Raw genomic sequence first — 57130 nt, forward strand, 5'->3', positions numbered from 1 at the left:
CACGTCGCACGGCGGCGGCGAACAGGGCGCGGGCGTCGGTGAGCAGCCAACTCGGCGGCTGCGGCAGGACCGCCTCCAGCTCCAGCAGCAGCCGGGCCCACTCCAGCCAGTGCCCCATGGTGGAGCCGTACGGCCGGAACGGGTCGGCGGGCCGGTCCCGGTTGTAGTCGGGTAGGGGCTCCCAGTCGGCGGTGAAGTGCTCGGGCAGCCGCCAGTCGTGCCGGGCACCCTCCCCGTGCACCAGGTGGGTGCCGATCCGCAGGGCCCGGTCGGTCCAGCTCGGATCGCCGGTGGCGGCGGCCGCGCCGAGGAACGACTCGACCATGTGCATGCTGCTGTTCGCGCCCCGGTAATCCTCGGTGACCGTCCAGTCCCGGTTCCAGGACTCGCGGACCGCTCCGGCCTCGTCGTCCCAGAACCGGTCCCGCACCACGGTCAGCGCGTCGGCGAGCAGCCGGTCCGCGCCGGGCCGTCCGGCGCGCGCCGCGCCGGACGCGGCGAGCAGCACGAACGCGTGGTCGTACCCGGCCTTGCGCTCGTTGGTCGGCGACCCCTGCTGGTCTACGGCGCTGAACCAGCCGCCGTACCGGTCGTCGCGCAGCAGTGTGCTGAGCGCGGCGACTCCGTGGTCGACCAGGGCGGCGGCGTCCGGGTCGCCGTTGTGGTAGGCGATGGCCGACACGTGGGTCATCCGGCAGGTGATCCAGGTGTGCAGCGGCTCGGTGGGGTCCGGAGTGCGGTCGTCGGTCAACCACCAGAAGCCGCCCTCGGGCCGGACCGCGCGGCGGACCGTGTCGAGCAGGGTGCGGGTCTGGTCGGCGAGGAACTCTTCGAGGTCGGGCAGTTCGGGCGCCCCGGCCGGGGCGAGGGTCAGTTCGGCGTCAGATCGGGGCACGTCGGTCATCTCAGCTGGTCACCGTCGGGTAGGAAAGGGACATACGGTCAGGATCGGCGGGCGGACCGGGTCCGCGCCGGAAAACCGCCAACGGGACGCCGCGAGCCGGCCGGCCGCGTCGCGGGAAGGATCATGAGTACGATTCCTCCCATTTGCCCGTTGACATCGTTGTCTCGACTCCACCCTGCTCCGGCACCCGTCGGCTGTCAATTCCCTGCCGCATCACATCGACACCGCGACGACCCGGGCCAGCCGCGCGGCCACGGATGCTCCAGGATGGCCGGATGGAGCTGCCCGAGGGACTCGACTGGGTACGCGGATCACCCGCCGGCCGGGACTGGCTAACCGCGCTCCCCGGCCGGCTGGCGGAGTGCGCCGAACGGTGGTCGCTGCGACTCGGGCCACCCTTCCGGTACGCCTTCGCCTCGCTGGCGCTCCCCGCCGACCTGCCCGACGGCACGGCGGCCGTGCTGAAGCTCCAGTTCCCGGACGGGGAGAGCCGGCACGAGGCCGACGCGCTGGCTCGGTGGGACGGCGACGGGGCGATCCGGCTGCTCGACCACGACCCGCAGCGGCGGGCGCTGCTGGTGGAGCGCTGCCGGCCCGGGACCGCGCTGCACGAGTTGCCCATGGACCGGGCGCTGGACGTGCTGACCGGGCTGCTGCCTCGGCTGTGGCGCCCGGCCGGCCCGCCGTTCACCCCACTGGCCGAGGAGGCCGCCGGCTGGATCGACCGGATGCCCCAGGCCTGGGAGCGGGCCGGCCGGCCGTACGAGCGGCGGCTGCTCGACGCCGCGCTCGCCCTGCTCGCCGGGCTGGCATCGAGCCAGGGCGAGCAGGTGCTGGTCAACCAGGACCTGCACGCCGGCAACGTGCTCGCCGCCGACCGGGAACCGTGGCTGGTGATCGACCCGAAGCCGCTGACCGGCGAGCGGGAGTTTTCGGTGGTGCCGATGGTGCGCGGCCGGGAGCTGGGCCACTCGCCGGCCGCCGTCCGGCACCGGCTGGACCGGCTCAGCGCCGAGTTGGGGCTGGACCGGGAGCGGGTCCGAGGCTGGACCATCGGGCACACGCTGGCCTGGAGCATCGACGGGGACGCGGTGCTTCCGCACCAGCTCGAGGTGGTCCGCTGGCTGCTTGACGAGCAGTGACCGCCCACCGCCCTGTCGAGCTGCCCCATATCTGGTTATCGAGCCGCACGCGGTTGTCGAGCCGCACCGCGGTTGCGAGCCGCACGCGATTGCGAGCCGCACGCGATTGCGAGCCGCACGCGATTGCGAGCCGCACGCGATTGCGAGCCGCACGCGATTGCGAGCCGCACGCGATTGCGAGCCGCACGCGATTGCGAGCCGCCCCATATCTGGGGCAGCTCGACAGGGCATCGGAGCAGCGTCCGGCACCGGGCCGATCAGGCGGCCTGGCAGGTGCGGCACCAGTAGAGGTTGCGGCCGGCCAGCTCGCCCCGACTCACCTCGCCGCCGCAGACGTGGCAGGGCGCGCCGGGGCGGCGGTAGACGTACACCTCGCCGCCGTGCCGGTCCACCCGGGGCGGCCGGCCCATCGCCGCCGGCAGGTGCGCGTCACGCACGGTGTCGATCCGGCCGTGCTCGACCGCGAGCCGCATCAGCCCGACCAGGTCGGCCCAGAGCGCGTCCCAACCGGCCCGGGTCAGCCGCCGCCCGGGCAGCGTCGGCGGCAGCCCGGCCCGGAACAGCGCCTCGGTCACGAAGATCAGCCCGGTGCCGGCCACCACCGACTGGTCCAGCAGCAGCGCGGTCAGCGGCGTCGGGCTTCGCGAGATCCGGGCGTACGCCCGCTCCGGGTCGGCATCGGTGCGCAGCGGATCCGGCCCGAGGCGGCCACGCAGTGCGGCCACCTCGGGCGGGGTGAGCAGCTCGCAGGCGGTCGGCCCGCGCAGGTCCAGCCAGTGCCGGTCGCTGGCCAGCCGCAGCCGAATTTGACCGACCGGCTCCGGCGGCTCTCCCGGCCCGTCGGTGAATTTTCCGTACAGCCCGAGGTGCACGTGCAGGGTCAGCTCGCCGGCGTAGTGGTGCAGCAGGTGCTTGCCATACGCCTCGGTGCCGTCCAGCACCGTGCCGGAGAGCAGGGCGGCGCCCTCGGTGAAACGGCCCTGCGGGCTGGCGGCGTGCAGCTTGTCCCCGGCGAACAGCTCGGCGTGCCGAGCCGCCAGGCGATGAATCGTGTGTCCCTCTGGCACGGGTGCCAAGGATAGTCAGCAGCGACCTCAGAGGGCTGGGCCCCGGTCCACGCAGCCGGTGAGCAACTCCAAGGAATCCATTGACTTCTATTACTAAGGAATATTAACTGTAGGCAACGGATGCCGGACAGGTCGGGGCAATCCGTGACATCCATCCGCCGCGCGAGAGGAAGCCGTCAAATGGCCGCCATCCCCGTACCCCCGCCACCGGGCCAGCGCCGACGGTCCCGACGCCGAACGACCGCGGCGAGCCTGCTCGCGCTCTGCACCGCCGCGGCCGTCGCCACGGTCGCCCTGCCCGCCCCGGCGTCCGCCGCCGGCGAGCCGGTGAGCATCTGGCTGACCACCACCTCGGACTCCGGTGGCCGCCAGGTCAGCCGGGGCCTCCAACCACAGGCACCGGTCACCTTCGCCGCCACCAGCGGCGGCGCGACGCACACCATCACGGTCGACGAGAACACCCGCTACCAGCAGTTCGAGGGCGGTGGCGCGTCGATCACCGACACCACTGCGTACCTGTTCCGAGGCGGTCCGATCAGCGCCGCCACCCGCGACGCCGTGATGAGCAAGCTCTTCTCCCCAACCGACGGCATCGGCCTCTCCTTCGTCCGCAACCCGATCGGCGCCTCAGACCTCTCCCGCCCCGGCAACGTCTCGCTCGACGACACCTGCTGCAACCTGAACGACTTCCACGCCAACGGCTACGACACCAACGTCCGGCTGCTCACCGCGCAGGCCCGGTCGCTCAACCCGGCGCTGCGGGTGATGGGCGTGCCGTGGAGCGCCCCGGGCTGGATGAAGGACAACGGCCGGATGGACCAGATGGGCTGGCTCAAGTCCGAGTACTACCCGATGTACGCCCAGTACCTGGTCAAGTACGTGCAGATGTACCAGGCCGCCGGTGTGCCGGTGAACTACCTCTCGGTGCAGAACGAGCCGAACTGCTGCCAGGCCGGCAACCCGACGGCGATGAACTACCCGGGCATGAGCTGGAACGGTTCCGGGCTGGTGGAGCTCACCAAGAACCACCTGTACCCGGCGCTGCGCGCCGCCGGCCTCACCACCAAGGTGCTCGTGCACGACTGGAACTACGGCGACTATCCGAACTTCGGCGCGGTGCTGCTGGCCGACGCCGCCGTCCGCAACGACCCGCTCTTCGGCGGCATCGCCTGGCACGGCTACTTCGGTGACCCGGCGGTCGGCACCCAGGTGCGCAACCAGTACCCGGCGGTACGCCAGTTCAGCACCGAGCACTCCGGCGGCACCTGGATCGGCAACCAGCACAACGAGGACCTGGCCGACATCGTCAACTACGCCCGCAACTACAGCGGCAGCCTGGTCAAGTGGAGCCTCGCCCTCAACCAGTCGATGGGCCCGCACAACGGCGGCTGTGACGTCTGCACCGGCCTGGTCACCGTGCAGGAGGGCGGCTCCCGGGCCGGCCAGGTCGACTACACGATCGAGTACTACACCACCGGGCACCTCACCAAATTCGTCAAGCCCGGGGCGTATCGGATCGCCTCGACCGCCAACGGCTCGGTACCGAACGTGGCGTACGTCAACCCGGACGGCTCCAAGGCGCTGATCGCCCACAACGGCGGCACCGGCACCCAGTCGGTCAAGGTGGCCTGGGGCGGGCAGTCCTTCACGTACTCGCTGCCGGCCCGGACCACGGCCACCTTCACCTGGTCGGGCAGTCAGTCCGGTGGGGGCGGCGGGGGCCGGACCGGCCCGATCGTCGGACTGGCCGGCAAGTGCCTCGACGTGGCCGCGGCCAGCAGCGCCGACGGCACGGCCGTCCAGCTGTACGACTGCAACGGCAGCGCCGCACAGCAGTGGACGCTCGGCACCGACGGCACCGTGCGGGCGCTGGGCAAGTGCCTGGACGTCCGGGACAACGCCACGGCCGACGGCAGCCGGGTGCAGATCTGGACCTGCACCGCCGCCGCGAACCAGCGCTGGACCGCGACGGCGGCCCGCGACCTGGTCAGCGTCAGCGCGAACAAGTGTCTGGACGTGGTGGGCAACACCTCGGCCAACGCCACCCCCACCCAGGTCTGGAGTTGCACCGGTGGCGCCAACCAGAAATGGACGGTGCCGGCCTGACCGCCGGTGCGATCGGGTGTCGAAAATCGAGCTTCTGGGTACCTCCGGTGACATACCGCGTGGGTGCCACCCGTTCCGTCGGCCACCACGCATTCATCAGGAGGTGTGTTGTGGTCAGGATTCCTTCGCTGTCCCGCCGGTCCGAGCCGGCACCGACGCGGGACGAGAACCTCGACGGCCGCATTGACGGCCGCGACACCCCGGTCGACAGCGGCCGGGAAAGCTCGGCGGTCACCGGCGTGGGCCGGTCGGACGACAGCCCCGGCCGCCCGGTGGTCACCGACCGGGCCGCCGACCAGACGACGTACCGCAGCGCGACCGCGACCGACGACCAGGCCGGCGACGCCGGCGAGGCCGAGCGGCGGGCGACCGAACGGGCCGCGGTGGCCCGCGCCGCCACCGCCCGTCCGGTGGAGGGCGAGACCCGGCGGCCTGACCCGGAGGACCGGGTCGCGACCGACCGGCCGGTCTCCCCGGCACCGGAGCGGACCGAGCCGCCGGTGACGCGCGGCCCGAAGCCGCGCGCCAGCCTGCTCGCCACGTTCGGCCTCATCGTCGCCGTCGCCGGTGCGCTCTTCGTGCTGACCGGCGCCCTGGCCGGGTACGGCATCGGGCTCGGCGCCCTCGGCGCGGTGCTCTCGGTGCTCGGCCTGTCCGCCACCCGCCGCCGGCACGTCGCCGGCAAGACCGACGCGCTGTTCGGCGTGCTGATCGGGCTGGCCGCGGTGGTGCTCGGGGTGCTGGCGATGACCGGCCAGTTCGACTGGCCGACCACCGACGGCGACTGGGTGCAGCGGTTCCGCGAGTGGCTCGACTCACAGTTTGTCGATCGTTTCTAGCGGGCACTGTTCCGCTCGCCGGTGGTGCACCGGCAAAGCCGGTGGTTCGCCGGCAGCCCGAACTCTCCGGTGGTTCATCGACCGGGCGACACCCTTTCAGGGGCGGCGGTTCGCCGCCCCTGAAGTGTTTCCGGGGCCCGGTTCGCCGGGCCCCGAGGCGTTTCCACGGCCCCGCCGACCGCTCACGCAACGAATCGCAGCCGCCAACCGCTCAGACGCAACGAATGTTCGGTGTGCGCAACTCTCGGTGGTGGATCCTGCTGCTGGCGCCGCATAACGTTGAGCAACGGCGCCAGCCCGTGGGCCATGGTGGCCGGGCGCGCCCGACCCCTGGGAGCAGGACAATGACGATGGACGCCACCAGCCAGCGCCTGTTGATGTGCCGGCCGACGTACTTCGCCGTGGATTACGCGATCAACCCGTGGATGGACCCGAGCGCGCCGGTCGACGCCGCGCTGGCCGTCCAGCAGTGGGAGCGGCTGCGCCAGACGTACCTCGACCTGGGCCACACCGTCGAGGAGATCACTCCGGTGCAGGGCCTGCCCGACATGGTCTTCGCCGCCAACGGCGGCACCGTGATCGACGGCAAGGCGATGGCCGTGCAGTTCCGCGACCCGCAGCGCGCCGACGAGGCGCCGGCCTACCGGGCCTGGTTCGAAGCCGCCGGCTTCGAGATGTACGACCCGAAGCACGTCAACGAGGGCGAAGGCGACATCCTGCTGGCCGGCGACTACCTGCTGGCCGGCACCGGGTTCCGCACCGCGCACGCCTCGCACGCCCAGTTGCAGGAGGTCTTCGGCTACCCGGTGATCACCATGCAGCTGGTCGACCCCCGCTTCTACCACCTGGACACGGCGCTGACCGTGCTCGACGAGCGGACCGTGGCGTACCTGCCCGAGGCGTTCTCGCCCGGCAGCCAGGCCGTGCTGCGTCGGCTCTTCCCCGACGCCGTGCACGCCACCATGGCCGACGCCGAGGTGCTGGGGCTGAACGCGGTCAGCGACGGGCGGCACGTGGTGCTGCCCGCGCAGGCCACCGACCTGGCCGCCAAGCTGCGCGACCGGGGCTACGAGACCATCGGTGTCGACCTGTCCGAGCTGCGTAAGGCCGGCGGCGGACCGAAGTGCTGCACGCTGCGACTCCGTCAGGGAAAGGCAAGCAAGTGATCGTGGACGACATGCTGCGGACGCCGGGAGCGGTCCGGGACGCCGAGCGCTGGACAGCGCACAACTACCACCCGCTGCCGGTGGTGATCTCGTCCGCGGAGGGCGCCTGGCTCACCGACGTGGACGGCCGGCGCTACCTGGACTGCCTGGCCGGCTACTCCGCCCTCAACTTCGGCCACCGGCATCCACAACTGATCGCCGCCGCACACGCGCAGCTGGACCGGTTGACGCTGACCAGCCGGGCGTTCATCCACGACCAGTTCGCCGACTTCTGCCGGGAGCTGGCCGAGCTGTGCGGCAAGGATCTGGTGCTGCCGATGAACACCGGCGCCGAGGCCGTGGAGACCGGGATCAAGGTGGCCCGCAAGTGGGGCTACCAGGTCAAGGGTGTGGCCGCCGGTCAGGCCAACATCGTGGTGGCCGAGGGCAACTTCCACGGCCGGACCACCACCATCGTGAGCTTCTCCACCGACGAGGACGCCCGCGCCGACTTCGGGCCGTACACCCCGGGCTTCACCGTGGTCCCGTACGGCGACCTGGACGCGCTGGCTGCCGCGATCGACGAGAACACCGTCGCCGTGCTGCTGGAGCCGATCCAGGGCGAGCAGGGCGTGGTGATGCCGCCGGAGGGCTACCTGCCGGGCGTACGCCAGGTCTGCACCGACCGCAACGTGCTCTTCATCGCGGACGAGATCCAGTCCGGCCTGGGCCGTACCGGCACCACCTTCGCCTGTGACCACGAGGGCGTCGTGCCGGACATGTACCTGCTGGGCAAGGCGCTCGGCGGCGGCATCGTGCCGGTTTCCGCCGTGGCCGCGAACGCCGACGTGCTCGGCGTGCTCAAGCCCGGCCAGCACGGCTCCACCTTCGGCGGCAACCCGCTGGCCTGCGCGGTGGCGATCGAGGTGGTCCGGCTGCTGGCAACCGGCGAGTTCCAGCGCCGCTCGGCCGAGCTGGGCGAACGGCTGCGGGCCGGCCTGGAGGGGCTGGTCGGCAAGGGCCTGGTCGGGGTGCGCGTCCGTGGTCTCTGGGCCGGTCTGGACATCGACCCGGCGCTGATGAGCGGACGGGAGGCGTGCGAGCGGCTCGCCCAGCGCGGTGTGCTCGCCAAGGACACCCACGGCTCCACCATCCGGCTCGCCCCGCCGCTGGTGATCACCGAGGAGGAGATCGACCTCGCGGTGGCTCAGCTCGCCGCCGTGCTGGCCAGCTGAACCGGAACGTACTTCGGGCGGGCGTCGGGACCACGGTCCCGGCGCCCGCCCGCACGTCAGGCGCGGGGTAGGCGCATCGCCATGGTGGGGGCCTCGGCCATCACCGAGGTCGGGGTGAACGGGGCGCCGGCGGGCAGCTCCTCGGCGCGGCCGACCTGCACCCCGGGGTAGAGCTCCACCATGTCGCCCTCGCCCAGCACCCGGGACTGCTGCGGGGCCAGAGGGATCCGGTCGGACTCGGCCATCGAGCCGGCCGGCCGGATGCCGGAGCCGTTGGTGCTGACGTCGGTCACGATGACCTCGCCGACCCGCAGCTCGAAGCGGACGTGCCCACGACTGATCCACCGCCGGGCCTCGTCGTTGAGCCACTGCCCGAGCATGATCCCGCCGTCCTGCTCGGGGGCCCGACCGGCCACCACCGGTTGCTCCTCGGTCAGCACGAACCGCCGCCGGACCAGGCCGCCGACGCGGACCGCGAGCACCTCGGAGCGTGGCCGGGGGCCGGCGTCACCGAGCCGCACGCCGTGCCGGGGGCAGGTCGGTACGCCGTTGCGCAGCGCGGGCGGCGGCTGACCGGCCGGGCTGCGTTCCACCACCCGGGCCAGGTCGGCGAACGCGCCGCCTCCGCCACCACTGCCGAAGAGCGCGCAGCCCGGCTCGGGGCAGCGCCACTGGCGGGCCAGCAGCTTCGCCCCGGTCGGCGAGCGCTTGCCGGCAACCGGCGTGTGCCCGCCACCGACGTGCGCGATGAACGCAGGTCCGCCGGCACCGGGCACCGGGGCGAGCACCCGTCCGGCCTGCTCGACCAGCCACGGGAACCGCCCGCGCAGCCCGTCGAAGCGGACCCGGCTGAGCACCGGAAGCCCGAGCAGATCGGCGACCTCCAACATCCGGTCGCCCGGGTTGTCGAGCACCTCGACGAGCCCGTCGTCGGCCCAGCGGCGGACCACCATCCGCTCGTTGGAGGTGAGGTCGGCATCGGAGAGCAGCGCCCGGTGCACCACGGCGTAGACCTGGACGCTGTCCTCCTCCAGCTCGCGGGAGAGCGCGTCGATGACCATGCCGAGCCGCAGCAGGCTGGCCGGCCGGCCGCCGTCGATGTCCTGGTAGCGGATCACCTCGGCCAGGTCGAGCACGGCCCGGGCCAGCGACGGGTCCGTGCAGACCCGGCCCTCGATGGCGTCCAGCACCTTGCTGATCTCAAACCTCATCGGGCGCTCCGAATGATCTCGTCGATCCGACGCGCCAGGTCGACGTCGCGGTGGGTGACCCCGCCGGCCGAGTGGGTGACGCAGCGGAAGGTCAGCGTGCGCCAGCGGATGTCGATGTCAGGGTGGTGGTCCAGCTCCTCGGCTGTCCCGGCCACCCGGTCGACCACCGCGATGGCCGCCGGGAAGCTGGCAAGCTCCACCGTGCGGCTGATCCCGGTGCCATCGCCCGACCAGCCCGTCAGCCCGCCCAGCTCGTCTCGCACCGCCTCCGCGGTGAGCAGGTCTGCCATGCGCCGACCCTACCGGGCACGGCGAGTGCCACCGACCAGCGGTGGCGGGGTGTCGGGGCGGACCCCACACGACGAAGCGGGGGCGGTGCCCTCCGGCACCGCCCCCACCAGGTACGTCCTCAGCCGCGCAGCGGCCGGCGTGCTCAGCCGCGCAGCGGCTGTCGTGCTCAGCCGCGCAGCGGCTGTCCCACGTCGTGCAGGTGGCCGAGCGCCTGCCGGTACGACTCGACCAGCCCGGTCTCGGTGTACGAGATGCCCTGCTCGTCGCAGTAGGCGCGAACGATCGGCTGCGCCCGGCGCAGGTTGGCCCGGGGCATGTTCGGGAACAGGTGGTGCTCGATCTGGTAGTTGAGCCCGCCCAGCGCGGTGTCCACCAGCCGGCTGCCCCGCACGTTGCGGGAGGTCAGCACCTGCTTACGCAGGAAGTCCAGCTCGTCCTCGGCGGTCGGCATCGGCATGCCCTTGTGGTTCGGCGCGAACGCGCAGCCCATGTAGAGGCCCCACAACGCCTGGTGCACGACAGCGAAGAGCAGTGCCTTCCCCGGCGACATGACCGCCAGCAGCAGCGCCACGTAGCCGGCGGTGTGCAGGACGAGCAGCCCCGCCTCGACGGCCCGGTGCCGCATCGGGGTGCTGTACCCGCCGTCCGATTCCCGGCCGACGATCGCCCGGATGCTCGCCACGTGCAGGTTCAGCCCTTCCAGCAGCAGCATCGGGAAGAAGAAGTAAGCCTGCCGCTTGGCCATCCAGCGGCCGAACCCACGGGTCTCCAGCGCCTGCTCGGGCGTCCACACCAGGGCACCCGCGCCGACGTCCGGGTCCTCGTCCTCGTGGTTCGGGTTGGCGTGGTGCCGGTTGTGCTTGTCGACCCACCAGCCGTAGCTGATCCCCACTGCGACGTTGCCGGCGAGCAGCCCCACCAGTTCGCTGGGGCCGCGCCGACGGAACATCTGGCGGTGCCCGGCATCGTGGCCGAGGAACGCGACCTGGGTGGTGGCCACCGCCATCACGGCTGCGAGCGGCAGCTGCCACCAGGAGTCGCCGACCAGGAACACGGCGACCCAGCCGGCCACGAAGGCACCGAGCGTGATCACGATGCGGGCGACGTACGCGGCTGGGCGCCGCTCCAGCAGGCCTGCCTCGCTGATCCGTCGGGACAACTGTGCGTAGTCACTGCCTCGCCGACGTACCGGCGGTTCCGCCACCGCTCCGAGCGCCATTGGTGCTCCCGTCCCGCTCACGCCCGTGCCGGGGCGCCCGGGCTCATCTCGAGTCTCCCGGCATTGGTTGCGCTGAGTAACCCTGACAACCCCCGAATGGGGGGTAGGGCGAGCCCTACCCCCGGGGATTCGGCTCAGCCCAGCCGGGCCACCACGGCCCGTATCCGGGCCAGGTCGCGGCGCCGCCGCTCGTAGCTGGCGGCGAGTCCGATCAGCGCCAGACCGCCGGCACCCAGGTAGATCCACCGCGGCAGCAGGTCCCAGCCGCGGGCCAGTTCGTGTAGCGCCAGCACCGCCAGCACCCCACCGCCGAGCAGCACCGGGGCCTGCCAGCAGCGGGTGGCGCCGGCCAGCACCACGCCCAGCGCCGCCACGCCGAGCAGCAGCCGCCGCCACGGCTGCGGGTCCGCACCGGCCAGCACCGACACCAGGCTCGGCAGCAGCGCCGCGACCAGCCCCGGGCCGAGCGCCGACCAACTGGTCAGCCCGGGTCGGGTGCGCAGCGCCAGCAGGCCCGCGCCGAGTGCGAGGGCCGCAGCCGGCAGGGTGTACGCCTCCAGCACGGTCACCCCGCCCGCGGCCAACAGCACCCACGCCCCGAGCAGTTCGCTGCCACCGGCGATGCCGGCGAATGCCCACCGCCGGCCGGCCGGCTCGCCCCGGCGCAGCAGCCGCAGCGCCACTGCGACCCCCCAGAGCACGCAGACGGTCGCGAGGTGCCGCGCCACCTCGACCGCGAGCAGTGCCGCCACCAGCGCCACCGCCTGCGCGGCACCGTCCAGCACCCGCCCGACCCGGGCCCGCCCCGCCATACTCCAGTCGGCCGAAGCACCCGCCCCGGACGTGTCGGTGGGCGCTCCCGCCGCAGCGACCGGCGGACTGATCGCGGCGGCGACCGCCAGGACCAGCGCGGCCACCCCCAGCAGCGGGTACGCCGCCGCCCGCAGCGGCAGCCCGCCAGCGAGCGGCACGGTCACCGCCAGCGCGGAGGCCGCGCCCACCGCCGCGAGACAACCCGTGACGCGCACCTCGACGATCCGCGCCCCGACGGCGACGGCCACCGCCGCCACCAGCAGCATGCCCTCGGCGGCGAGCGTGCCCGCCCGGGTGGCCAACAGCCCCACCACACCGGCGGCGGCCAGCACCGCCCCCACCGGCACCGCCATCGGCGCGAGCGCCGGGCGAGGCACCGCCAGGGCGGCGAGCAGCAGCGCGGCCAACCCGGCGAGCAGGACAGCTCCCGGCAGCACCGGCCAGGGCGCGCCGACCGCGACGAGGAGCACCGGCAGCGCACCCGCGGCGAACGGCAGCGCGGGCAGCAGCGTTGGTCGGACCCCCCGGCCGATCAGCGCGGCGGCCACCGTCAACGCGACCAGCGCCAGCCCGGCGGGGAGCGCCGCCGGGTCGGCGACGACCGTGGGCACCCCGGACCAGATCGGCCCCCGGCTGCCGTACGGAGCGGCGAGCGCACTCAGCAATGCCGGCAGTGCGGCCAGCACCGCGACCGCCGCCAGCCCGGCGCCCGCCACCACCAGTGGACCCGACCGGCTGATCGCCGGCGACCCCCCAACCGCCGACGACCCCCCGACCACCGGCGGCCCCCCGACCACCGGCACCCGCGACTCATCAGGTTGATCGCCGGCTGTCGGCAGGTCCCGCCGGGCGACGAACACGACGCCCAGCGCCGCCAGCGCGGCGTACAGCCCGAGCCGCTCATCCCCCGCCACGACCAGCGGCGCGAGCCCGGCGGCAGTCACCGCGACCGCGGCACCGGTCACCGCGTACCCGGTCAGCTCGACCCGGTGGCGACGCGCCGCGAGCACCGCGACCAGCGGCAGCCCGGCGGCGGCCAGCGCGGCCCGGGCCTGCCACCAGGGCGGTGCACCCGCGGCGAACAGCGCCAGCGCGGCGACCGCCGGCAGCGCGAGCTGCGCGACCAACAGACCCGGACCGGCCACCCACCGGTACGGCCCGGCGGCCCGGCGCACGGCCAGTGCCAACCCGAGCACGGTGATCGTCCCGAGCGCCACGAGGGCAGCGGCCGGGGCGGCCAGGGCCACCAGCAGCCCGTGCCCCAGCAGGACGGCGCCGCCAAGCGCCCCGGTGAGCAGCGTGGCCGGTCGGGCCGCCGGACGGGCCAGCACGGCGAGCAGCAGCATGACCCCGCCGACCAGGTCCACGGCCACCACGACCGGCCAGGCCGCCGCCCAGCCGACGGGCACGGCGAGCAGCACGGCCGCCGCGCCGGCCGTGGCGAGCGGCACCCTCGCGCCCCGGGGCAGCAGGAGGGCCATCGCGGCGAGCGCCACCGCCAGAGCGGGTGCCACCTGCCAGCCCCAATCCAGGTCCGGACCCGTCTCGGCACCAGTCCACGGCGGCAGCGATCGGGCACCGGCGGCGACCGCCAGCCCGCCGGTGATCAGCACCGCGGTCTGCACCGTGCCCGCCGAGACCAGCAGCGCCCCGACGCGCGGGCCGGTCCGCCAGCCGGCGGGCAGCAGCCGTACGGCACCGGCCAGCCCGAGGGCCACCGTGGCCGCCGCGAGCAGCAGCAGTGACGGCCGCAGCTCGGCCACCGGGCGCAGCAGCGCGGCGGCGAGCACCGGCACCAGCAGCCCGGCCGCCACCACCCGCAGCGCCCGTCCGCCGACCAACCGTGCCGCACCGAACCCGGTCAGCGCGACCAGCAACAGCGGAACCCCGGCCAACAGCGGTGCACCCGCCGCCCGGCCGAGCAGCAGCGGCACCAGGGCGCAGCCGGCGGCACCGACCAGCGCGGCGACGTGCCCGATCCCGGCGAGCACACGGCCGGCGAGCTGGGCCGGCCGCCCCCGATCGCGCAGCGCGGCCAGCACGGCCAGGTCGAGCAGCGCCACCCCGAGCAGGACCAGCGCCCAACCGCCCGCCCCCGGCCTAGCCTCGACGGCGAGCAGCGGCAGCACCGGCTGGGCGGCCAGCAACGCGGCGAACCAGGGCCCGGTCAACCGGCTCCACCGGGCGTACGCCACGGCGACCGCCGCGCTGGCCCCCCCGACCAGCGCGGCGTACCTGCTGCCCGGCCAGCCGGCCACACCGGCCAGGTCCACCGACCAGGCCGCGTAGCCGTCCAGCACCACCAGCAGCAGCCCCACCGCGGCGAACGTCTCCGCCGTGCCGTGCAGCCCCCGACGAACCGCCAGCAGCGGGGCGGCCAGGACGAGCGCGGTGACCGCCGCCAGGATCAGGGCCCGTCCACCGACCCCCACCGCCGCCCAGGCCACCGCCGTGAAGACCACGGCCGCGGTACCCAGAAGAAGTCCACCGAGGACGAAGAGCAGGCCCTGGACCGTCCGCGTCGAGGTCTCCGCCGCGCCGGGTGCCGCGGATCCCGTACCGACCGGCGCCGGAACCCCCGGCCCGGCGGGCGTCCCCGGCCCCTGGAACGGCGTCGGGCCGGTGAACGGCGTCGGGCGCACGGCGACGGAAGCGGCCAGCCCGGCGCGAACGCGCGCGGCCAACTCGGCCCGCCGCTGCGTACTGGCCGCCAGCCGCCCGGCCAGCTCGACGTACGTCCGGCGGGCCCGCTCCACCTCCGGCGCGAGCTGGGCGACCTCCCGGCCCAGCCGGACCACCTCGGCGGCGACGGGGTCGGGCGGACGACGGCAGCCGGCGCACCCGGTACTCAGGTCGGCCGGGGCGCCGCAGGCGGGGCAGGGATAGCCGGTGTCATCCACCCGGTCATCATCGAGACCGGCCGGGGTGCCCTCCCAGAGTGCGCGTACTCAGGGGCGCGTGTGCTCGTGTACCCAGGTGGCGTAGCCGGGGTCGCCGCTCTCCACCCTGGACACCAGAATCTCCGGCACCTCGTACGGGTGGCTGGCCCGGACCTGGTCCACCAGCGCGGTGAGCCGGTCCGGCGCGGTCTTGAACTGCACCGACCACTCGGTGCTGGTCTCCACCCCGGACCGCCACCAGTAGGTGCTGTCCACCTGACCGCCGACCTGGGCGCAGGCGGCGAGCCGACCGGCGACGGCCGCGGCCGCCAGCACGTCGGCGACCGAACGCGCATCCACCACCGTCGTCACCACGCAGATCTGGTCCACGTCCGCACCCTACGCGGCGACCTCCCGATTGGCCGCGATCCAGGTGTCGATCCGCGCCCACCAGTCATAAAGCCAGTCGATGCGTTCCTGCCGACCGGTCGGCACGTCCTCCGGCGGCACCGACCAGAACCGCATCACGATCCGCTTGTCCATCGGCAGTTCGCGCCACACGTCGGCGACGGTGACCATCCGGTCCAGCCCGGTGTGGGCGACGAAGATGACCCCGGCGTCCGGGGCGGCGTCCAGCGCGGCGAGCACCCCACCGGGCTGCGGGGCGAGCACGTGCCGCATCCGTTCCGCGCGCAGGGCCATTCGCTCCAGGCCGAGGGAGCGCAGCCGGGCGATGGCACGCAGCCGGCGCTTGGGGGTGAAGTTGCCGCCCTCCGGGAAGATCACGAAGGCGTCGTTGTCGTCCAGGCCGGTGGCCAGGTGCCCGACCTGGCGTACCGTCTCCTCGCCGCGCTCCGGCGTCGGCGCGATGAACCGGTTGGGCAGCCGGTTGAGCAGCACGTCGATCGCCGGGTCCCACTGGAGGCTGTCCTTGAGCACGATCCGCGGCTCCCGGTTGAACCAGTTGACCAGCCCATGGATCAGGATGAACGAGTCGCCCGGCCCGGCGTGCCGGCAGAGCACCAGCTCAGGCCGGCCGGGCAGGGCGGTGTCGGGGTCGGTGCCCACCACGTCGATGCGCAACCGCAGCGTCCAGTGGGCCTGCCAGAACAGCACCCGCAGGAACCAGCCCGCCAGCACGTAGTGCGCGCGCTGGAAGGCCGGCGACCGGGTCCGCCAGCCAAAGCCGGAGACGACCCAGAGCACGAAGAGCGCGAGCAGCGCGGCGGCGTCCCACACCAGGTACACGCAGCCGATCCAGAGCAGTCGCAGCGGGCGCAACCGGCCCCGGACCAGGGGGGAGGCGGCCGCGGCGACCAGCGCCCAGACCGGCAGCGTGGTCACCACGGCGACCGCGAGCAGCACCACGGCAGGGGCGAACAGCAGCCGGCGCAGCCACCTGGGGGGCAACGGCATCACCGCACCACGTGGGTGGCCAGGTAGTGCCGGGAGGCGGTGTACGCCCGGCTGATCCGCCGCCCCACCGCCGCCGTGTCCCGGTACGCCCACGGGGTGTCGTCGCGCGGGTTCAGCCCCCCGGTCGGCAGGACGTGCACCTCCACCCCCTCGGGCAGCGCGGCCATCTCGCGGAAGAACCGGTGCCGGCGGGAGATCTCGAACGCGACCTGCGCGATCTCCCACGGACGCCGGGGCGGTGTCAGCTCCCGTTCGATCCGGCCCACCTGGAGGACGAAGATCTGGCGGGCCCCGACGGCCACCGCCTCGCCGATCGGGATGGAGTTGACGATGCCACCGTCCACATAGTGCGCTCCGTCGATCTCGGTGGGCGGAAGCAGGCCGGGCACCGAGGCCGACGCCAGCACCGCCGGCACCACCGGACCGCTGTCGAACCAGTGCTCGGCGGCCCGCTCGATGTGCGCGGCGCAGCAACGGAACGGCACCCGCAGGTCGGCGAAGGTGGTGTCCACCCCCAGCTCGGATTCGAGTAGGCGGCGCAGCGGTCGGGGCGAGTGCAGGTGGGTCCGGGCGGCGAAGCGGCGCACCTGCCGGGCGACCGAGTCGCCGTACACCTCGCTGGCCTCCGGCGAGGCCCAGAGCCGGACCAGCCGGTCGGTCACCGCCTCCGACGGGTCGGCGGCGACCAGCGCGCCGTTGACCGCGCCGATCGAGGTGCCGAGCACCAGGTCGGGTTGGATGCCGGCCCGGAACAGGGCACGCAACATGCCCACCTCGACCGCGCCGAGCACTCCCCCGCCGCCGAGTACGAACGCCACCGGTCCCCCCGCCATACCACTCATCCTGGCACGGGCCCGCCGCCGACCGGTCGGCCGCCGTCGCGGGAGGGGGCGGCGCACGACAGGGCCACTCATCGACGACGGCGTTGACAGGCCGGACACATTCGCGCAACCTGATACCGCTCCCACCCGAGGCAGGTGCGATCCGTGAAGGCAGCACTGCATCCGGGCCGGTTGCTGGCCCGCAGGTACCGGCTCATCGACCAGGTCGGCGCCGGCGGCATGTCGGTCATCTGGCGCGCCCGGGACGAGGTGCTGGACCGGGTCGTCGCGCTCAAGGTGCTCGCCCCGTCGCTGGCCGCCGACGCCCGGTTCCGGGGCATGGTGCGCGAGGAGGCCCGGGCCGCCGCCCAGTTGGTCCACCCGCACGTGACCTCGGTGCACGACTACGGCGAGACGGTCGACCCGGACGGTTCCATCACCTCGTTCGTCGTGATGGAGCTGCTCAGCGGCGAGGAGTTGAAGCTGCGGCTCACCGAGGGGCCGCTGCCGTGGGCCGAGGCGGTCCAGGTCGGCGCGCAGATCGCGGACGCGCTGGCCGCCGCGCACCGGCTCGGCATCGTGCACCGCGACATCACCCCGGCCAACGTGATGATGACCGACGTGGGCGTCAAGGTGCTCGACTTCGGCATCGCCACCCGGATCGGGGCACCGGACGAGGACGAGGACGGCGGCACCTTCGGGACTCCGGCATACGTGGCACCGGAACGGCTCGACGGCGCGCCCGCCCAGCCGGCCACCGACGTGTACTCGCTCGGCGTGCTGCTGCACGAGGCGCTCACCGGCCGGGTCCCGTACCCGGCGGACACCTGGGAGCAGCTCAGCGCAGCGCTGGCGGGCGGCCCGCCGCCGACGCTGGCCGAGGTGCCGGAGCTGCCGCCGGTCGTGGCCCGGATCTGCCTGCGCAGCCTGGCCCGGGATCCGGCCGACCGGCCGACCGCCCGGCAGGTCTCCACCGCGCTGCGCGACCAGCTGCTGCCGGCCGACCCGCCGACGGCCACCATCCGGGTGCCCACGCTGACCCCGCCCCCGGCCCCCTCGGTGCCGGACACCGTGGCGACCGAAACCGGCGGGGCGGCGGCGGAACCGGCCGCACCGGAGGCGGGACCGGCCGACGGTGGGCCGGGCCGGTCGCGTCGCCAACCGGCCCTGCTGCTGGTTCCGGCCATGCTGGCGGTCGGTGTGGCGCTGGCCGTCGCGGCCCTGCTGCCCGACGATCGGCAGCCAGCGCCACGGACGCAGCCCTCGGCTGGTCCGTCGGCGTCCGCGTCGAACGATCCGTCGATCAGCGAGCCGTCCGGCCCGGCCGCGTCACCGTCGGCGCGGTCGAGCACCGGCTCGCCCACCTCGGAGCCGGGCACGCTGGTGGAGGCCGCCAACCGGCTCAACGGGCTGATCGGCGCCGGGTTGGACGCCGGGGAGATCCGCCCCGACGTCGGTCTCGACCTGCGCAACGAGCTGCGCAACCTGACCGCGGCCGTCGGCTCCGGCCGGGACGAGCTGGCTCCGCCGGTGGCCCGGCTGCGCGAGAAGGTCGCCGTCCGGCTGGGCGAGGGCGGCATCAGCCCGGCGTACGCGGAGCGGCTGGACGCCGCCATCGCCGAGCTGGGTGCGGCCCGGGTCTGACCGCGTCCACAACGGCAGGGCGGGCGGATCAGCGGACCGCGACTCCGGCCGACTCGCGGACGTCGTGCCGGCCGGCGACGACCCGTCGGTAGACCTCCTCGTAGCCGGACGCCAGGCGCTCGGTCGAGAAGTTCTCCGCGACGTGCGCCACGCAGTCCTCCGGGTCCAGTTGCTTCGCCGCCCGCAGGGCCTCGGGCAGGTCCTCCGGCCGCTCGCACACCAGCCCGGTCACCCCGGGAAGGACCAGCTCCGGCACCGCGCCCCGGTCGAGTGCGACCACCGGTGTGCCGGTCGCCATCGCCTCCAACATCACCATGCCGAACGGCTCGTCCCACTGGATCGGCATGATCAGGCATCGGGCGTCGACCAGCATCCGCAGGGTCTCCGCGCGGCCGGCGTTGAACACGACCCTGACGTCGTCGCCGATCAGCGGCTCGACCACCTGCTCGTAGTAGCGGCGCTCGGCCGGCTCATTGCACTTGCCCGCCAGCAGCAGCGGCACCCCGGCCGCTCGGCACGCCCGGATGGCGAAGTCCGGGCCCTTGTCCGGGCTGAACCGGGCCAACCACAGCACCGGCCCGGGACCGGGTGCGGTCTTGCGTGGAAAGCCCCGGATGTCCAACGCGTTGTGCACCGTACCGACCCAGGGCAGGAGCGGGTTGAGCCGGCGCTGGGCGTGCGAGATGGCCACCAGCCCGACCCCCTGGTCGACTTCGCCGAGCACGTCGCCGTACTCCCCCACCGGGTTGCCGTGCACGGTCGCCACCGTCGGCACGGCCCGGCGGCCGGCCACCAGCGGGCCGATCGTGGTGTGGTCGTGGATCACGTCGAAGTCCGCCGCTGTGATCATCTGGTTCACCCGGGCCAGGTGGGCCAGCTCCGGCAGTGACTCGCCGAGCCGCTCGTACTGGACCTCGGGAACGGTGGAGACGAAGCCGCCAGCGGCGGTGCCGTGCTCGACGCCGGCACCGAACAGGGTTACCGCGTGGCCGTGCCCGGTCAGCGCGTCCACCAGGCCGGCGACCACCTGTTCCAGGCCGCCGTAGCCAGGCGGCGGTACGGACAGCCACGGCGGGACCACCATCGCGATGCGCAACGACCGCTCCGGAGGGCGGTCGGCGGGCGGGTGGTTCACAACCACGAGTCCTCCCCGTTGATCCCCGGTCGAGCGTCGCCGCCGGCATGGTCTGCGGCGGTTTCCCCACGGCGTCTCCGGTAAACCGGACAAAGACGGACGCTCAACCGCCGACCAGGAGCTGGTCGTGGACCACCCGCACCCCCGGCGCGGACCAGGCCACCCGCTCGACCTGGTCGCGTTCCCACCACGAGTGGACCACCCCGGCCAGGACCAGCGTGTCGCCGTCCACCTCGACGGTCACCCGGTCGGCGCCGAGCGTACGCAGCAGCGCGCGCTGTACGTCGCGCCGGAGCCGCTCGGCGGCCGGCGGCGCCGACGGTCGCACCTCGACCAGGTTGGTGATCCCGCGTACGCCGTCCAGCCGGCGCAGCTCCCCCTCGGCAGCGCGGCGCTGCCAGCCGAACTCGACCTCGCCGCGGAGCATCAGCCAGCCGTTCGCGACTGTCACGTCCAGGCGCTCGGCCGGCACGAAGCTGTCCCACTCCAGCGCCCGACTGGCGGCGATGGCGATCTCGGCGTCGGTACGCCCCGGTGTGCCCGGCAGCCGCACCTCGATCTCGTCGGCTACCGCCCGCACCCCACGGACGCGCTGCGCGCAGCGGGTCGCCGCCCAACTGCGGGCGGCGCCGTCGACGAATCCGGTCAGGGTGACCACCCCCTGGTCGACGGTCACGCCGATCTCGTTCGGTTGCAGCTGCGCGTCCCAGGCCAGCTCGGCCAGGACGTCGCGCTGGATCCGCTGGTCGTCGCGGACATCCGTCGCCGTGCTCATGGCATCCACCCCCCGTACGGTCGCGGGCTCGCCTTCCGAACGTGCCGGGCGCACGGGTGACGGCGGTTCACCCGATCCGGGTGAACCGCCGTCAGGGCGGAAAAGAGCGGCGGGTGACGGAGCCAACCCCCTTGGCCCCGCCACCGGCCGCCGGAGGGAGGAGGCAGGTTCAGATATCGGTTAGGACGTTTCGGCGAGCGTCACGGTTGCCGACTTCTCGGCGCCGTTCCGCTTGAACTGCACCTCGACCCGGTCGCCGACCTTGCCGGCCTGCACCGCGCCGACCAGGTCGTCGGAGTCGTTGATCGCCTTGTCGCCGAACCGGGTGATCACGTCACCCCGCTGGAAGCCGGCCTTCTCGGCGGGGCTGCCCGCGGTGATCGACGCGACCAGGGCGCCGCCGCCCTCGGCCTGGTTGACGCCGACCCCGAGCGACGGGTGGCTGACCTTCTCGCCGCGCTGGAGCTTGCCCGCGACGTCCTTGGCCTTGTTGCTGGGGATGGCGAACCCGACGCCGATGTTGCCGGTGCTCTGCCCGGAGGTGGCGATGGCGGTGTTGACGCCGATCACCTCGCCCCGGGTGTTGACCAGGGCGCCACCGGAGTTACCCGGGTTGATCGGGGCGTCGGTCTGGAGCAGGCCGGAGATCGAGCTGACCGCCTGACCCTGCTGGCTCGGGTCCTGCTGCTGACCCTCGCCAGCCCTGATGGTGCGGTCCCGGGCGCTGAGGATGCCCGCGGTCACCGAGCCCTGCAGGCCGAGCGGGCTGCCCAGGGCGAGCACCTGGTCGCCGACCTGCATGCCGTCGCTGTCACCGAAGGTGGCCGGCTTGAGATCGGAGACCCCGTTGGCCTTCACCACGGCCAGGTCGGTCTTCGGGTCGGTACCGATGATCTTCGCTTCGGCGGTCTTGCCGTCGGCGAAGACCACCTGCACGGTGTCCCCGCTGGCGGAGGCGACCACGTGGTTGTTGCTGAGCACGTAGCCGTCGGCGCTGAGCACCACGCCGGAGCCCTCGCCACTGTCGGTGGCGATGGAGACGACGCTGTCCTGCACGGCGGCGGCGATCTTCGGCAGGTCGGCGCTGTTGAGCACCGGGGCCGCGGAGTAGGTGCGGGTGACACCGCCACCGTCGTCGTCGAGAGCGAGCGCGAGCGACCCGCCCGCCACACCGGAGCCGAGCATCAGGGCGAACACCGCGACACCGGCGCCGGCGAACTTGGCGATCCGGCCCGGCCGGGGCCCGGTGCCGGGCGGCGTGGCCTGCGGACCCCAGGGCGGCACCGGCTGCCCCGGGTGCTGGTGCTGGTGCTGCTGGTACGCCGCGCCCGGCTGGCCCCCGCCGGCCCAGCCGGACTGGTGCTGGCCCGGGTACCAGGGAGAGCCGGGGTACCGGCCGGCGGTCGGCTGCGGGTAGCCGTGCTGGCCGGGCGCCGGGTGCCCGGAGACCGGGTACGGCGGCGCGGAGGGGGTGGCGGCCGAGGGCTCGTACCCGGTCGGCTGCCCAACGGCCGGCGGCGCGCTGGCCGGCTGGCCGGCGGAGGCGGCGGGCACGGTCGGGGTGACGGCTGTGGTCGCCGCGTCCTCGGTGGTCGACACGACCGGAACAGGGGTGGTCGGGGAGTCGGACTGCGCGCGCTCGTCGCGCGGCAGCTCGGCGGTGGGGTGCGACGGCTCGGCGTCGGTTGCGGCCGGCCGGCGCTGCGGGTCGGACTCGAACTCGGTCATGCCACTACCTTCTCCCCGGCCACTGCGATCAAGCTGGATCCGTCCTGGAAGTTGGCTGAAAGTCACTCGCCCGTCTCGTCGACCTGAGGCGCCTGAGGCAGCCGGACCCGGAACGTGGCCCCGCCGCCGGGGGTCTCGGTCACCTCCACCGAGCCGTGGTGGGCGGCGACCAGCGCCGCCACGATGGCCAGGCCGAGGCCGGTGCCGGTGTTGCCGTCGGCCCGCCTGGTGCGCGCCGCGTCGGCCCGGTAGAACCGCTCGAACACCCGTTCCGTCTGCTCCGGGGAGAGGCCCGGACCGGTGTCGGCCACCTCCACCACCGCGAGGTTCCCCGGCTCGGCGCGCAGCCGCAGCTTGATCTCGGCATCCGGCGGGGTGTGGGTCAGCGCGTTGGTGACCAGGTTGCCGATCACCTGACGCAGCCGCGCGTCGTCGGCGAAGACGACGAGGGGGCCCGAGCCGGGCTCGATCTCCAGCTCGATCCGCCGGTCCGGCGCGATCGCCCGAGCGGCGTGCACCGCGTCGGAGGCGAGCACCGGCAGCTCCACCGGGGCGAGCGAGAGCGGCCGTTCCCGGTCCAGTCGGGCGAGCAACAGCAGGTCCTCCACCAGCAGCCCCATCCGGGCCGCCTCGTCCTCGATCCGGCGCAGCAGGCCGGCGGTCTGCTCCGGTGCCCGGGCTGCGCCCTGCCGGTACAGCTCGGCGAAGCCGCGGATGGTGGTCAGTGGGGTACGCAGTTCGTGCGAGGCGTCCGCGACGAACTGCCGCATCCGCCCCTCCGAGCGCCGGGCCCGCGCCTCGGACGCCTGCGCGGCAGCGGCCGCGTCCCGCGCGGTGCTCTCGGCTGAGCGGGCGGCGGTCTCCGAGGCGGCCCGGGCGGTGAACGCCGCCTCGATCTGGGCGAGCATCGCGTTCAGCGCACGGGAGAGCCGGCCCAGTTCGGACGTGGGGTACTCCTGTCCCTCCTCCGGGTCGGGCACCCGGCGGGTCAGGTCACCGCCGGCGATGGCCGCGGCGGTCCGTTCGATCTCCACCAGCGGTTTGAGGCTGGTCCGCACGATGGCCGCGCCGATCGAGGCCAGCATGATCAGCACCGCACCGCCGACCAGGAGGTCGATCCAGACGAGCTGCTGCACCGCCCGGTCCACCTCGGTCAGCGGCTGGCCCACCGCCAGCACCGAGCCGTCGCGCTGGGCGGCGTAGTACACCCGCCACCGGGTCTGGCCGTCGTGGGACACGACGGTCCGCGGCTCCCCCTCCAGGTCCGCGAAGCCCGCACGACTGGTGGGAAAGGTGGGCAACTGCTCGGGGTCGAGACTGATGTCGTCGTAGATCGCCCGGTAAACCCGCTGGTCGTCGGCCAGGGTCACGACGTAGTCGCTGGGCAACATGGCGTTGATCTCACCGCTGCGCAGCTTTGGGAGCAGCTGACCGAGACCCTGGGCGGTCGACCTGATCTGCCCGTCCACCTGGCCCACCAGGTAGTTGCGGAGGAAGTAGGCGGTCAGCGAGCTGATCACCAGCAGTGCGACAGCGACGAGCGCCAGCACCGAGGTGACCAGCTTGAACCGCAGTGGTACGCCCCGCAGCCGTCCCTTCGCCTGCTGGACCGCGTTCACGCCGCTGGCTTGCGCAGCACGTACCCGACGCCGCGGAGGGTGTGGATCAACCGGGGCTGGGTGGTGTCGACCTTGCGCCGCAGGTAGGAGATGTAGGACTCGACGATGTTGTCGTCGCCGCGGAAGTCGTAGTTCCAGACGTGGTCCAGGATCTGCGCCTTGGACAGCACCCGGTTGGCGTTGAGCATCAGGTAGCGCAGCAGCTTGAACTCGGTCGGCGAGAGCTGCACCCGCTGCCCGGCCCGGTGCACCTCGTGGGTCTCCTCGTCCAACTCCAGGTCGGCGAAGGTGAGCCGGGACGGGGCCTGCTCCCCGGTGGTGGTGCGGCGCAGCACGGCCCGGATCCGGGCCGTCAACTCCTCCAGGCTGAACGGCTTGGTCACGTAGTCGTCGCCACCCAGGGTCAGCCCACGGATCTTGTCGTCGGTGGCGTCCCGGGCGGTCAGGAAGACCACCGGGGTACGCGTACCGCCCTCGCGGAGCATCCGGATGACCTCGAAGCCGTCCAGGTCCGGCAGCATCACGTCGAGCACCACCAGGTCGGGCCGGTGATCCTTGGCGGCATTCAGGGCCGCGCTGCCGCTGGTCGCGGTGGCCACGTCGAACCCCGCGAAGCGCAGGCTTGCGGAGAGCAGTTCGAGGATGTTCGGGTCGTCCTCGACGACGAGCAGTCGCGCCTCGGTTTGGGTAGCGGGCATGTGCCCATCATCGGTGACCTCACTGCGTCGGCGCTGGACACTTCCTGCAAAAACCCTGTGAGTCGTTGACCGCCACCTCTCCCCAGCGGGCGACAACGGTCAGCGCAGCAGCCGGCGCAGCCCGTCCAGCGCGCCGTCGAGCAGTCGGATCGCGGTACGCACCTGGGTGTCGCTGAACTGCCGGGCCCGCGCCAGCCGGCCCACCTCGGCGGTGAACGCGGCCAGCCGCTGGTCGAACTCGTCGAGCAGGGCCGCGCTCGGCCCATTGGCCGACGCCGGACCGGGCGGCGGCGGAGGGGGAGGCGCCGAAGGCTCCCACCGGGTACGCCGGGTCTGCCGGGCTGCCGCGTTGAGCTCCCGCTTGAGGTCGCGCACCGAGCCGCTCACCTCGCTGCGGATCTCGCCTGCCAGGGTGGAGAGGTCCGCCACCGAGGCGGCGATGTCCGCCTCCAGGGTGGCCAGCTCGCCGTCGCGCTGGCGCAGCTCGTCGCGGCCGGCGTCGGTGATGCCGTACGTCTTGCGGCCGCCCGCGGCGGTGTGGCTGACCAGCCCTTCGGCCTCCAGCCGCTGGAGCCGGGGGTAGATGGTGCCGGCGCTGGGGGCGTACAGCCCGAGGAACCGGTCCTCCAGGAGGCGGATCAGCTCGTAGCCGTGCTTCGGGCCGTCGTCGAGGAGCTTGAGCAGGTAGAGCCGGAGCCGGCCGTGGCTGAACACGGCGGTCACGGCAGCTCCTTCTCGTCGTCGCGCACCGGCCGGGCGAGCAGCGCGATGCTGCCCGAGGTGGCGGAAGCCCAGAGCTTACCCTCGCCTGCGCCGAGCACCCCCTCGCTGTTGGCCAGCGGGAATGTCGAGGTCCGCACCTGGGGAAACCCGCTGGTGATCCGGCCTGAGGCGGTGTGCAGCCGGACATCGAGGTCGCTGTCCTCCCGGACCCGCACCGTGATGCTGCCGGAGATGGTGGTGAGCCGGATCTCGCTGCCCCGGGGGTTGTCCAGGTCGCAGGTGATAGCTCCGGAAACGGTCTGGGCGTGCACCCGGTCGGCGGCACTGTCGGCGAGGATCACCTCCCCGGAGACCGTCTCCAGGGTAAGGTCACCACCCACCCCGAGCGCCTCCACCGGCCCGGAGGTGATCTTCGCGGAGGTGCTGCCGCGCAGCCCCATCAGGGTGATCTGGCCGGCGGTCACGTCGACCGTGGTCTCCCGTCGCAACCCGGAGGCGACCAGCGAGCCCGCAACCAGGCGGAGGTCGGCGAGGACGTCGGCGGGCACCGCGACGGAGACGTCCACCTTCGGGTAGCGGGTCAGCGACCGGAGCCACCGCAGGGCGTCCGCCCAGCCCCGACCGCGCTCCTGGCGGAGGGTGAGCCGGCCGTCGGAGTGGGTGATCAGGACGGGCCGCCGGCCGACCCGGGTGATGTCGATCCGGGTCGGGCCGTCGGTGGCGACCACGTTGAGCCGCCCGCTCACCAGGCGGACGTCCAGCCGGGTGACCGGGCCGTCCACGGTGAGCCGCTGCGGGCTGTCGACCGTCCATCCGGTCATCGCGTTCTCCCCTCGACGACGCGCCGACGCGCGTCCGACAACGAGACAGTAACGCGATACATCGCGACAGCACAAGACTGCCGCCAGTTGTCAGGCCGCCGGGCGGAGCGGCGTCCACCCCGTGGCGTGGATGATCAGGCCGCCAGGTCCAGCTCCCGGCCGGCGTCCGGCGTCAGCGCGGGCGCGGATGCGGGCGACGCGACGGCCGTCAAGGTGGGCACCGGGTGCAGCCGGCCCCGCGTCGCGGCACCCGCCACAGGCCGCAGGTGTACGGCCGACTCGGCGGCCCGGGCCAGCAACCGCCGGTCGGCGTCGCGGGCCGGGTGCAGCGCGGCGGCGATCGTCACCGAGACCACCAGTTCCCGCGCCGCGACCACCCGCGCCATCGAGCGCAGCAGGGTGTCCGCACCGAGGAAGGCGGCTGCCGTGGTGGCCGTCCCGGTGACCTCGCACTGGTAGGCGAGCCGCAGCGGCACCACCGGGCTGCCCGCGTCGATGGCCGCCTGGAACATCGCTGGCCGGAACCCGCCGCCGGGACGGCAGTCGGCCGCGCCGTCCCCGGCGCACCAGGTCGTACCCTCCGGGAAGACCGCGACCGGCCGGCCGGCGCGCAGCGCGTCGGCCACCCGGCGCACGGTGGCCGGCAGCGCCCGCGGCCGGGACCGGTCCACGAAGACCGTGCCCGCCGCCGCGGCCAGCAGGCCGAGCACAGGCCAGGAGCGGACCTCACGCTTCGCCACCATCCGGGTCGGCGCGACCGCCAGCACCGCGAGGATGTCCAGCCACGAGACATGGTTGGCGACCAGCAGTGCGCGCCGCCGGGGCAGCCGGCCCCGGATCACCAGCCGGACGCCGAACGCGCGCGCAGTGCCCCGGGCCCAGCCGCGCACCGCCGCCTGCCGCTCCGGTGCCGGCAGCACGGGCAGCAGCACCGCCAGGCCCGCCCCGGCCAGCAGCATGCCGGCTGCGGCGACCAACCGAAGGACCCGGCGGGGCACCGGCACCGTGGGCACCTCGCCGGCCGCCGGCAGGCACTCCTCGTCGCAGCCGGAGGAGGGCCGCCACAGGTCATCCGACACGGCGGTCACCGCTCCACCCCGCCCAGGAAGTGCCGCAGGTAGCGCGGGTTCATCCGGTCGAGCGAGAAGAGCACGTAGAAGTCCGCGACCCCGAAGTCGGGGTCGTACGAGGGCTCACCACTGATCCACGCGCCGAGCCGGAGGTAACCGCGCAACAGCGGCGGCACCAGGGCCCGGCCGGCCGGGCTGGGGACGGTGGTCACCGGGTCAACGAGGGCGGCCGGCTCGGCGAACCAGGGCCGCAGCGGGCGGACCCGCAGCGGCGGCGGCGCCAGGTGCCGGGCCTGGGCCTGTGCCCACACCTCGGCGACCGCGCGACCGCCGTCGGCCACCGGCACCGAGGCGCAGCCGCCGAGCCAGCGCGAGCCTCGCAGGTGCAGGTAACGGGTGATACCGGCCCACATCAGGTTGATCACCGCGCCGGAGCGGTGATCCGGGTGCACGCAGGACCGGCCCGCCTCGACCAGGACGTCACGGAGCGGGTCGAGCGCGGCGAGGTCGAACTCGTCCTCGGCGTACCGCCGGTTGGTGCGGCCGGGCGGCAGCAGCCGGTAGGTACCGACCACCTCGCCGGTGCTCTCCTGGCGGACGATGAGGTGGTCGCAGTGGGCGTCGAAGGGGTCCACGTCCAACCCGACCTCGCCCGGGCGGAGGGTGGCGCCGAGCTCGGTGGCGAACACCTGGTGACGCAGGCGTTGCGCGGCCGCGACCTGGGTGGGGTCGTCGGCGATCAGCAGGGTGTATCCGCTGGTCGTAAGGGGTGCGCCAGCGGCATGCAGAACGGCCATGGGATCTGTGTAAGTGCCCCGGGTTGCCATCCCCGGTGACCACCGGTGTCGATCGGGTGAACGCCGGCCCAACCACCGGATGACCCACCGGCACGGCCGCCGGAGGCGCCCGACGGTGCCCGTGCGAGGCTGCCGGACGGACCCGGCGACGGTGCCGGCACAGCCCCGGAGGTCGACGATGCGCATCGAGTCCCGCTACAACGGGCCCTCCGGCTCCGGCAACGGCGGCTGGAGCGCCGGAGTCTTCGCCGCCGCCGCGGGCGGCCCCGGACCGGTCGAGGTGACGCTGCGCCGGCCGCCGCCGTTGGAGACCGCGCTGCGGATGGTCGACGGCGAGGTTCGTGACCCGGCCGGCGAGCTGGTGGCCGAGGTCCGCCCGACCGGAGAGGTGGACGCCGTCGTACCGCCGGTCGACCGGGACATCGCGGTGGACGCCGCGACCCGCTACCCCGGCCTGGTCGAGCACCCGTTCCCCGACTGCTACGTCTGCGGCCCGCACCGGACGGACGGGCTGCGGATCTTCCCCGGCCGGCTGCCGGACGGGCGGACCGCCGCGCCGTTCCGGGCACCCGAGCAGGTCAGCGGCGCCACGGCCTGGGCGGCGTTGGACTGCCCCGGCGGCTGGACGGTGCTCGCACCCGGCCGGCCGTACGTGTTGGGCCGGATCGCCGCCGTGGTCACCGCGCTGCCAGCGCCGGGCGACGAGTGCGTGGTGACCGCTGCGCTGATTCGCATCGACGGCCGCAAGGCGCTCGTGCACACCAGCCTGTACGGCCCGGACGGTGCCCTGCTGGGCGCGGCCCGGGCCACCTGGATCGCCCGCTGACCCACGGCGTCGTCCGCAGGACGGACCCGCCTCCACCTCGAGAAGGACCACGCCGTACGGACCGCGCCTGATTGACCTTGTTGCCTGGGGCCGTCACGCTGTGCCACGGCGTACCTCGACGCCACACGCGGGAGGAGAACGATGACTGACGGGCAGCGAAGCCCCACCAGCGACGGTCAGATCGTGGTGTCCGGTCTGACGAAGCAGTACAAGAACGTCCGGGCGGTGAACAACCTGTCCTTCACCGTGGCACCGGGGCGGGTGACCGGCTTCCTCGGCCCGAACGGCGCCGGCAAGACCACTACGCTGCGCATGCTGCTGAACCTCGTCACGCCCACCGCCGGTACGGCCACCATCAGCGGCCACCGGTACGTCGACCTCTCGGACCCGATGCGGCAGGTCGGCGCGGTGCTGGAGGCGTCCAGCGCGCACAAGGGTCGCACCGGCATCAACCACCTGCGGGTGATCTGCGCGGCGGCGGGGCTGCCCAAGCAGCGAGCCGACGAGGCGCTGGCCCTGGTCGGGCTGACCCCGGCGGCGAAGCGCAAGTTCAAGGGTTACTCGCTGGGTATGAAGCAGCGGCTCGGCATCGCCGCCGCGATGCTCGGCGACCCCCGGGTGCTGATCCTCGACGAGCCCGCCAACGGGCTCGACCCGGAGGGCATCCGGTGGATGCGGGGATTCCTCAAGAACCTCGCCCACGAGGGTCGCACCGTGCTGGTCTCCAGCCACCTGCTGTCGGAGATGCAGCTGCTCGCCGACGACGTGGTGATCATCGCGGCCGGCCAGTTGGTCCGGCAGGGGCCGGTCGACCAGGTCCTCGGGTCGATGGCGCAGGGCGCCCGCGTGCGGGTCCGCACCCCGCAGGCCGAGGCGCTGACCGCCGCGCTGAAGGCGCAGTCGGCCACCGTCGACACCGACGAGCACGGCGTCCTGCTGGTGGCCGGGGTGGACGCCCCGACGGTCGGCCGGACCGCTCTCGCCGCCGGGGTGGAGCTGCACGAACTGACCACCGAACGGCCCGACCTGGAACGGGTCTTCCTGGAGCTGACGGCCGGAAAGGCGGGCATCCGATGAACCTGGTCCGAGCCGAACTGCTCAAGATCCGTACCACCAACACCTGGTGGCTGCTGGGCCTCGGGGCATTCCTGTCGATCGTCCTGGCCTTCGCGCTGAACGCCTGGCTGGCAAGCGAGGCGCTGAAGGGCAACGGCGAGAACATCGGCCTCACCGGCGACGCCGCCTCCGCTCCGTCCGTGATGGCGAACCTCTACACCTCGGGTCAGTACCTCGGCCTGATGTTCGTGATGCTCATCGGCATCCTCATGGTCACGAACGAGTTCTTCCACCAGACCGCGACCACCACCTTCCTCACCACCCCGCGGCGAACCTCGGTGATCATCAGCAAGCTCCTCGCGGCTGCCGTGCTCGGCTTTGCGTTCTGGCTGGTGACCACCGTGATCGACCTGGCCGCCGGGGCGTCGTTCCTGTCGCTCAACGGCTACGACACGGGCCTCGGGGAGTGGGAAGTCCAGCGCGCGCTGCTGCTCAACCTGCTGGCCTACGGCATCTGGACCATCCTCGGGGTGGGCATCGGCACGCTCATCACCAGCCAGTTGGGCGCCGTGATCACCGCCTCGGTGCTCTATCTGGTGGGTACGCAGGTCGTGGGGGTGCTCTTCCTCCTGCTGGCCAACTGGATGGACAACATGGACATCGTCAAGTGGCAGGTCGTCTGGCCGGCCGCCGCGTCGACCATCATGATCAGCGGGGGCGAGTCGGAGATGACGCCCGCCTGGTGGGTCGGGGCTCTGGTGTTGGTCGGCTATGCCCTGGTCAGCGGCATCGTCGGCATTCTGCTGACTCGTCGGCGGGACATCTCCTGAGACAGCCGGCCCCGGGTGGCGATCTGCCGTCGCCGCCCGGGGCTGGGGCCAACGGCACGGTCGTCGCCCGGGGCCAACGCCACGCGTCGCCGGCTACCCGCCCGGGCAGCTTCGGCCGCCGCTGATCGGGACGCAGTGGCCGACCGGCGGGTCCGGCTCCTGGTCGGCCGGGCTGTGGCCGATCAAGGCGCTGGTCGCCATGCTGCCGGCCAGCGCGACCGCCAGGTAGACCAGCGCCACCCCGCCGAAGGCCCAGCCGAAGTGCCGACGCCAGCCCTCCTCTCCGACCAGCCCGGCCAGCAACAGGCCGACCGCCGGGAGCGCCACATTCAACACCAGCCCGACGGCCAGCAGGGCGTCCGTGGTGGCCCCGAACGCCCGCGCCGCGTCCTCGGTCGGCGTGTACGGCGTCGACGTCCGCCGGATCAGGCCCACCACGAGCACGAACGGCACACCGTAGAGCCAGGCGAAGAAGAGCCCGCCCAGGCCGAGCCGCTTCACGATCGCCCCAGGTACGCGCCGGCCACGACGGCGCCGACCGCGACGCTGACCGCCACGGACAGGGTGCCGGCCAGCACCACCGAGGGGATCCGGCGAACGAGCAGCGCGGCGACGATCGCCGTGACGACCAGCAAGGCCACGAGCACCGGCCCGCCCCAGAACAGCCCGGCCAGTGCCAGCGACTCCAGCGGCGAGAGGCAGCTGAACATCGCCGAGCAGTCCTGCCGCGGCGCGCTCGGCACGCTGGTCGTGCCCACCACCACCGCCGCGATCGCGGTGGCGTACCAGCCGAACGCGACCGCCATGCTCCGTCCGTACCGACCCGGCGCCTCTGTGTGATCCATGCGGCCGATCCTCGCCGGCATCGCTCCGGCGGACATCCGTACCGGTACTCAGTCGTGGCTGGTCAGCGCCTTTATCAGTGGTTGACGGACCACGCAGCGGTTGCTGAACTTCTGGCATCTTCTGTGAAACGGACCACGGGGCCGAGGCGGAAATGCCTGCGGGATCAGTACGGCGTAGCCTGGGAGCCGTCCTGTCCGTGCTGCTAACTGGGCGCGGCGGACACCGCTTGACACACAAACCCGCTTGAAAGAGGCGATTACCGGCCGTGTCGACCCAGCAGACTTCGCAGGAGAACCCACTGGCGGGTTTCGGCCCGAACGAGTGGATCGTCGAGGAGATGTACCAGCGGTACCTCGCCGACCCAACGAGCGTCGATTCGGCCTGGCACGACTTCTTCGCCGACTACCGGCCGGCGCCGGGCGCCGGCACCCCGCGCGCTGGTGAGCCGACGAGCGCACCGGCCGCCGCGCCGGAGCCGGACGGCCAGCCGGAAGCCGCCGCCAAGGTCAGCCAGCCGAGCGCCACGGCACCGTCGGCGCCCGCCAGCAAGCCGGCCGCCGCGAAGCCGGCACCGGCCAAGCCCGCCGCCGCACCCGCCCCAACGAAGGCCGCCCCGGCCAAGCCGGCCGCGAAGGCCGCCGCGCCGAGCGCCGACGGCCCGCAGACCACGCCACTGCGTGGCGTCGCCGCGAAGATCGTCCAGAACATGGACGCCTCGCTGAGCGTGCCCACGGCAACCAGTGTGCGGGCGGTCCCGGCCAAGCTGCTGGTCGACAACCGCATCGTGATCAACAACCACCTCGCCCGGGGGCGCGGCGGCAAGGTCAGCTTCACCCACCTGGTCGGCTACGCGATGGTCCGGGCGCTGGTCCAGCACCCGGAGATGAACAACTCCTTCGCCGAGGCCAACGGCAAGCCGGCCGTGGTCCGCCCGGCGCACGTCAACCTCGGCATCGCGATCGACCTGGCCAAGCCGGACGGCAGCCGCAACCTGGTGGTCCCCTCCATCAAGGGCTGCGAGCAGATGGACTTCCGGCAGTTCTGGCAGGCGTACGAGGACGTGGTCCGGCGGGCGCGGCGCAACGAGCTGACCATGGAGGACTACTCCGGCACCACGATCTCGCTGACCAACCCGGGCGGCATCGGCACCGTGCACTCGATGCCGCGGCTCATGCAGGGGCAGAGCGCGATCATCGGCGTCGGCGCCATGGAGTACCCGGCTCCCTACCAGGGCATGTCCGAGGTCACCCTGGCCGAGCTCGCGGTCAGCAAGATCATCACGCTGACCAGCACGTACGACCACCGGATCATCCAGGGCGCGCAGTCCGGCGAGTTCCTCAAGGTGATGCACGAGCTGATCCTGGGCGAGCACGGCTTCTACGACGAGATCTTCACCTCGCTGCGGATCCCGTACGAGCCGGTGCGCTGGGTGCGCGACGTGGCGGTCAACTCCGAGGGTCAGATCAACAAGACCGCCCGGGTGCACGAGCTGATCCACGCCTACCGGGTGCGCGGTCACCTGATGGCCGACACCGACCCGCTGGAATTCAAGATCCGCAAGCACCCCGACCTGGACGTCCTCCAGCACGGGCTGACCCTGTGGGACCTGGACCGCGAGTTCCCGGTGAACGGTTTCGCCGGCCGGCAGCGGATGAAGCTGCGCTCGATCCTCGGCGTGCTGCGCGACTCGTACTGCCGCCGGGTCGGCATCGAGTACATGCACATCCAGGACCCGGAGGAGCGGCGCTGGATCCAGGAGCGGATCGAGCGCAAGTACGAGAAGCCGCCCCTCGACGAGCAGAAGCACGTGCTCAACCGGCTCAACGCCGCCGAGGCGTTCGAGACCTTCCTGCAGACCAAGTACGTCGGCCAGAAGCGGTTCTCGCTGGAGGGCGGCGAGTCGCTGATCCCGCTGCTCGGCGAGGTGCTGGAGTCCTCCGCCGAGGGCGGGCTGGACGAGGTCGTCATCGGCATGGCGCACCGGGGCCGGCTCAACGTGCTGGCCAACATCGTCGGCAAGCCGTACGAGAAGATCTTCTCCGAGTTCGAGGGTCACCTGGACCCGCGCTCGACGCAGGGCTCCGGCGACGTGAAGTACCACCTGGGCCAGAACGGCAAGTTCACCACCCCCGACGGCGAGCACGCCGTCAAGGTGTCGGTGGTGGCCAACCCGTCGCACCTGGAGGCCGTCGACCCGGTGCTGGAGGGCATCGTCCGGGCCAAGCAGGACCGGATCGACCTCAAGCTGGAGGGCTACACCGTGCTGCCGCTGGCGGTGCACGGTGACGCCGCCTTCGCGGGTCAGGGCGTGGTCGCCGAGACGCTCAACCTCTCGCAGCTGCGCGGCTACCGCACCGGCGGCACCGTGCACGTGGTGGTCAACAACCAGGTCGGCTTCACCACCGCCCCGGAGTACAGCCGGTCCAGCCTCTACAGCACCGATGTGGCCCGGATGATCCAGGCGCCGATTTTCCACGTCAACGGCGACGACCCGGAGGCCGTGGTCCGGGTGGCCCGGCTGGCCTTCGAGTACCGGCAGGCGTTCAACAAGGACGTCGTGATCGACATGGTCTGCTACCGCCGGCGCGGGCACAACGAGGGCGACGACCCGTCGATGTCCAACCCCCAGATGTACAAGATCATTGACTCGAAGCGCTCGGTGCGCAAGCTCTACACCGAAGAGCTGATCGGTCGCGGCGACATCACCGTGGAGGACGCGGAGGAGCTGCTGCGCGACTACCAGGCGCAGTTGGAGAAGGTCTTCAAGGCCACCCGGGACGCCGCCGCGGCACCGCGCCAGCTCAACCGGCCGCGCCGCGAGGAGGAGCCGGAGCCGCAGGTCGACACCGCAACCGACGCGGCCGTCGTGAAGGCGATCGGCGAGGCGCACGTCAACCTGCCGGAGGGCTTCACCCCGCACAAGCGGATCCAGCAGCTGCTCGACCGGCGGGCCAAGATGTCCGTCGAGGGCAACATCGACTGGGGCTTCGGCGAGATCATCGCGCTCGGGGCGCTGCTGCACGACGGGGTCACCGTCCGGCTGGCCGGTCAGGATTCCCGCCGCGGCACCTTCGTCCAGCGGCACGCCTCGGTGGTGGACGCCCGCACCGGCGACGACTACCTGCCGCTGAAGTCGCTCACCGGCGACGGCGAGCGTTCCCGGTTCTTCGTGCACGACTCGCTGCTCAGCGAGTACGCGGCGATGGGCTTCGAGTACGGCTACTCGGTGGAGAACATCAACGCGCTGGTGGCCTGGGAGGCCCAGTTCGGCGACTTCGTCAACGGCGCCCAGTCGGTGATCGACGAGTTCATCTCCTCCGGTGAGGTGAAGTGGGGCCAGCGCTCCGCGGTCACCCTGCTGCTGCCGCACGGCCACGAGGGGCAGGGCCCGGACCACACCTCCGGCCGCCCGGAGCGGTTCCTGCAGATGTGCGCCGAGGACAACATGCGGGTGTCCATCCCGACCACCCCGGCGAACTACTTCCACCTGCTGCGCCGCCAGGCCCTGTCGCCCAAGCGCAAGCCGCTGGTGGTGTTCACGCCGAAGTCGCTGCTGCGGCACAAGCTCTGCGTCTCCTCGGTGGAGGACTTCACCACCGGCACCTTCCAGCCGGTGCTGCGCGACACGGCCGCCCCGGCGCCGGAGGCGGTGAAGCGCGTGCTGCTCTGCACCGGCAAGATCTACTACGACCTGTTCCAGGCCCGGCAGCAGCGTGAGGTCACCGACACCGCGATCATCCGGATCGAGCAGCTGTACCCGCTGCCGGTGGAGGAGATCCGGGCGGCCCTCGCGCAGTATCCGAACGCGGAGGACTTCGCCTGGGTGCAGGAGGAGCCGGCCAACCAGGGCGCCTGGTCGTTCGTCGCGCTCAACCTGCTGGAGCACCTCACGGACGTCCGGCTGCGGCGGATCTCCCGCCCGGCCGCGGCCGCCCCGGCGGTCGGCTCGGCCAAGACGCACGAGGTCGAGCAGAACGCGCTGATCGAGGCGGCTCTCCCCCGCCCGTGACCTGACCGCACCGTGAGAGCCGGGGCAGGGCCGTCACCACGGTCCTGCCCCGGCCTCCGTCGGTCCACCCGCCCGGCCCGAGCCGGGCCGAGCAGGAGGACGTACCGATGTACTTCACCGACCGTGGCATCGAGGAACTGGTCGAGCGCCGGGGCGACGAGCAGGTGACCCTGGAGTGGCTCGGCGAGCGCCTACGCGACTTCGTCGACCTCAACCCCGACTTCGAAACCCCCATCGAACGCCTGGCCACCTACCTGGCCCGCCTAGACGACCCCGAAGACGACTAACCCCACCCCACCCCGCCCGCCCCGCCCCACCCCACCCGGCCCGCCCGCCGGCCCCGCCCGATGATCATGAAGTTGTTTGCGCGTGTCATCGGCGGGTCGCGGCATAACTTCATGATCAACGGAGAAAAGGCCCTGGGGGTGGGGGTCGGAGGGCCCGGGTGGGGGGCGGGCGCGATCTTCTAGGGTGGGGGGCGTGGCCAGGAGCGTGTATCTGACGAGTGTGGGGTCTGGCGGGGGTAAGTCGACGATCGCGCTCGGACTGGCCGAGTTGCTGTCCCGCCAGGTCGGGCGGATCGGCGTGTTCCGGCCGCTGGTCGGCGACAACGGCCCGGACCCGATCCTCGCCCTGCTCAGCGAGCGCTACCGGGTCGAGCTGCCGTTGGCCGAGTTGGCCGGGACGACCTATGCCGAGGCCGCTGCGCTGGTGGCCGACGGCCGGCGGGAGGAGCTGATCTCCGCCATCGTCGAGCGCTACCGGGCGGTGGAGCGGCAGTGCCCGGCGGTGGTCGTGGTGGGCAGCGACTTCGACGACCCGGGCGACCCGGCCCGTCCCCGGGAGTTGGCCTTCAACGCCCGGCTGGCCACCGAGTTCGGCAGCGTGGTGGTGCCGGTGGTGGACGGCTTCGGGCAGGAGCCGGCGGCCGTCGCGGCCGCTGTGCGGGGGGCGTACCACGATCTGGCCGACCTGGGCGCCACCGTGCTCGCGGTGATCGCCAATCGGGTAGCCGAGCCGATGACCCTGCCCGACCTGCCGGTCCCCGCGTACGCCATCCCGGAGGTGCCGACCGTGTCGGCGCCGACGGTGGCCGAGGTGGCGGCGGCGCTCGATGCCACCCTGCTGGCCGGGGACGACGCCGCGCTCGGCCGGGACGTACTGGACTTCGTGGTCGGCGCCGCGCATGTGCCGACCCTGCTGGGCCACCTCACCGAGGGCGCCCTGGTGATCACCCCCGGGGACCGGGCCGACCTGCTCGTCGCCGCCAGCGCCGCGCACGTGGCCGGGCAGGTGTCGGTGGCCGGGCTCGTGCTGACGCTGGGCGAGCAGCCCGACCCACGGGTGATGCGGCTGGTGGAAGGGCTGAACACCGGACTGGCGGTGCTGTCCGTGAGCAGCGACAGCTACGACACGGTGGCCGCGTCCAGCCGGATCGAGGGTCGGCCCAACGCGGCCAACCCCCGCAAGGTGGAGGCGGCGCTCGGCGCGTTCGAGCGCTGCGTGGACACCGACGACCTGGCCCGCCGGCTGCGGGTCAGCCGGTCGGCCCGGGTCACCCCGCTGATGTTCGAGAACGAGCTGATCGACCGTGCCCGCTCGCGGCGCCGGCACGTGGTGCTGCCAGAGGGCGCCGAGGAGCGGATCCTGCGCGCGGCCGAGATCCTGCTCCGCCGGGGGGTGGCCGAGCTGACTCTGCTCGGCCGGCCGGACGACATCGCCCGGCGGACCCGCGAGCTGGGAATCGACGTCGGCGACGCGCACCTGGTCGACCCGGTCACCAGCGGGTGGCGGGACGACTTCGCGGCCGAGTACGCCCGGTTGCGTGCCCACCGGGGCGTTACCGCCGAGTTGGCGCACGACATCGTGGCCCAGCCCAACTACTTCGGCACGCTGATGGTGGCCACCGGGCACGCTGACGGCATGGTCTCCGGCGCCACGCACACCACCGCCGCCACCATCCGGCCGGCGTTCGAGATCATCCGTACCGTGCCGGGGGCCTCGGTGGCCTCCAGTGTGTTCTTCATGCTGCTCGCCGACCGGGTGCTCGTCTACGGCGACTGCGCGGTCAACCGCGACCCGGACGCCGCCCAGCTCGCCGACATCGCGATCTCCTCCGCGGACACCGCGGCCCGGTTCGGCATCGAGCCTCGGGTGGCCATGCTGTCCTACTCCACCGGCAGCTCCGGCGCCGGCGCGGACGTGGAGAAGGTCGCCGCGGCCACCGCGCTGGTGCGAGAGCGCCGGCCCGACCTGCTGGTCGAGGGGCCGATCCAGTACGACGCGGCGATCGACCCGGCGGTGGCGGCCACCAAGCTGCCGGGCAGCCCGGTTGCCGGCCAGGCCACGGTCTTCATCTTCCCGGACCTGAACACCGGCAACAACACGTACAAGGCGGTGCAGCGCTCCGCCGGGGCGGTCGCGGTCGGCCCGGTGATGCAGGGCCTGCGCCGGCCGGTGAACGACCTGTCCCGCGGCGCCACCGTGCCGGACATCGTCAACACGGTGGCGATCACCGCCATCCAGGCGGCCACCGAGGAGGCGTCGTGAGTTGCGTGCTGGTGCTCAACTGCGGGTCGTCGTCGGTGAAGTGGCGCCGCTACGACGGCGACCGGGTGCTCGACCAGGGCACGGTCGAGCGGGTCGGTGAGCCCGGCGGCGGGCCGGCGGACCACGCCAGTGCGGTCCGGCAGATCCTTGCCGGGCTGGACCTGGCCGGGCTGACCGCGGTAGGGCACCGGGTGGTGCACGGTGGCCGGAAGTTCAGCACGCCGGTCCTGATCGACGACGCCGTGCTGGCCGCGATCCGGGACCTGGTCCCGCTCGCCCCGCTGCACAACCCGGCGAACCTGGCCGGCATCGAGGTGGCCCGGGAGGCGCTGCCGGACGTCCCGCAGGTCGCCGTCTTCGACACCGCGTTCCACCACACCCTGCCGGAGGCCGCCGCGACCTACGCGATCGACCGGGACACGGCCGAGCGGTACGGCATCCGCCGGTACGGCTTCCACGGCACCTCACACGCGTACGTCTCCCGGCGCACCGCCGACCTGCTGGGCCGCCCGTACGAGCAGCTGAACACGATCACCCTGCACCTGGGCAACGGGGCGAGCGCCTGCGCGGTGGCCGCCGGTCGCAGCGTCGCCACCTCGATGGGCATGTCCCCGCTGGAGGGGTTGGTGATGGGCACCCGCAGCGGCGACCTCGACCCGACCGTGATCTTCCATTTGCGGCGGGAGGGCGGGCTGTCGGTGGACGACATCGACGACCTGCTCAACCACCGCAGCGGCCTGCTCGGGCTGACCGGCGTCAACGACATGCGTGAGGTGCTCCAACGCCGGGGGGACGGGGACCGGGCGGCGGAGCTGGCCTTCGACGTGTACTGCCGGCGGATCACCGAGTACGTGGGCGCGTACTACGCGCTGCTCGGACGGGTCGACGCGATCGCCTTCACGGCCGGGGTGGGCGAGCACGCCGCGCCGGTCCGGGCCGCGGCGCTGGCCGGGCTGGATCGGCTCGGCATCGCCGTGGACCCGGCCCGCAACGACGGTGCCGGCGACCGGCTGATCTCCCCCGACGGCGCCGAGGTGTCCGTTTGCGTCATTCGCACCGACGAGGAACGCGAGATCGCCCGGCAGACCCGGGATGTGGTCCAGGCCGGCTGACGACCGGCCGGGATCAGCGCCCGACGCTGCCGGTGCGCCGGGCCCGTTTCCGACCCGGGTCTCCGGGCGAGCGGACGCGCCGTCGCCCGGTCCGGCACGGTCGGCTCTAGGCGAGCCAGGCGACGAGGGCCACCAGCAGCACGACGACCACCGCCGCAGCGATGATCAGCGGTAGACGGGACGGCGACTCCGCCGATGCGGTGGCCTCCGGCGTCTGGGTGAACGCGCGGAACGCCTCGGTGTTGCCGCTGGGGTCGCTGTAGTTCTCAGGCATGCGGGTGACCCTAGCGAAGCTGGTCGCGGCGCACCGCCCCCGACCCACGCCGACGGGCCGGGTCGACCCGGCCGGCGGGGCGGAGCCGACCGGGTGGCGGATACAGGCGGGCCGGACGGCGGGGCCGCTGCGCACGCTCGGGCACCTACCGTGGAACGATGGGGGCGGGGCGGCTGATCGCCGTACTGGTGACAGCTCTGCTGGCTGGTTGTGCGCCGGCCACCGCCGTGGCGGGCGGGTCCACCGCCGCCCCGGGCGGGCCGCTGTCGGCGCGCCGGGCGCCCGAGGGGTCGTACGCCGTCGGCGTGCGTACGCTCACCCTCGATCCGCGCTCGGCGCGCCCCCTGCCGGTGACCATCTGGTACCCGGCTGCCGTGGGCGGGGTCGCCGCCGGGCGGTTCCCAGTGGTCATCTACAGCCATGGGCTGGGCAGCCGACCTGAGCTGCACGCCGGGCTGACCACCCGCTGGGCGGCGGCCGGTTTCGTGGTGGCCGCTCCCGCGTTCCCGCACACCCGGCACGGCGCGGCCCATTTCACCCGGGCGGACGTCCGCAACCAGCCGGCCGACGGCTGGCGGCTGATCCGACATCTGCTCCGTCTCGCAACCGACCCGGGCGATCCGCTCGCCGGCCACCTGGACACGACGCGGATCGCCGCCGCCGGGCACTCGGCAGGCGGCTTCACCACCGCCGGCATGTTCAGCGCGGGGCACCCGGCCCGGCTGCGCGCCGGCATCGTGATCGCCGGAGGCGGACTGCCGGGCAGCTTCGCCGGGCCGGCCGCGCCGGTGCTCTTCGTGCACGGTACGGCCGACGCGGTGGTGCCGGTGACGGTCGGCCGAGCCGCGTACGGGCGTACCCCCGGGCCGGCCGCGTTCCTCAGCCTGCTCGGCCAGGACCACGGCGCGTACCTCAACCCGGGCCACCCGGGCTTCGTCCCGGTCCTCGCCACCACCACCGACTTTCTCCGCTGGACCCTCTACGACGACCCGGCGGCGGGTGCCCGCCTCCCCGCCGACGCCCACTCCCCCACCCTGACCCACTACGAGTCCCGCCCGGCCCACTGATGCTGCGGCGGGACTGAGCGCTGGGTCAGCGGGCGGGCATGCCACGCCGATCCCGGCCGAGCGGGTCAGCCGGACAAGGCACAATCGGTCTCATGTCGCGTCGCGTCACCCCCGCGCTGCTTGCCAGCGCCCTGTTCCTCACCAGCATGGTCGGCTGCTCCGCCGATGCCCGCCCGGCCCAGAGCCGGCAGGCACTGCCGGCCGAGCCGCAGCCCACCGTCACGGCGACACCGCAGGTACCCGCCGGGACCGCCCCACAAAAGAGCTTCGCCGTCGGCGTACGCCAGCTGAAGCTGAACCGGGACGGCCGGGCGCTGCCGGTGACGCTCTGGTATCCGGCGGCCGGGGCGGCCGGCGGCGCGACGAAGCGGTCCGCGGCGGCCGCGGACGGCCGGTTTCCCGTGGTGATGTTCAGTCACGGCCTGACCGGGCGGCCGGAGGACTACGCCACGATCCTGACCCGGTGGGCGGCGGCGGGCTTCGTGGTGGCCGCGCCGACCTTCCCGCACACCGCCCGGGGCAGCGACGGCAACATCCTCGACGTGCTCAACCAGCCGGCCGACGTGTCCTACGCGCTGACCGAGGTGCTGGCGCTGGACGGCAAGGCCGGCGACCCGCTGCGCGGCCGGCTGGACGCCGAGCGGGTGGCCGCCGCCGGGCACTCCGCCGGCGGGGTGACCACCATCGGCCTCTTCACCGCCAGCAGGGACGAACGGCTGGACGCCGGCGTGGTGTTCGCCGGTACGGCGCTCGGCGTGGGCACCGCGTTCGCTGGTGCGGCCGCGCCGCAACTGTTCGTGCACGGCGAGCTGGACGAGGTGGTCGACTACGCGGCGGGCAAGGCCGCGTACGACAAGGTGCCCTGGCCGAAGGCGATGCTGAGCCTGCCCAAGGGCGACCACGGGCGTGCCCTGCTCAGCGACGGTGCGACGCTGCGGGTGGTCTCGGACGCCTCGATCGAGTTCCTCCGTTGGACGCTCTACGGCGACGCGAAGGCCAAGGGCCGCATCTCCACCGACGCCACCCGCGGCGACATCGCCACCTTCGACGATCACCTCTGACCACCGACGCGCCCGACGATCCGCGCAACATCAGGGAAAGAGTGGCCTCCGGCAGCGCTGAGGCCACTCTTTCCTGGATATTGCGCGGATCTTGAAGGTAACGCCGCGTCAGGCGGTGTGGTCGACGACGATCTTGCCGAAGGTGTCGCCGGAGTGCAGCCGGGCGAAGGCGTCCTCGACCCGGCTGAACGGGATCACGCTGTCCACCACCGGGCGCACGCCGCTGTCGGCGCAGAACGCCAGCAGCTCGTACAGCTCGCCCGGGGTGCCCATCGAGGTGCCCAGGATCTCCAGCTGCATGGCGAAGACCCGGCGGAGGTTCACCGACGGCTCGTGCCCGGCGGTGGCGCCGGAGACCACGATCCGGGCCATCGGCGCGGCCGACTTCAGGGAGTGGTCGAAGGTGGCCGCGCCGACCGTCTCGATCACCACGTCGACCCGTTCCGGCAGCCGGGCGCCCGGTTCCACGGCGATGGCGCCGAGCCCTGTGATGCGCTCGCGCTTGACGGCGTCGCGGCTGGTCGCGTACACCCGCTTGCCCATCGCGACGGCGAGCGCGACGGCCGCGGTGGCCACGCCGCCACCCGCGCCCTGCACCAGCACGCTGTCGGCGTCCGCGACACGGCCCTTGGTGGTCAGCATCCGCCACGCGGTCAGCCAGGCCGTGGGCAGGCAGGCCGCGTCGGTCGCCGCCAGCCCGTCGGGCAGCGGGACCAGGTTCGACCGGGGTACGGCGACCCGCTCGGCGAGGGTGCCGGGGAAGTGCTCGGAGAGGATGGAGACCCCGCGCGGGTCACCCGGGGTGACCACCACCGGGTACACGACCACCGTGTTGCCCTGCGGGTCCACGCCGACCGCGTCACAGCCCAGGATCATCGGCAGCTGGGCCTCGGTGAGCCCCACCCCGCGCAGTGACCAGAGGTCGTGGTGGTTGAGCGAGGTGGCCCGCAGCTGCACGGTCACCCAGTCGTCGGCCGGATGGGTCGGCTCGGGCCGCTCACCGACGGTGAGCGCGGCGAGCGGATCGGCGTCGTCGAAGCGGGAGGCGAAGGCAGCACGCATGATCGGCACGGTAACAAGCTGAGCGCCCGTTAAGAAGTGCCCGTCCCTACCGGCGGGCGACGCCGTCGCGGCGCGCCGCCTCGGCGACGGCCTCGGCGACGGCCGGGGCGACCCGGGGGTCCAGCGGCGACGGAACGATCGCCTCGGCGGTCAGCGACTCGGCCACCACGCCGGCGATGGCGTCCGCGGCAGCGACCTTCATGCCCTCGGTGATCCGGGTGGCCCGGGCGTCCAGCGCGCCGCGGAACACCCCGGGGAAGGCGAGCACATTGTTGATCTGGTTGGGGTAGTCGCTGCGCCCGGTGGCGACCACCGCGACGTGCCGGGCGGCGACCTCGGGGTGCACCTCCGGGGTCGGGTTGGCCAGCGCGAACACGATCCCGCCGGGCGCCATGCCGGCGACCGCCGCCTCCGGGATCTGCCCGCCCGAGACGCCGATCAGCACGTCCGCGCCGCGCAGCGCCTCGGTGATGTCGCCCTGGCGACCGTCGGCGTTGGTGCTGGCGGCCAACTCGGCCTTGGTGCCGGTCAGCTCGGTACGGTGCCGGCCGATGATCCCCTTGGAGTCGCAGACCACCACCTGGTCAGGGTTGACGCCCCCGGCGACCAGCATCTTCGTCACGGCCACGCCGGCCGCGCCAGCGCCGCTCACGGCGACCCGCAGGTCACCGAGCTTGCGATTGAGCAGGGTGGCCGCGTTGCGCAGCGCGGCGAGCACCACGATGGCGGTGCCGTGCTGGTCGTCGTGGAAGACCGGGATGTCCAGCGCCTCGTCCAGCCGACGCTCGACCTCGAAGCAGCGCGGCGCGCTGATGTCCTCCAGGTTGATCCCACCGAACGAGGGGGCCAGCGCCCGCACCACCGCGACAATCTCGTCGACGTCCTGCGTGTCCAGACAGATCGGCACCGCGTCCACCCCGGCGAACTGCTTGAACAGCACCGCCTTGCCCTCCATCACCGGCAGCGCGGCGCGCGGGCCGATGTTGCCGAGCCCGAGCACCGCCGAGCCGTCGGTGACCACCGCGACGGCGTGCGACGCCCACGTGTAGTCGTCGGCCAGGTCGGGGTCGGCGGCGATCGCCTCACACACCAGGGCAACCCCGGGGGTGTACGCGAGGGAGAGGTCTTCCCGGCTGGTGAGCGGCACCGTCGAGGTGACGGCCATCTTGCCGCCCAGGTGCAGCTGGAAGACCGGATCGGCAGGGTCCATGGTGGACGAGGACATGGCGGTGACTCCAGAATCTGTCGAGGCAGACGGGGCGGCCGGCCCGGCCGCGAGGTTGGCGGCGAGCGGTGGCACGCGGTGCGGGGGGTCACCCGGGCACATTCGAGCATAGTGTCGACACCGCCGCTCGGATGTGAGCAGGGTCATAACGGTCGACGAGGGACCCGTCCGGGGCGGGGCCAGTACCGGGCCACCACCCTCCCTCGCACATCGGCCACCCCGTACGCCCGGGAGTCGTCGGTGATCAGGTCGTTGTCCCCGCGCAGCCACCAACCGCCGTCCTGCGGCCGAACCGCCCGCTTCACCACCAGCAGCTCCGGACGGGTCCGGAAGACCGCGACCACCACATCGCCGGGACGGATCGGACGACCGCCCGGGCGGACCAGCACCGCGTCGCCATGCCGCAGCGCCGGCGCCATGGACGGACCGGTCACCAGGACAGCGGTCAGCGGCCCCCGCAGCCGGGGTGGCACCGCCGGGTGATCGGCCCGCACTGGTTTCACCTCCACCCGGTCCGGGGAGCACTCCCAGGAGTAATGTCGCCTTTGATCATCGCAAACTTCCCATGGAGGATCCCGATGCGACTTCCACGCATCCTTGCGCCCCGCGTCACAGCGAGCGCTCACTGCGACCTGCCGTGCGGCGTCTACGACCCGGCCCAGGCCCGGATCGAGGCCGAGTCGGTCAAAATGATCTGCGAGAAGTACCAGTCGAACACCGACCCGGAGTTCCGCACCCGGGCGGTCATCATCAAGGAACAGCGCGCCGAGCTGGTCAAGCATCACCTCTGGGTGCTCTGGACCGACTACTTCAAGCCGGCCCACTTCGAGAAGTACCCGAACCTGCACACGCTGTTCAACGAGGCCACCAAGCTCGCGGGCGCCGGCGGCGTCAAGGGCAGCCTGGACCCGGCCACCGCCGACAAGCTGCTCGCGAAGATCGACGAAATCTCGAAGATCTTCTGGGAGACCAAGAAGGCGTGACCAACCCGGTCATCCCGACGATCCGGCCGGCACGTCCCGAGGATGTGCCGGCCGTCGTCGCCATGGTGCACGAGCTGGCGGAGTACGAACGCGCTCCCGACCAGTGCCACCTCACCACCGAGCAGTTGACCTCGGCCCTGTTCGGGACTGCGCCGGCCCTCTTCGGCCACGTCGCGGTCGACGAGCACGACCAGCCGATCGGCTTCGCGCTGTGGTTCCTCAACTTCTCCACCTGGGCCGGCGTGCACGGCATCTACCTGGAGGACCTCTACGTCCGGCCGACCGCGCGGGGCACCGGGGCGGGCCGGCTGCTGCTCGCCACCCTGGCCGACATCTGCGTACGACGCGGCTACCGGCGGCTGGAGTGGTGGATGATCGACTGGAACCCGGCCGCCGGGTTCTACGCCTCGATCGGCGCCGAGCAGATGAGCGAGTGGGTCCCCTATCGGCTCAGCGGCGACGCACTGCGCGACCTGGCCGGCCAGGTGGCGGCTGCCGGCACGCGTACGGACGACCGACCGGGTAGAGTCCCCGACCGGGGGGATGAGGCGTGACTCAACTGACCGGCCAGCCAGCGACCGACGACGACGTGGTGCATCTGACGGTGCCCGCCGACGGCGGCTACCTCGGCGTGCTCCGTACCGCCACCGCCGGTCTCGCGGCCCGGTTGCAGTTCGCGCTGGACGAGATCGAGGATCTGCGGATCGCGGTCGACGAGGCGTGCGCCATGCTGCTCGCCATCGCCACCCGCGACGCCGAGTTGGAGTGCCGGTTCTCCGTCACCGAGGACGCGCTGACCGTCGAGGTCACCGTGCCGACCGTGCACGGTGCCACGCTGCCTGCCGAGTCGTCCTTCGCCTGGAAGGTGCTCACCGCGCTGACCACGTCGGCGTCCGCCACGGCCGCCGACGGCCGGGCGACGATCTCGTTGCTCACCCGCCGCTCCGGCGGATACTGACCGGCCGCCGCGCCGTCACCTGCCGGTCGCGGTCACCTGCCGGTCGCGGTCACCTGCCGGTCGCGGTCACCTGCCGCGCGCCGTCACTCGAAGCCGAGGGCCCGGGTCGTCGGAGGGCTGACCAGCAGCCAGCCGACGCCCAGACCGAGCGCCATCAGCGGCACGCCCAGCCAACCCAGCCCGGCCTGAATCATGAACCACCCGATCGGCAGCAGCATCAGCTGAAGCACGATTGCGGGGGCTCGCGCGCCGGCCCGGCGGCGCAGCAGCGCGCGGCCCAGCGCCCAGAGCACGACCGCCGCCCCGACGGCGAGCGCCGTCACCAGCAACGCCGACGGAAGATCCGTGGTGGTAGCGGTGAAATCGGCCCAGACCAGCCAGGCGGCGATCAACCCGACGGCGGCCGCCTCCGTCCACAGCAGCCGAACCGCCCAGCGGAGCGTGACGGGAATCGGGTCCGAGTCGATGGTCACGCGCGACACGATACCTGGGCTACTGGGAGGTACAGTGCCGCCCATGCGCGCCGTCCTGGTGGTCAATCCGAAGGCCACCACCACCAGCGAACGCAGCCGGGACGTGCTTGTCCGGGCGCTGCGCAGCGAAGTCGACCTCAGCGTGCGCTACACCCGCCGGCGCGGGCACGCCATGGCGCTGGCCCGGGAGGCCGCCGCCGAGGGGGTTGACCTCGTCGTCACCCTGGGTGGCGACGGCACCGTGAACGAGGTGGTGAACGGCCTGATGACGGCCGAGCCGCCAACCGGTGCCGACGGTGCCACGCTGGCCGAGCGGCTGCCCGCGCTGGCCACCGTTCCGGGCGGCTCGACAAACGTGTTCGCCCGCGCGCTCGGCCTGCCCCGGGAGTGGCCGGAGGCCACCAGCATGATCCTCGAAGGGCTGCGCCTGGGCCGACAGCGGACGGTGGGGTTGGGCCGCGCGGACGACCGCTACTTCACCTTCTGCGCCGGGTTCGGCCTGGACGCCGCGGTGATTCACCGGGTGGAGCAGGCTCGGCGTCGGGGTCGGGTCTCCACCCCGGCGCTCTACCTGCGCTCGATCATGAACCAGTACTTCCTCGCCTCCGACCGACGGCACCCGGCGATCACCCTGGACCGACCGGGCGAGCCGGCGGAGAGCGAGTTGGCCACCGTCATCATCCAGAACACCGCGCCGTGGACGTACCTGGGCGATCGGGAGATCAACCCGAACCCGGAGGCCTCGTTCGACCTCGGGCTGGATGTGCTGGCGCTCCGTCAGCTCCGGGTGGCCAGTACGACACGGACAGTGACGCAGTTTTTCTCCCGGCGGCCGGATCCCAAGGGGCGGCAGGTGTTACGACTCCATGACACGGCGGAGTTCACCCTGTTCTCCAGCCGCCCGCAGGCGTTCCAGCTCGACGGTGACTACCTCGGCGAGCGGGAGAAAGTCAGATTCACATCCGTTCCCGCCGCACTGAGAGTAATCTGCTAGGTCTCGGGTACTGCCCTAGGTCGACGCGGCGCCACATCGCACGTCGCGAGTCGCCGCCACACCGAGGGGCAGGTGCCGGAAATGTCAGCAATGTCACGCGCACTGTACTATATTGATCCTCGACTGTGGCACGGCGGGTAACCAGGAAGGCACTGGAACCCGGACAAATGGGTTGTGGGCTTGCTCACCGCCCGGAGTTTTTCCGAGCGTCACCCTTGACATCGCGAGCGTTCGTGAAAGTATTCACAAGCGAACTTGAGTTACCGGGACATTGCCTGGATATGCTCGTCAGGTTGAGCTGTTCCAGCAGGTCCACGGGGCTAACTGCCTGCTCACGCACTGCCGAATGGCCGGACGCGAACTGTCACCATCGGCCCTGCGGATGCATATAGGAAAAGCACGACCAAGCAATTAATTGCCACCCATCCAGAATGAGGAGTGTTGCCGCCATGGACTGGCGTCACCATGCTGTCTGCCGCGACGAGGACCCGGAGCTGTTCTTCCCGATCGGGACGTCCGGACCGGCTCTCCTGCAGGTCGAGCAGGCCAAGGCCGTCTGCAGGCGCTGCTCCGTGACCGACCAGTGCCTGCAGTGGGCGCTTGAGTCGGGTCAGGACGCCGGCGTCTGGGGCGGGATGAGCGAAGAGGAGCGGCGCGCTGTCAAGCGGCGCGGCGGCCTCCGGGTGCTGCGCGCTCACTCCGCCTGATCCCACGACACAGCTGCAACGCCCCGGCGGGTCCGCCCGCCGGGGCGTTCTGCTGTCCAACCCCGGTCACACCGCTGTCGCCAGGACGCGGCGACCGGACCGGTCGTCGACTCGGCGCAGCACCAGCTCGGCCAACTCAGGGGCGTCGGACAACGGGGCCGCCACCGCCACGGCGCCAGCCGCCCGTGCCTCCTCGGTCACCGCATCGTGAAACAGGCCCGGCGCCAGGAAGTACCCGGACACCGCCACCCGGCGTGCGCCGGCCGCTCGCAGCAGGGACACCGCTGCACCCGTCGCCGGCGGAGCCGCCGAGGCGTACGACACCCGGCAGGGCACCCCGAACTCCGCACCGAGCGCCTCCGCCACCCGGCCCACCGAGCCGCGTGCCCGCGCGTCCCGGGTGCCCGCCGCGGCCAGCACCAGCGCGTCGAAGCGGCCCGGACGCGACTCACCGAGCCGGCGGCGCAGCCCGGCCAGCAACGCCGGGTCCACCCTCCCGTCCGCCGGCCCGAGCACGTCGGTCACCCGTACCGCCAGCGGAGGCCCGGTCTGCGCCGCGGCTGCGACGGCCGCCGGGATGTCCACCCGATGGTGGTACGCGGCGGTCAGCAGCAGCGGCACCAGCACCGCGCGTCGGTGGCCGGCCACCGCCAGCGCGCGCAGCACCTCGGTCGGACCCGGCTCGGTATGGTCCAGCCAGCTCGCCCACACCGGGGTGCCGGGCCGGGCCGCCGACACGGCCCGGGCCAGCGCCCGCGTCGCGTCGGCAGCTCGTGGATCGCGGCTGCCGTGGGCGACCAGCACGATCGGAACCGCCCCGCCGGCCACACCGGGCCAGGTCGGGGTCGGAGTCGGGGAGGTCAGACGTGCAGTCCGCACTCGGTCTTCTCGAACATGGCCCACCGGCCGGCGCGCGCGTCCTCGCCGGCCTTGGTTCGACGGGTGCACGGCCAGCAGCCGATCGAGCCGTAGCCCTGCTTGAACAGCTCGTTGACCGGCACGTTCCACCGGGCGATGTACGCGTCCACGTCGCCCTGCGACCAGGCCGCGATCGGGTTGACCTTGACCTTGCCGCGCCGCGGGTCGAAGGTCACCACCGGCGTGTTGGCCCGGGTCGGCGACTCGTCCCGCCGCAGACCGGCGGCCCAGGCGTCGTACCCGGTCAGCGCCCGCTCCAGCGGCTCCACCTTGCGCAGTTGGCAGCAGTCGTCCGGCGACTTGTTGAACAGCCGCGGGCCGTACTGGCCGTCCTGCTGCCCGACGGTGAGACGGGGCCGGATCGACCGGACGTTCACCGGAAGCGTCCGGGCCACCTCGTCGCGCACCCGCAGCGTCTCCGGGAAGTGCAGGCCGGTGTCGAGGAAGACCACGTCCACCCCCGGAGCCACCCGGGACACCAGGTGGGCCAGCACCGCGTCGGCCATCGAGCTGGTGACGCAGAACCGGTCGCCAAAGGTCTGCGCCGCCCAGCGGGCGATCTCCAGCGCCGGGGCTCCCTCCAGTGCCCGACCCGCCTGCTCGGCCAGCGCCCGCAGCTCGTCGGGGCTGCGCCGGGCCGGGTCGGCCGGCGTCGGACCGCCCGGGCCGACCAGACCCAGGCCAGTCGCGGAGACGAGGCTCATCGGGTCACCTCCCGCGAGAGCAGCCCGGTGAACTTCACCGAGAAGACCCGGGTGCAGGCGTGGCACTCCCAGGCGCCGTGCCCCGCCTCGTGCGGCCGCAGGTCCTCCTCGCCGCAGTACGGGCAGTACAGAGGTGCCGCTCGGTTCTCGCTGCTCATCGCAGTTCCTCCTCGTCGACTCTGATCACCCAGTTGGCGAACGTCTCGCCCTTGCTCCGGCCAGCCAGGTAGCGGCGGGCCAGCCGTTCCACGTACTCCGGAAGCTCCTCGGCGGTGGTCTTCAGGCCGCGCAGCTTGCGCCCGAAGCCGGCGGTCTGCCCCTGCGCCATGCCCAGCCCGCCACCCAGGTGCACCTGGAAGCCCTCCACCTGCCGGCCGTCCGGGCCGACCACCAGCTGACCCTTGAGCCCGATGTCGGCCACCTGGGTGCGGGCGCAGGCGTTCGGGCAGCCGTTGATGTGGATCGAGATGTCCGCGTCGAAGTCGCGCAGCCGCTGCTCCAGCCGTGCCACCAGCTCCTCGCCGCGGGCCTTCGTCTCGACGATGGCCAGCTTGCAGTACTCGATGCCGGTGCACGCCATGGTGCCGCGCCGCCAGGCCGACGGCCGGGCCTCCAGACCGATCCCCCGCAGCGCGTCGACCAGCGACTCGGTCCGCTCCGACGGCACGTCGAGGACCAGCAGCTTCTGGTACGGGGTGAGCCGCACCCGGTCGCTGCCGTGCGCCTCGACCACGTCGGCCAGCTGGGCGAGCTGCCCACCGGAGACCCGGCCGACCACCGGGGCGGCCCCCACGTAGTGCCGCCCGTCGGCCTGCTCGTGCACGCCCACGTGGTCGACCGGCTTCGCCGGCAGGTCCGGTGCCGGGCCGTCGAGCAGCGTCCGGCCGAGGTAGTCCTTCTCCAGGACCTCGCGGAAACGCTCCACGCCCCAGTCGGCCACCAGGAACTTCAGCCGGGCCCGGTTGCGCAGCCGGCGGTAGCCGTAGTCGCGGAAGATCCCGACCACGCCGGCCCACACGTCCGGCACCTCGGCCATCGGCACCCAGACGCCGAGCCGCTGGGCCAGCATCGGGTTGGTGGAGAGACCGCCACCCACCCAGACGTCGAAGCCGGGGCCGTGCTCGGGGTGGTCAACGCCGAGGAAGGAGATGTCGTTCGACTGGTACGGCGTGTCCACCAGCCAGGAGATCGACGTCTTGAACTTGCGGGGCAGGTTGGAGTACTGCTTGTCGCCGACGTACCGGGCCACGATCTCGTCGATCGCCGGGGTCGGGTCGAGCACCTCGTCCCGAGCAACCCCGGCGACCGGGCTGCCCAGAACGATCCGGGGGCAGTCGCCGCACGCCTCGGTGGTCTGCAGGCCGACCGACTCCAGTCGGCGCCAGATCTCCGGCATGTCCTCGACCCGGATCCAGTGGTACTGGATGTTCTGCCGGTCGGTGATGTCGGCGGTGTCCCGGGCGAACTCCCGGGAGATGTCCGCGATCACCCGCAGCTGAGCCAGGCTGAGCTGACCGCCGTCGATGCGGACCCGGAGCATGAAGAACTCGTCCTCCAGCTCGTGCGGCTCCAGCACGGCGGTGCGCCCGCCGTCGATGCCCGCCTTGCGCTGGGTGTAGAGGCCCCACCAACGGAACCGGCCGCGCAGGTCCTGCGGGTCGATGGAGGCGAAGCCGCGGTGCGCGTAGATGTTCTCGATCCGGGCCCGGACGTTGAGCGGATCGTCGTCCTTCTTGATCCGCTCGTTGGGGTTGAGCGGCTCGCGGTGGCCGAGCGCCCACTGACCCTCACCCCGCGGCCGGCGCGGCGCCCGGGTCGGGCCGGTCGTCGGGTCCTCGGAACGGGCCGGGATGCTGCTGACCGCCATCGCGGCGTCCTCCGTTGTCTGCGGTGTCTCGGGCAGGCGCGGGGCGCGGCGGCCGGCCCGTCAAGAGCGGGCGGGACAACGGTGTCTGAGACAGCCGGCGCGGAGCGCGCCCGAGACAGATGGGTCGGGCGTCGTCAGTAGGCCGGACAGATCGCGCTGCGGACGCGGCCGTAATCGACGTGGCGACGTGCCACGAAGCGGCGAAGGACAGCGGCGGTCATGGGCTCATGCTGCCACACGCCAGGGGGTCGGGCCAATGTCCGCGTGCCCGATCCCACATGACGGGTGAGCGCTAGCCGACCAGCTGGTCACCGAGGACAGTTCGGGCATAACAGACGGTACGTCCCCGCCGGACGCCGGCAATCAGGCCGTTGTCCCGCAGCGTGGTGAGGTGGTGCGACGCGGTCGCCGGCGCGAGGCCCAGCATCGCGGCCAGCTCGCCGGTGCTCAGCGGCGTGTCGAGCAGGGACAGCGCCGCCGCCCGCGTACTGCCGAGCAGAGCACCCAGCGCGGGGCTGGGCACCGGCGACGCCCACAGCCCGCCCAGCCCTCCGGGCGGATAGCAGAGGGCCGGCCCCGCCTCACCCTCGATGATCGTGTGCACGGACGGTCCGGCGAAGGCGGTGGGCAGCAGCGTCCACGGACGCCCGTCGAGACCGGTCGGCCGGGTCGTGCCGACGGCGACTCGCAGCGACGCGCCATCCCAGCGGATCGACGGGTGCAGCTCACGCAGCAGGGTCCGGCCGCCCTGCTCGGCGGCGAGTAGCGTCCGCCGCCGGATGTCGGCCAGGGCGAGCGCCCGCAGCCGGGGCCAGTCCGGAGCGATCAGCAGGGTGAAGTAGCGGCGTAGTTGCGCGACCAGTTCATCCGGAGCCAGCGCGGGCACGCCGGCCCGCTCCAGTTGCCGCCGTACCCGCGCCGGATCGGTGCCGGCGACCGCCCGCAACTCGGCCGCCAGGTTCGGTGCCACCCCGATCGGGGTGAGGAAGTCCGGCACGTACCCGGTGGGCGATCCGAGGACCGCCAACAGCGGCTCCAGGCCCGCTCCCGGCAGCAGCCGCTCGGCACGCTCCAACCACGGGCGGTGCAGCCAGTACTTCGCCGGTTTGCGCAGCGCCCAGGAGCTGGCGACCAGCTCAGCCAGCGGCGAGTGGGCGAAGCGGACCCGGCTCAGGTCGTCGGGCGTGAACTCGACGTCGATCACGCTCGGATTCGACCACGCTCGAACGGTTCGGCGACAGCGCCGGACGGCTTGAGGATCCTCATATGGAGCACAGGCAACTGGGCCGGTCGGGCCTGCGCGTGAGCGCGGTCGCGTACGGCAACTGGGTCACCCACGGCAACCAGCTCGACGAGGACGCGGCGACGGCCTGCGTGGCCGCCGCCCTCGACGCGGGCATCACCACCTTCGACACCGCCGACCGGTACGCCCAAGGTCGGGCCGAGGAGGCGCTGGGCAAGGCGCTGAGCGGAGTCCGGCGCAGCTCGATCGAGCTGTGCACGAAGGTGTACCTCCCGGTCGGGCCGGGAGCGAACGATTCCGGGCTGTCCCGCAAGCACATCATGGAGAGCTGCCACGCCTCGCTCGGCCGGCTGGGCACCGACTACATCGACCTCTACCAGGCGCACCGGTACGACGACACCGTGCCGTTGGAGGAGACGATGACCGCCTTCGCCGACCTGGTACGCCAGGGCAAGGTGCTCTACGTCGGCGCCTCCGAGTGGACCGCCCCGCAGCTGCGCGCCGGCCTGCGGCTCGCCGCCGAACTGCACGTCCCGTTCATCGCCAACCAGCCGCAGTACTCGATGCTGTGGCGGGTGGTGGAGGCCGAGGTGGTGCCCGCCAGCGCCGAACTCGGTCTCGGACAGCTCGCCTGGGCGCCACTCGCCATGGGTGTGCTGACCGGCAAGTACCAGCCCGGCCACCGTCCCCCGGCCGGATCCCGGGCCACCGACGGCTTCGGCGGGTCGTTCATCGCCCGTTACTCCTCCGACCTGCTGCTCGCCCGGGTGCGCCAACTCCGGCCGATCGCCGAGGCCGCCGGCTGCACGATGGCCCAGCTGGCGGTCGCCTGGGTGCTGCACCGACCGACCGTCGCCAGCGCGATTGTCGGCGCGTCCCGACCCGAGCAGCTCGCCGAGACGGCGGCGGCCACCGCGGTCCGGCTGGACGACGACCTGATGGCGCGGATCGACGCTGTGCTCGACGAGCTCATCGAGCGTGATCCGGCGAAGACCGCCCGCCCGAACGACGTGCTGCCCGCCTGGCGCTGACCACCGGCTCTCACCCGTGACCGGGGGTGGCCGTGGCAGGCTCACAGCGTGGGCATATTGTCCGGAAAGTCGACCAGGGCGGCGCGGAACGGCCTGCACCGCGTCCCGGTCTGGCTCCCCCCGGCGCTGCTGACCCTGGCGGTGACCGGGACCGGGCTGAGCTCCGCCCAGCTCTGGCGCGACGAGCTGGCCACCTGGAGCGCGGCCACCCGGTCGCCCGGTGACCTGGCCCGGTTGGCCGGCACCATCGACGCCGCCACCGGCCCGTACTACCTGCTGATGCACGGCTGGCTCGCGATCGTCGGCGACTCCACGGTCGCCCTGCGCGCGCCGACGGCGCTGGCCATGGCCGTCGCCGCCGGGCTGCTCGCCGTGCTCGCCGCGCGATTGGTCGACGGCCGGACGGGCCTCTTCGCCGGGCTGCTCTTCGCGGTGCTCCCCAGCACCTCCCGCTACGGCCAGGAGGCCCGCCCGTACGCCCTGGCCACCATGCTCGCGGTGCTCGCCACCCTGCTGCTGGTGGCGGCGCTGCGGCGCCCTGGCTGGCCCCGGTGGGCCGGGTACGCCGCCGCCGTGGCCGCACTCGGGCTCACCCACCTGGTCGCGCTCACCCTGCTCGCCGCGCACGCGCTCGTCGTACTGATCGCCTGGTGGCGGGGTGCCGCTACAGCCGGCGTGGCCGGGACGGCAGCGGCCGGCGTGGCCGGGACGGCAGCGGCCGGTGCCGGCGACGCGCGCGACGGGGATCGGCCGGATCGGCGAGCGTGGCGGTGGGTGGTCGCGCTGCTGCCGGCCGCGCTGCTGGTCGGCCCGCTGCTCGTCGAGGCCGGCACTCAGCGTTCCCGGCAGTTGGACTGGGTCGACCCGGCCCGGTTGGACGACCTGACCGCGTTGCCCGGTGGAGTGGCCCAGAGCAGCGTGGTGGGAGGCCTGCTGGTCGGCCTCGCCACGCTCGGCGCGGCCCGGCTCGGGCGGCGCGCCCTGCTCCCGGTGAGCGCGGTGCTGCTGCCGGTACTGCTGCTCTTCGCCGCCGGCACGGTCGTACCGCTGTGGGTACCCCGGTACCTGGTCTTCGTGGTGCCCTTCGCCTGCCTACTGGCCGGCGCGGCGCTGGCCGGGGTGGCCGCGCCGGCCGCGCTGGCCGTGGTGGTCCTGGCCGGGCTGCTCGGCCTGCCCGATCAGGCGGCGCTGCGGCGGACCCACGAGTGGCCGCGCAGTGCCCCGGTGGACTACGCGGGTGCCGCGCGGGTGATCGCCGAGGGGCAGCGGCCCGGGGACGCGGTGGTCTACTCGCCCCGGCAGAGCTGGCTCTTCCTCGACCTGGGCATCGGTTACCACCTCGACGACCGGCCACGGGACGTTCTGGTCACCGAGGACGAGACCCGCCGGGGTGACCTGTGGGCCGCCGAGTGCCTCCAGCCGGCGCAGTGCCTGGCCGGCACGCCACGGGTGTGGCTGGTCGTCGCCGGGCGGCAGGCCGCGCCGCTGGCGGCCGTGCCGGGCGCCAAGGGTGACGCGCTGCGCGCGGACTTCACCGTCGCCCGGGTCTGGCAGCGCCCCGGCCTGACCGTCGCCCTGCTCACCAGCCGCCCCGACCGCTGACCTGACCGCCCCGGCCGGCGGGCCGGCTGTGTGCTCGTCGGGTCACGCCCACCTTGGTGAGCGTGATACCGCAGAGGCATAAATATGACTCACAGGTATCGCGCTCATCCGCACATCTACGCCCGGAGCCGACCCGCCCGGGCGCGGAACACCCAACGCCGGCCGGGGAGGGGGCCGGTAGGTCAGGGTTGCGAGCGGCCCTCGGGCGCGCTGCGGGCCAGCGGGACGACGAGCACCGCCTCGGTGCCGCCGTTCGCGCCGGCACGCAGCTCGATGGTGCCGCGCAACTCCCCGGTGACCAGGGCACGGACGATCTGGAGGCCGAGCCGGCTGCCGCGTTCGGCGTCGAAGTCGGGCGGCAGCCCGCGCCCGTTGTCCGTCACCGAGACGTGCAGCATCTTGCGGAACCGGTGCGCCGAGACCACCACCTCCGGCCGGTCCACCGCCCCGGTCGCCGGGACGACGGCGGGCACGGCGCCGGGCACCACGGCCGGGACGTACGCGGGACCCGCCTCGTCCACCTCATCCGCTGGCGGGAAGCCGTGCTCGACGGCGTTGAGCAGCAACTCGTTGAGGACCATCACCAGCGAGGTGGCGATCTCCGCCGGCAGCACGCCGAAGGTGCCCTGCCGCCGCATGCCGACGCTCACCTCGGTCGCCGCGACCTCGGTCGCCGCGCTCGCCACCCGGTCGACGATGCCGTCGAACTCGACCGCCTCGTCGCTGGACATGGAGAGCGTCTCGTGCACCAGGGCGATCGAGGCGACCCGGCGGACCGACTCCTCCAGGGCGACCTTGGCCTCCGGCATCGCCACCCGGCGGGCCTGCAACCGCAGCAGCGCGGCCACCGTCTGGAGGTTGTTCTTCACCCGGTGATGGATCTCCCGGATGGTGGCGTCCTTGGTGATCAGGGCCCGGTCCCGGCGACGGACCTCGGTGATGTCCCGGACCAGCACCAGCGCGCCGATCGGTACCCCGGCGGGCATCAGCGGCAGCGCCCGGGTGAGCATCGTGGCACCGCGCGCGTCGATCTCCCGTCGGGGCGGCGCCTCGCCGCGCAGCGCGGCCAGGATGCCGTTCGCCGCCTCGGTGCCGTCCAGCGGGTCGCCGGCCAGCCGGCGGTGCAGCGCGGCCAGGTCCTCCCCCACCAGGTGGGCGGCGTAGCCCAGCCGGCGGTACGCGGACTGCGCGTTCGGGCTGGCGTAGGTGACCTTGCCGCCGGCATCCAGACGGACCAGCCCGTCGCCGACACGGGGCGCGGAGGTGGTCTCGCCGGGGTGCCGGGGCGGCGGGAAGGTGCCGTCCGCGATCATCTGGGCCAGGTCGTCGGCCGTGGTCAGGTAGTTGAGCTCCAGCTGGCTGGGGGTACGCGCGGTGGAGAGGTTGGTGTCCCGGCCGACCACGGCGACCACCTCGCCGGCCTCGCCCTCGGCGGTGCGCAGCCGGACCGGGATCGCCTCGTGCCGGGCCGGCACGTCGCCGTACCAGACCGGGTCGCCCTCCCGCCAGATCCGGCCCTGGGAGTACGCCACCCCCAGGTGGGCCACCTCCGGCCCGCCGACGATCCGCCCCACCTGATCGTCCTGGTACGCGGTGGGCGCGGTCGTCGGGCGGACCTGGGCGACGCAGAGGAA

At 73.0% G+C, this 57130-nt stretch carries 53 protein-coding genes (2 of these 53 running past the window's edge); 22 read left to right on the plus strand and 31 right to left on the minus strand.

Translation table 11 applies throughout. The features are described 5' to 3' along the window. Window positions 1-904: the 5' portion of an AGE family epimerase/isomerase gene (locus OG470_RS01350; RefSeq protein WP_328419936.1), read on the minus strand. 362 nt of this gene lie to the left of the window's left edge; the window shows 904 of its 1266 coding nt (coding positions 1-904); it begins with the start codon at window positions 902-904; its stop codon lies beyond the left edge, outside the window. Between the two features lie 275 nt (window positions 905-1179). Here OG470_RS01350 and OG470_RS01355 point away from each other — a divergent pair, with 275 nt between their 5' ends. Further along, entirely contained in the window at window positions 1180-2046 is an 867-nt protein-coding gene (locus OG470_RS01355; RefSeq protein WP_328419938.1) for an aminoglycoside phosphotransferase family protein, read from the plus strand. A 257-nt stretch (window positions 2047-2303) separates the two neighbouring features. Here the strand turns inward: OG470_RS01355 and OG470_RS01360 are convergent, their stop codons facing one another. After that, a complete protein-coding gene (locus OG470_RS01360; RefSeq protein WP_328419940.1) occupies window positions 2304-3113 on the minus strand; it encodes an Fpg/Nei family DNA glycosylase in 810 nt (269 codons plus the stop codon). Between the two features lie 180 nt (window positions 3114-3293). Here OG470_RS01360 and OG470_RS01365 point away from each other — a divergent pair, with 180 nt between their 5' ends. The 4 genes from OG470_RS01365 (at window position 3294) to rocD (ending at window position 8438) form a co-directional block, all read left to right on the plus strand. Further along, window positions 3294-5219 carry a ricin-type beta-trefoil lectin domain protein gene (locus OG470_RS01365; RefSeq protein WP_328419942.1) on the plus strand — a complete coding sequence of 642 codons (1926 nt, stop codon included), beginning with the start codon at window positions 3294-3296 and terminating at the stop codon, window positions 5217-5219. A 110-nt stretch (window positions 5220-5329) separates the two neighbouring features. Next, window positions 5330-6058 (plus strand): DMT family transporter, encoded by a 729-nt coding sequence (locus OG470_RS01370; protein ID WP_328419944.1) that lies wholly within the window; start codon window positions 5330-5332, stop codon window positions 6056-6058. Window positions 6059-6408: 350 nt separating this feature from the next. Continuing rightward, complete coding sequence (gene ddaH, locus OG470_RS01375; protein WP_328426073.1) at window positions 6409-7224, plus strand: dimethylargininase; 816 nt, start codon at window positions 6409-6411, stop codon at window positions 7222-7224. An 11-nt stretch (window positions 7225-7235) separates the two neighbouring features. Next, window positions 7236-8438: an ornithine--oxo-acid transaminase gene (gene rocD / locus OG470_RS01380; RefSeq protein WP_386988466.1), complete on the plus strand. Its 1203-nt coding sequence runs from the start codon at window positions 7236-7238 to the stop codon at window positions 8436-8438. Window positions 8439-8494: 56 nt separating this feature from the next. On the opposite strand, the gene OG470_RS01385 is transcribed toward rocD, so the two are convergent. The 7 genes from OG470_RS01385 to OG470_RS01415 all read right to left on the minus strand — a co-directional run bounded on the left by OG470_RS01385 (window position 8495) and on the right by OG470_RS01415 (window position 17100). Beyond that, window positions 8495-9649: an FHA domain-containing protein gene (locus OG470_RS01385; protein ID WP_328419946.1), complete on the minus strand. Its 1155-nt coding sequence runs from the start codon at window positions 9647-9649 to the stop codon at window positions 8495-8497. Next, window positions 9646-9939 carry a 4a-hydroxytetrahydrobiopterin dehydratase gene (locus OG470_RS01390; protein ID WP_328419948.1) on the minus strand — a complete coding sequence of 98 codons (294 nt, stop codon included), beginning with the start codon at window positions 9937-9939 and terminating at the stop codon, window positions 9646-9648. The genes OG470_RS01385 and OG470_RS01390 overlap by 4 nt, the downstream gene beginning before the upstream one ends. A 167-nt stretch (window positions 9940-10106) precedes the next feature. Beyond that, complete coding sequence (locus OG470_RS01395; RefSeq protein WP_328419950.1) at window positions 10107-11159, minus strand: fatty acid desaturase family protein; 1053 nt, start codon at window positions 11157-11159, stop codon at window positions 10107-10109. A 134-nt stretch (window positions 11160-11293) separates the two neighbouring features. Then, window positions 11294-14872, minus strand: a complete 3579-nt coding sequence (locus OG470_RS01400; protein ID WP_328419952.1) for an SCO7613 C-terminal domain-containing membrane protein — start codon at window positions 14870-14872, stop codon at window positions 11294-11296. 48 nt (window positions 14873-14920) lie between these two features. Then, window positions 14921-15241, minus strand: coding sequence for a divalent-cation tolerance protein CutA (gene cutA / locus OG470_RS01405; RefSeq protein WP_328419954.1), 321 nt, complete (start codon window positions 15239-15241; stop codon window positions 14921-14923). A 9-nt stretch (window positions 15242-15250) separates the two neighbouring features. Beyond that, on the minus strand, window positions 15251-16267 hold the full coding sequence (locus OG470_RS01410) for a 1-acyl-sn-glycerol-3-phosphate acyltransferase (protein ID WP_328419956.1): 1017 nt from the start codon (window positions 16265-16267) through the stop codon (window positions 15251-15253). Continuing rightward, window positions 16267-17100: a patatin-like phospholipase family protein gene (locus tag OG470_RS01415; RefSeq protein ID WP_328419958.1), complete on the minus strand. Its 834-nt coding sequence runs from the start codon at window positions 17098-17100 to the stop codon at window positions 16267-16269. The genes OG470_RS01410 and OG470_RS01415 overlap by 1 nt, the downstream gene beginning before the upstream one ends. Before the next feature lie 153 nt (window positions 17101-17253). Here OG470_RS01415 and OG470_RS01420 point away from each other — a divergent pair, with 153 nt between their 5' ends. Then, entirely contained in the window at window positions 17254-18732 is a 1479-nt protein-coding gene (locus OG470_RS01420; RefSeq protein ID WP_328419960.1) for a protein kinase domain-containing protein, read from the plus strand. A gap of 28 nt (window positions 18733-18760) precedes the next feature. Here the strand turns inward: OG470_RS01420 and OG470_RS01425 are convergent, their stop codons facing one another. From OG470_RS01425 to OG470_RS01465, 9 genes are all read right to left on the minus strand, one after another. After that, a complete protein-coding gene (locus OG470_RS01425; RefSeq protein WP_328426077.1) occupies window positions 18761-19816 on the minus strand; it encodes a glycosyltransferase family 4 protein in 1056 nt (351 codons plus the stop codon). A 154-nt stretch (window positions 19817-19970) separates the two neighbouring features. Continuing rightward, a complete protein-coding gene (locus tag OG470_RS01430) occupies window positions 19971-20642 on the minus strand; it encodes a BON domain-containing protein (protein WP_328419962.1) in 672 nt (223 codons plus the stop codon). A 180-nt stretch (window positions 20643-20822) separates the two neighbouring features. Next, a complete protein-coding gene (locus tag OG470_RS01435; RefSeq protein ID WP_328419964.1) occupies window positions 20823-22370 on the minus strand; it encodes a S1C family serine protease in 1548 nt (515 codons plus the stop codon). Between the two features lie 62 nt (window positions 22371-22432). Continuing rightward, window positions 22433-23989: a sensor histidine kinase gene (locus OG470_RS01440; RefSeq protein WP_328419966.1), complete on the minus strand. Its 1557-nt coding sequence runs from the start codon at window positions 23987-23989 to the stop codon at window positions 22433-22435. Beyond that, window positions 23986-24687, minus strand: a complete 702-nt coding sequence (locus OG470_RS01445; RefSeq protein ID WP_030336721.1) for a response regulator transcription factor — start codon at window positions 24685-24687, stop codon at window positions 23986-23988. Before OG470_RS01445 ends, OG470_RS01440 begins: the two co-directional genes overlap by 4 nt. 99 nt (window positions 24688-24786) lie before the next feature. Further along, the gene (locus tag OG470_RS01450; protein ID WP_328419968.1) at window positions 24787-25410 is read right to left on the minus strand and encodes a PadR family transcriptional regulator; all 624 of its coding nucleotides are present in this window, start codon (window positions 25408-25410) and stop codon (window positions 24787-24789) included. Further along, complete coding sequence (locus OG470_RS01455; protein ID WP_328419970.1) at window positions 25407-26231, minus strand: DUF4097 family beta strand repeat-containing protein; 825 nt, start codon at window positions 26229-26231, stop codon at window positions 25407-25409. Before OG470_RS01455 ends, OG470_RS01450 begins: the two co-directional genes overlap by 4 nt. A 134-nt stretch (window positions 26232-26365) precedes the next feature. Beyond that, window positions 26366-27319, minus strand: coding sequence for a lysophospholipid acyltransferase family protein (locus OG470_RS01460; RefSeq protein ID WP_328419972.1), 954 nt, complete (start codon window positions 27317-27319; stop codon window positions 26366-26368). Beyond that, a complete protein-coding gene (locus OG470_RS01465; RefSeq protein ID WP_328419974.1) occupies window positions 27316-28098 on the minus strand; it encodes a GNAT family N-acetyltransferase in 783 nt (260 codons plus the stop codon). Before OG470_RS01465 ends, OG470_RS01460 begins: the two co-directional genes overlap by 4 nt. A 178-nt stretch (window positions 28099-28276) precedes the next feature. Here OG470_RS01465 and OG470_RS01470 point away from each other — a divergent pair, with 178 nt between their 5' ends. The 3 genes from OG470_RS01470 to OG470_RS01480 all read left to right on the plus strand — a co-directional run bounded on the left by OG470_RS01470 (window position 28277) and on the right by OG470_RS01480 (window position 30810). Further along, complete coding sequence (locus OG470_RS01470; protein ID WP_328419976.1) at window positions 28277-28924, plus strand: hypothetical protein; 648 nt, start codon at window positions 28277-28279, stop codon at window positions 28922-28924. Between the two features lie 141 nt (window positions 28925-29065). Continuing rightward, the gene (locus tag OG470_RS01475; protein WP_328419977.1) at window positions 29066-30001 is read left to right on the plus strand and encodes an ABC transporter ATP-binding protein; all 936 of its coding nucleotides are present in this window, start codon (window positions 29066-29068) and stop codon (window positions 29999-30001) included. Beyond that, entirely contained in the window at window positions 29998-30810 is an 813-nt protein-coding gene (locus OG470_RS01480) for an ABC transporter permease (protein ID WP_328419978.1), read from the plus strand. The genes OG470_RS01475 and OG470_RS01480 overlap by 4 nt, the downstream gene beginning before the upstream one ends. 93 nt (window positions 30811-30903) lie before the next feature. Here the strand turns inward: OG470_RS01480 and OG470_RS01485 are convergent, their stop codons facing one another. After that, complete coding sequence (locus OG470_RS01485; RefSeq protein WP_328419980.1) at window positions 30904-31311, minus strand: hypothetical protein; 408 nt, start codon at window positions 31309-31311, stop codon at window positions 30904-30906. Beyond that, on the minus strand, window positions 31308-31655 hold the full coding sequence (locus OG470_RS01490) for a hypothetical protein (protein ID WP_328419982.1): 348 nt from the start codon (window positions 31653-31655) through the stop codon (window positions 31308-31310). Before OG470_RS01490 ends, OG470_RS01485 begins: the two co-directional genes overlap by 4 nt. 266 nt (window positions 31656-31921) lie before the next feature. On the opposite strand from OG470_RS01490, the gene OG470_RS01495 reads away from it, so the two are divergent. The 4 genes from OG470_RS01495 to OG470_RS01510 all read left to right on the plus strand — a co-directional run bounded on the left by OG470_RS01495 (window position 31922) and on the right by OG470_RS01510 (window position 39327). After that, entirely contained in the window at window positions 31922-35665 is a 3744-nt protein-coding gene (locus OG470_RS01495) for a multifunctional oxoglutarate decarboxylase/oxoglutarate dehydrogenase thiamine pyrophosphate-binding subunit/dihydrolipoyllysine-residue succinyltransferase subunit (protein WP_328419984.1), read from the plus strand. A 107-nt stretch (window positions 35666-35772) separates the two neighbouring features. Further along, the gene (locus OG470_RS01500) at window positions 35773-35952 is read left to right on the plus strand and encodes a DUF6104 family protein (RefSeq protein ID WP_328419986.1); all 180 of its coding nucleotides are present in this window, start codon (window positions 35773-35775) and stop codon (window positions 35950-35952) included. Between the two features lie 193 nt (window positions 35953-36145). Further along, a complete protein-coding gene (gene pta / locus OG470_RS01505; RefSeq protein ID WP_442931029.1) occupies window positions 36146-38215 on the plus strand; it encodes a phosphate acetyltransferase in 2070 nt (689 codons plus the stop codon). Then, window positions 38212-39327 (plus strand): acetate/propionate family kinase, encoded by a 1116-nt coding sequence (locus OG470_RS01510; RefSeq protein WP_328419990.1) that lies wholly within the window; start codon window positions 38212-38214, stop codon window positions 39325-39327. Before pta ends, OG470_RS01510 begins: the two co-directional genes overlap by 4 nt. 106 nt (window positions 39328-39433) lie before the next feature. Here the strand turns inward: OG470_RS01510 and OG470_RS01515 are convergent, their stop codons facing one another. Further along, the gene (locus OG470_RS01515) at window positions 39434-39601 is read right to left on the minus strand and encodes a hypothetical protein (protein WP_328419992.1); all 168 of its coding nucleotides are present in this window, start codon (window positions 39599-39601) and stop codon (window positions 39434-39436) included. A 158-nt stretch (window positions 39602-39759) separates the two neighbouring features. On the opposite strand from OG470_RS01515, the gene OG470_RS01520 reads away from it, so the two are divergent. Next, a complete protein-coding gene (locus OG470_RS01520) occupies window positions 39760-40668 on the plus strand; it encodes an alpha/beta hydrolase family protein (RefSeq protein ID WP_328419994.1) in 909 nt (302 codons plus the stop codon). A 92-nt stretch (window positions 40669-40760) separates the two neighbouring features. Then, window positions 40761-41729, plus strand: a complete 969-nt coding sequence (locus OG470_RS01525) for an alpha/beta hydrolase family protein (RefSeq protein ID WP_328419996.1) — start codon at window positions 40761-40763, stop codon at window positions 41727-41729. Between the two features lie 108 nt (window positions 41730-41837). Here OG470_RS01525 and OG470_RS01530 read toward each other — a convergent pair whose 3' ends face one another. The 3 genes from OG470_RS01530 to OG470_RS01540 form a co-directional block, all read right to left on the minus strand. Beyond that, on the minus strand, window positions 41838-42800 hold the full coding sequence (locus tag OG470_RS01530) for a zinc-binding dehydrogenase (RefSeq protein ID WP_328419998.1): 963 nt from the start codon (window positions 42798-42800) through the stop codon (window positions 41838-41840). A gap of 37 nt (window positions 42801-42837) precedes the next feature. Continuing rightward, the gene (locus OG470_RS01535; protein WP_328420000.1) at window positions 42838-44016 is read right to left on the minus strand and encodes an NAD(P)-dependent malic enzyme; all 1179 of its coding nucleotides are present in this window, start codon (window positions 44014-44016) and stop codon (window positions 42838-42840) included. A gap of 143 nt (window positions 44017-44159) precedes the next feature. After that, window positions 44160-44510: a S24/S26 family peptidase gene (locus OG470_RS01540; protein WP_328420002.1), complete on the minus strand. Its 351-nt coding sequence runs from the start codon at window positions 44508-44510 to the stop codon at window positions 44160-44162. A gap of 84 nt (window positions 44511-44594) precedes the next feature. Here OG470_RS01540 and sodN point away from each other — a divergent pair, with 84 nt between their 5' ends. The 3 genes from sodN to OG470_RS01555 are packed head-to-tail and all read left to right on the plus strand — an operon-like array spanning window position 44595 to window position 45957. Beyond that, window positions 44595-44999 carry a superoxide dismutase, Ni gene (gene sodN / locus OG470_RS01545; RefSeq protein ID WP_328420004.1) on the plus strand — a complete coding sequence of 135 codons (405 nt, stop codon included), beginning with the start codon at window positions 44595-44597 and terminating at the stop codon, window positions 44997-44999. Further along, window positions 44996-45553, plus strand: a complete 558-nt coding sequence (locus OG470_RS01550; protein ID WP_328420006.1) for a GNAT family N-acetyltransferase — start codon at window positions 44996-44998, stop codon at window positions 45551-45553. Before sodN ends, OG470_RS01550 begins: the two co-directional genes overlap by 4 nt. Beyond that, entirely contained in the window at window positions 45550-45957 is a 408-nt protein-coding gene (locus OG470_RS01555) for an ATP-binding protein (RefSeq protein ID WP_328420008.1), read from the plus strand. The genes OG470_RS01550 and OG470_RS01555 overlap by 4 nt, the downstream gene beginning before the upstream one ends. An 83-nt stretch (window positions 45958-46040) precedes the next feature. Here OG470_RS01555 and OG470_RS01560 read toward each other — a convergent pair whose 3' ends face one another. Beyond that, entirely contained in the window at window positions 46041-46430 is a 390-nt protein-coding gene (locus OG470_RS01560; protein ID WP_328420010.1) for a hypothetical protein, read from the minus strand. Between the two features lie 43 nt (window positions 46431-46473). On the opposite strand from OG470_RS01560, the gene OG470_RS01565 reads away from it, so the two are divergent. Then, a complete protein-coding gene (locus tag OG470_RS01565) occupies window positions 46474-47424 on the plus strand; it encodes a diacylglycerol/lipid kinase family protein (RefSeq protein ID WP_328420012.1) in 951 nt (316 codons plus the stop codon). A 449-nt stretch (window positions 47425-47873) separates the two neighbouring features. After that, on the plus strand, window positions 47874-48131 hold the full coding sequence (locus tag OG470_RS01570; RefSeq protein WP_007072794.1) for a WhiB family transcriptional regulator: 258 nt from the start codon (window positions 47874-47876) through the stop codon (window positions 48129-48131). A 66-nt stretch (window positions 48132-48197) separates the two neighbouring features. Here OG470_RS01570 and OG470_RS01575 read toward each other — a convergent pair whose 3' ends face one another. From OG470_RS01575 to OG470_RS01595, 5 genes are all read right to left on the minus strand, one after another. Next, window positions 48198-49010 carry a sirohydrochlorin chelatase gene (locus OG470_RS01575; protein WP_442931030.1) on the minus strand — a complete coding sequence of 271 codons (813 nt, stop codon included), beginning with the start codon at window positions 49008-49010 and terminating at the stop codon, window positions 48198-48200. Next, entirely contained in the window at window positions 48992-49753 is a 762-nt protein-coding gene (locus OG470_RS01580; RefSeq protein ID WP_328420021.1) for a phosphoadenylyl-sulfate reductase, read from the minus strand. Before OG470_RS01580 ends, OG470_RS01575 begins: the two co-directional genes overlap by 19 nt. Further along, entirely contained in the window at window positions 49750-49911 is a 162-nt protein-coding gene (locus OG470_RS01585; protein WP_328420022.1) for a hypothetical protein, read from the minus strand. Before OG470_RS01585 ends, OG470_RS01580 begins: the two co-directional genes overlap by 4 nt. Next, on the minus strand, window positions 49908-51620 hold the full coding sequence (locus OG470_RS01590) for a nitrite/sulfite reductase (RefSeq protein ID WP_328420024.1): 1713 nt from the start codon (window positions 51618-51620) through the stop codon (window positions 49908-49910). Before OG470_RS01590 ends, OG470_RS01585 begins: the two co-directional genes overlap by 4 nt. 292 nt (window positions 51621-51912) lie before the next feature. Continuing rightward, window positions 51913-52824: an ArsR/SmtB family transcription factor gene (locus OG470_RS01595; RefSeq protein ID WP_328420026.1), complete on the minus strand. Its 912-nt coding sequence runs from the start codon at window positions 52822-52824 to the stop codon at window positions 51913-51915. Between the two features lie 62 nt (window positions 52825-52886). Here OG470_RS01595 and OG470_RS01600 point away from each other — a divergent pair, with 62 nt between their 5' ends. After that, window positions 52887-53894 carry an aldo/keto reductase family protein gene (locus tag OG470_RS01600; protein WP_328420028.1) on the plus strand — a complete coding sequence of 336 codons (1008 nt, stop codon included), beginning with the start codon at window positions 52887-52889 and terminating at the stop codon, window positions 53892-53894. Window positions 53895-53942: 48 nt separating this feature from the next. After that, complete coding sequence (locus tag OG470_RS01605) at window positions 53943-55496, plus strand: glycosyltransferase family 39 protein (protein ID WP_328420030.1); 1554 nt, start codon at window positions 53943-53945, stop codon at window positions 55494-55496. Window positions 55497-55678: 182 nt separating this feature from the next. Here OG470_RS01605 and OG470_RS01610 read toward each other — a convergent pair whose 3' ends face one another. Next, window positions 55679-57130, minus strand: partial view of a histidine kinase N-terminal domain-containing protein gene (locus tag OG470_RS01610; protein ID WP_328420032.1) — the 3' portion only. It continues 153 nt past the right edge of the window; 1452 of the gene's 1605 nt are visible here — the last part of the coding sequence; its start codon lies beyond the right edge, outside the window; it ends in the stop codon at window positions 55679-55681.

Source organism: Micromonospora sp. NBC_00389, assembly GCF_036059255.1.
GTDB lineage: Bacteria > Actinomycetota > Actinomycetes > Mycobacteriales > Micromonosporaceae > Micromonospora.

Excerpts from the sequence above, each read along its gene's own strand:
- OG470_RS01355 (WP_328419938.1), top strand. The coding sequence starts at position 1,180 with ATGGAGCTGCCCGAGGGACTCGACTGGGTACGCGGATCACCCGCCGGC.
- OG470_RS01365 (WP_328419942.1), top strand. The coding sequence starts at position 3,294 with ATGGCCGCCATCCCCGTACCCCCGCCACCGGGCCAGCGCCGACGGTCC.
- ddaH (WP_328426073.1), top strand. The coding sequence starts at position 6,409 with ATGGACGCCACCAGCCAGCGCCTGTTGATGTGCCGGCCGACGTACTTC.
- rocD (WP_386988466.1), top strand. The coding sequence starts at position 7,236 with ATGCTGCGGACGCCGGGAGCGGTCCGGGACGCCGAGCGCTGGACAGCG.
- OG470_RS01385 (WP_328419946.1), bottom strand. The coding sequence starts at position 9,649 with ATGAGGTTTGAGATCAGCAAGGTGCTGGACGCCATCGAGGGCCGGGTC.
- OG470_RS01390 (WP_328419948.1), bottom strand. The coding sequence starts at position 9,939 with ATGGCAGACCTGCTCACCGCGGAGGCGGTGCGAGACGAGCTGGGCGGG.
- OG470_RS01395 (WP_328419950.1), bottom strand. The coding sequence starts at position 11,159 with ATGGCGCTCGGAGCGGTGGCGGAACCGCCGGTACGTCGGCGAGGCAGT.
- OG470_RS01410 (WP_328419956.1), bottom strand. The coding sequence starts at position 16,267 with ATGCCGTTGCCCCCCAGGTGGCTGCGCCGGCTGCTGTTCGCCCCTGCC.
- OG470_RS01415 (WP_328419958.1), bottom strand. The coding sequence starts at position 17,100 with ATGGCGGGGGGACCGGTGGCGTTCGTACTCGGCGGCGGGGGAGTGCTC.
- OG470_RS01425 (WP_328426077.1), bottom strand. The coding sequence starts at position 19,816 with ATGGTGGTCCCGCCGTGGCTGTCCGTACCGCCGCCTGGCTACGGCGGC.
- OG470_RS01430 (WP_328419962.1), bottom strand. The coding sequence starts at position 20,642 with ATGAGCACGGCGACGGATGTCCGCGACGACCAGCGGATCCAGCGCGAC.
- OG470_RS01435 (WP_328419964.1), bottom strand. The coding sequence starts at position 22,370 with ATGACCGAGTTCGAGTCCGACCCGCAGCGCCGGCCGGCCGCAACCGAC.
- OG470_RS01445 (WP_030336721.1), bottom strand. The coding sequence starts at position 24,687 with ATGCCCGCTACCCAAACCGAGGCGCGACTGCTCGTCGTCGAGGACGAC.
- OG470_RS01455 (WP_328419970.1), bottom strand. The coding sequence starts at position 26,231 with ATGACCGGATGGACGGTCGACAGCCCGCAGCGGCTCACCGTGGACGGC.
- OG470_RS01465 (WP_328419974.1), bottom strand. The coding sequence starts at position 28,098 with ATGGCCGTTCTGCATGCCGCTGGCGCACCCCTTACGACCAGCGGATAC.
- OG470_RS01470 (WP_328419976.1), top strand. The coding sequence starts at position 28,277 with ATGCGCATCGAGTCCCGCTACAACGGGCCCTCCGGCTCCGGCAACGGC.
- OG470_RS01475 (WP_328419977.1), top strand. The coding sequence starts at position 29,066 with ATGACTGACGGGCAGCGAAGCCCCACCAGCGACGGTCAGATCGTGGTG.
- OG470_RS01480 (WP_328419978.1), top strand. The coding sequence starts at position 29,998 with ATGAACCTGGTCCGAGCCGAACTGCTCAAGATCCGTACCACCAACACC.
- OG470_RS01490 (WP_328419982.1), bottom strand. The coding sequence starts at position 31,655 with ATGGATCACACAGAGGCGCCGGGTCGGTACGGACGGAGCATGGCGGTC.
- OG470_RS01500 (WP_328419986.1), top strand. The coding sequence starts at position 35,773 with ATGTACTTCACCGACCGTGGCATCGAGGAACTGGTCGAGCGCCGGGGC.
- OG470_RS01515 (WP_328419992.1), bottom strand. The coding sequence starts at position 39,601 with ATGCCTGAGAACTACAGCGACCCCAGCGGCAACACCGAGGCGTTCCGC.
- OG470_RS01520 (WP_328419994.1), top strand. The coding sequence starts at position 39,760 with ATGGGGGCGGGGCGGCTGATCGCCGTACTGGTGACAGCTCTGCTGGCT.
- OG470_RS01525 (WP_328419996.1), top strand. The coding sequence starts at position 40,761 with ATGTCGCGTCGCGTCACCCCCGCGCTGCTTGCCAGCGCCCTGTTCCTC.
- OG470_RS01535 (WP_328420000.1), bottom strand. The coding sequence starts at position 44,016 with ATGTCCTCGTCCACCATGGACCCTGCCGATCCGGTCTTCCAGCTGCAC.
- sodN (WP_328420004.1), top strand. The coding sequence starts at position 44,595 with ATGCGACTTCCACGCATCCTTGCGCCCCGCGTCACAGCGAGCGCTCAC.
- OG470_RS01565 (WP_328420012.1), top strand. The coding sequence starts at position 46,474 with ATGCGCGCCGTCCTGGTGGTCAATCCGAAGGCCACCACCACCAGCGAA.
- OG470_RS01570 (WP_007072794.1), top strand. The coding sequence starts at position 47,874 with ATGGACTGGCGTCACCATGCTGTCTGCCGCGACGAGGACCCGGAGCTG.
- OG470_RS01580 (WP_328420021.1), bottom strand. The coding sequence starts at position 49,753 with ATGAGCCTCGTCTCCGCGACTGGCCTGGGTCTGGTCGGCCCGGGCGGT.
- OG470_RS01585 (WP_328420022.1), bottom strand. The coding sequence starts at position 49,911 with ATGAGCAGCGAGAACCGAGCGGCACCTCTGTACTGCCCGTACTGCGGC.
- OG470_RS01590 (WP_328420024.1), bottom strand. The coding sequence starts at position 51,620 with ATGGCGGTCAGCAGCATCCCGGCCCGTTCCGAGGACCCGACGACCGGC.
- OG470_RS01600 (WP_328420028.1), top strand. The coding sequence starts at position 52,887 with ATGGAGCACAGGCAACTGGGCCGGTCGGGCCTGCGCGTGAGCGCGGTC.